The organism is Methylobacterium terrae (assembly GCF_003173755.1).
Taxonomy (GTDB): domain Bacteria; phylum Pseudomonadota; class Alphaproteobacteria; order Rhizobiales; family Beijerinckiaceae; genus Methylobacterium; species Methylobacterium terrae.
Genome location: NZ_CP029553.1, coordinates 1268453 through 1324125 on the forward strand (window position 1 = coordinate 1268453; position 55673 = coordinate 1324125).

Genomic DNA, 55673 nt, shown 5'->3' on the forward strand with positions numbered 1-55673 from the left:
CCTCGTCGACCAGGCGCTTGAGCCCGCCCTCCTGGACGAAGCCCCGGGCCACGAAATCGAGCCAGACGGCCTGGTCCTGTTCGGCGTGCAGCTTCTTGAGCGGGTTCATGCCTGCGGTCTCCGCGTGTTTGCCGCAGATGTGGACCGCGAGGGGACGGTGTCCAGGGGGGCGGCCCCTGATAAGCTTGGCCGTTGGCGCGAAAACGGCGCTGCCGTCAGCGCCGCACCGGCCAGAACGCCGCGACGGCGACCAGCACCCAGCCGAGGATCAGGATCATCCCGCCGCTCGGCGCCGCCATCGGAAAGAGCGGCACCTGCATGAGCGCCCGCACCGAGAGGTCGCCGGAGAACAGCGCGAGGCCGAGCGCCAGGGCGAAGCCCGCCCCCCTGACCGGCGCCGGATGCGCCCGCCCGCTGCCGGCGAGGAGCGCGAGACCCAGGAGGGCAGGGGCGTGGAACAGCAAGAACTGCGCCGCCGTGGCGAGGCTCGTCGCTCCGGCGATGTGGGCCGCCGCGGCCGAGAGCCCGACGCCGAGCGCCCCGGCCAGGCCGGCGAGCGCGATCAGGGCCCGGTCGGCGGGGTGCATCACTCGCCCCGCTCGGAGAGCAGCCGGGCGATGCTGGCGCGCAGGTCCGCGACGCCGTCGTCGGTGCGGCTCGAGGTCAGGACGATCTCGGGGTAGGCCGCCGGGCGTCGGGCGATCGCCGCCGCGGTGGCGTCGAGCCGGGCGTCGATCTCGTGCTTCTTGAGCGCGTCCGACTTCGTCAGCACGATCTGGTAGGAGACCGCGGCCTTGTCGAGCCCGTCCAGCACCTCGGCGTCGTTCGGCTTGATGCCGTGGCGCGAGTCGATCAGCACGTAGACCCGGGCGAGGTTGGCCCGCCCGCGCAGGTAGGAATGGATCAGGTCGGTCCAGGCCGCGACCTTCGCCTTCTCGACCGCGGCGTAGCCGTAGCCCGGCATGTCGACGAGGACGAGCTTGCCGCCGCCCACGTCGAAGAAGTTGAGTTGCTGGGTGCGGCCCGGCGTGTGCGAGGTCCGCGCCAGCGCGTTGCGGCCAGTCAGCGCGTTGATCAGGCTCGACTTGCCGACGTTGGAGCGGCCCGCGAAGGCGATCTCGTGGCCCCGCATCGGCGGGAGGATCTCGAGCTTGTCGGCGGCGTAGAAGAAGTCGGCGGAGCCCGCGAAGAGCAGCCGCCCCGCTTCGCGCAGGGCGGCCGCCTTCTCGGCCTCGGTCTGAGGTTCGTCCTGCATCTCAGCTCCCGGGCCTTCAGCTCTTGGCCTTCGCCGCCTTCGGCGATCGCGAGAACGTCGAGCGCAGGTTGTCCCACAGCTCCACCTTCACCCCGTTGCGCCGCATGATCACGTATTGCTGGATCACCGACAGGGTGTTGTTCCAGGCCCAGTAGATCACCAGGCCGGCCGGGAACGAACCGAGCATGAAGGTGAAGATGATCGGCATGAAGGTGAAGACCTGGGCCTGGACCGGGTCCGGCGGCGCGGGGTTCATCTTCATCTGCACGAACATCGTCACGCCCATGATGAGCGGCCAGATGCCGAGGTGGAGGATGTCCGGCGGCGTGTAGGGCAGGAGGCCGAACAGGTTGAACAGCGAGGTCGGATCCGGCGCCGCCAGGTCGCGGATCCAGCCGAAGAACGGCGCGTGCCGCATCTCGATGGTGACGAACAGCACCTTGTAGAGCGCGAAGAAGACCGGGATCTGCACCAGCACCGGCCAGCAGCCGGCGACTGGGTTGATCTTCTCCTTCTTGTACAGCTCCATCATCGCCTGCTGCTGCTTGACCTTGTCGTCACCGTAGCGCTCGCGGATGGCGGTCATCTCCGGCTGGACGGCCTTCATCTTGGCCATCGAGACGTAGGAGCGGTTGGCGATCGGCAGGAACAGCAGCTTCAGCAGGAAGGTGACGACCAGGATCGAGACGCCGAAATTGCCGAAGAGCCGGTAGAAGAAGTCCAGCGCCTTGAACATCGGCTTGGTGATGAAGTAGAACCAGCCCCAATCGATCAGCAGGTCGAAGCGCTTGATGCCGAGCGACTGCTCGTAGCCGCCGATGGTGCCGACCTCCTTGGCGCCGGCGAAGAGGTGCTGCTCCGACGTGACCGTCGCGCCGGGCGCGACCTGCTTGGCCTCGCCGAGGCTGCCCGCCTGGTAGACCTTGGTGGCGCCCTCGTCGCGCTCGGTGAACGAGCCGGTATAGGGGGTCTTCTGGTCCGGGATCGTGGTGGCGGCCCAGTACTTGTCGGTGATGCCGAGGAAGCCGCCGGTCACGCCGGTCCAGGAATGGCCGCGGGTGCCCGGAGCCCCGAGCGGGTTCTCCTTGGCGAGCTTGTCGTAGGTGAATTCCTGCAGGCCCTGGTCGCCGAGGACGCCGATCATGCCCTCGTGGAGAACGTAGTAGCCCTGCGTGTGCGGCTTGCCCCAGCGCGAGACGAGGCCGTACGAGTAGAGCGTGACCGGGTTGGCGCCCTTGTTCTCGACCGCGTCGGCGACCGTGAACATGAACTTGTCGTCGACCGAGATCGTGCGGCGGAAGGTGAGGCCGGCGCCGTTGTCCCAGGTCAGGACGAGCGGCTTCTGCGGCGTCAGCACGTCGCTCTCGGCGGTCCACACCGTGTCGCCGCCCGGCAGCGGGCCGGCATTCTGGCCGACCCAGCCGAACTCGGCGTAGTACGGGTTGGCCGAGCCGACCGGCGACAGCAGATCGATGCGCGGCGACGAGTTGTCGACGGTCTCGTGGTAGTTCTTCAGGAGCACGTCGTCGATGCGACCGCCCTTGAGCGCAACCGACCCGGCGAGCGCCGGGGTGTCGATGCGCACCCGCGGCGAGCGGGCGAGCGCCTCGTCGCGGCTCGCCGCGAGCGCCGGGCTGCCGCCGGGCGCGCCCGGCAGGGTGCCGGGAAGCGGGCTCGCGGGGCCGCCCTCGCGCGGGCTCGCCGCCGGGCCGTCCTTCGCGGCTTGCGCCTGCTTGGCCGCCTGCTCCTGACGCTGGCGCTCCACCTGCGGCGCGCTGACGAAGTAGTTCCAGCCGAGCAGCACCGCCAGCGACAGCGCGACGGCGATGATCATGTTCGTCTTGTCGTTACCCATGGACCCGCGACGCCTGCCGCCTAAAGAGCGGGACCGAGGGCGGGCCTGGCGGCCCGCATCCCGGCCCTCACGACCACCACGACGAGGCGATTCCGGCTGCCCGGGATCGCCTCACGAACTCCGTTCCGGGGATCTCGCATCCGAGGCCTTCGCCGCCTCGCCCGAGCCCCGCTTGCCCCGGCCCCGTCCGGGCCTCCCGCCCTCCGCGGAGGGGGGCTTGGGCGCCTTCGGCTTCGTGACGATGCCGAGGGCCTGCCGGACGTCCTCGACCAGCTGCGCGAAGGGCGCCGCCAGGGCGTCGCGCCCGCCGATCAGCACCACGTCGGCCGCCTTGTCCCGCTGCGCCGGCCCGGCCTCTCCCGCCGCGATCTGCGCCGCGACCTTGAGGCGGCGGCGGATGCGGTTGCGCTCGGTGGCGTGGCCTTCCCGCTTCGTCACGGTGAAGCCCACGCGCAGGCCGCCCGGCGGTCCATCGTCCCGCAGGCGGCCCTGTGCCGTCAGGCGCTCGGTATGAAAACGGCGGCCCTTGGCCGCCGCCAGATAGTCCGGGCGCCGGGTGATCCGGCCGATCGGCGGCGGGCCGCCGGGCTCCGCGGCGCTCGTTGGCACCGCGCGCCGACCTTACGCCGAGAGGCGCTTGCGGCCGCGGGCGCGGCGGGCTGCGATCACCTTGCGGCCGCCGACGGTGGCCATGCGGGCACGGAAGCCGTGGCGGCGCTTGCGCACGAGCTTCGACGGTTGATAGGTTCTCTTCACGGCTCGTTCTCCGAAGGCCGGGGCCGGCCGGGCGCGTCGCGCCGCCGAGGCCCTCGTGGTCCAGAATGTCTCGACGAAAGCGAACCGCGCCCGAATGGGGCGCGGTCACGTCGCGCCGGTGTATGGCGGAATGGCCCCTGCGAGTCAATCGCGTTAAGGATCGCGCGAGGGACCATTCGGGGCACCCGCGACGGGTGCGCGCGAGGGAGAATGCCGATGTTCGACGACGCCGAGAACAGGCCGCGGCCGCAGATCCCGCACCAGATCGGCCAGGACCTCTCCGCGCTGTCGGTCTCCGACCTCGACGAGCGGATCGAGGCCCTGCGCCGCGAGATCGCGCGGCTCGAGGAGGACAAGCGCCGCAAGCAGGCCTCGCAGGAGGCGGCGCGGGCCGCGTTCAAGTTCTGAGACGAGACAGGAGGCGCGTGGTCCCGGAACGATGCCGCGTTCGGGCTGGGCTTCTTCTCTCTTCGTCCGCTCTCTTCGTCCGCCGGGCGAAGAGGGAGTTCGCGTCTCATCCGGCCCTCGCCGATCGGACCGATCCGCCTCCGTCCTCCGGCGTACGCCCCTCCGCCATCCGGTTGGCCTGTGAGTGCTTTTCGCGCCCCGCCCGGCGCGCGTTAACCATTCCTTAAGCCTTCCGGGCGATAACCAAACCCGTCCAGCTTTCTGGATGTCGAGTGGTCTCTGTCCACTCTGTTTGATGCCTCCCTGTACGACTCTTTCAGCCGCCCCTCGTGGGGCGGCTTTCTTTTTTCCTGCACCCGTTTCCTGCGCCCCGCCGCGCCCGACCGATTTTTCCCACGTTCCTCCGGATCACCCGTCCCCGGCCCGCGTTGACGTTAAGGTTAACGATTGGTTGACGGCGCGCCGCCCGCGGAGTGGCGCTATCGTTGCGCCAGACAGCCCGAGCGCACCGTGGATGTCCCGTATCGACGCGGGACCGGGGTCGCGGTGGCACAGGAGGGATCATGGGCGGGATGATGGACGTGATGTTTCGGGACGAGCGGCCCACCGTGCGCTTCGGCGAGACGTTCGTGGCGTCCGAGGGCTTCAAGATGCTGTTTCGCGAGGGCATGACCCTTGTGGAGGAGACGGCGGCCTATCTCGACGGTCCCGGCCGCGACGAATCGCGTCTGCTCGCCCGCCACGCCGCCCTGACCTATGCCAGCGAGAGCATGCGGCTCACCACGCGGCTGATGCAGATCGCCTCGTGGCTGCTGGTGCAGCGGGCCGTGTCCGAGGGCGAGCTGAGCCTGAGCGAGGCCGCCGAGGAGAAGACCCGGGTGCGCCTCTCGGCCGTCGAGCCGAACGAGTCCGCGCCCGTCCTCGTCGCCGAATTGCCGCTGTCGCTTCAGGCCCTGATCGGCCAGTCGAAGCGTCTGCACGCCCGCATCCTGCACCTCGACCAGCTCATCTCCGACGACCGCCCGACCCCCGAGCCGCGGGTGAGCCCGGTCTTTGCTCAGCACGACATGCTGCGGGTGGCGTTCGGCTGAGACGGGCCGGGGGAGGGCGCCCGCGGCGTCCTCCCGGATCGCGGGCCCGAGGGAGACGGAACACCGGGCACGAAAAAAGCCCCGGCCGCGAGGCCGGGGCTTTTTCGCGCGAACGATTCCGCCGCTTACTTCTTGCCGAACGAGATGCCGGCGAAGCGCGAGTTGAAGCGGGACAGGCGGCCGCCGCGGTCCATCAGCTTCTGCTCGCCGCCGGTCCAGGCCGGGTGCGTGCTCGGATCGATGTCGAGGTTGAGGGTGTCGCCCTCCTTGCCGTAGGTGGAGCGGGTCATGAACGAGCTGCCGTCGGTCAGCACCACCTTGATGAAGTGGTAGTCCGGGTGCTCGGTCGCGGTGCGGGCCACCTTCGGGGTCGCGACCGACTTGCCGGCGACGGGGGCCGCCTGCTTGGCGGCGGGGGCTGCTTGCTTTGCCATGACGAATTCCTAAGAGTGCGACCCGCGCCGAACGCTCCGCTTCGGGCCGCGGCCATTGATCGCGCGTAATCGGATGAGCGGCGGCCTATACCTCACCTCCGTGCGCCAAACAAGCGCCGGCACCCCGGACAGCACGACAGTTCAGATGGCACGTTCCGATACCGCCCGCCCCCGCGCGTCCCTCGGGGCGCTCAAGCCCCTGGTCCCCTTCGCCGCGCGCTACAAGGGCCGCATCGCCGCCGCGATCGTGGCGCTGATCGCCGCCTCGGGGGCGACCCTGGTGGTCCCGGTGGCGGTGCGGCGGGTGGTCGATCTCGGCTTCGCCCATGGCGAAGTGGGGATGATCGACGCCTATTTCGGCGGCCTGATCGGGGTGGTGGCGGTGCTCGCGGTCGCCAGCGCCGCCCGCTACTACTGCGTCGTGACGCTCGGCGAGCGGGTGGTGGCGGACCTGCGCGCCGCGGTCTTCGCCCGTCTCACCACCCTCGATCCCGCCTTCTTCGACCGGGCGCGCAGCGGCGAGCTGGTCTCGCGCCTGACCGCCGACGCCGCGCAGGTGAAGTCGGTCTTCGGGGTCTCGCTCTCGATCCTGTTGCGCAACCTGTTCCTGTTCGCCGGCGCGGTCGGCATGATGGTGTGGACGAGCCCCCGGCTCTCGGTGCTGGTCCTCGCCGCGATCCCGCTCATCGTCTTCCCGCTGATTCTCTCCGGCCGCGGCGTGCGCCGCCGCTCGCGCGCCGCGCAGGACCGGCTCGCCGACGCCTCGGCCTTCGCCACCGAGGCGGTGGGGGCCGTTCGCACCATGCAGGCCTTCGGCATGGCGTCCGCCACCGCCGCCCGCTTCGCGGCGGCTTCCGAGGAGGCGTTCCTGGCCTCGCGCGGCTCGGCCCGCGCGCGGGCGCTGCTCACCGGCGTCGCGATCTTCCTGATCTCGGCGAGCGTCGTCGGCGTGCTGTGGTACGGCGCGCAAGGGGTCGCCGCCGGTACGATCTCGGCCGGGCAATTGTCGCAGTTCGTGCTCTACGCGGTGTTCGGCGCCAGCGCGCTCGGCCAGCTCTCGGAGGTCTACGGCGAGCTGACGCTCGCCGCCGGCGCCGCCGAGCGCCTGGGCGAGATCCTCGACACCGTGCCGGCGATCGGCGCGCCGGACCGGCCCCGCGCCCTGCCGGTGCCGCCCGGGGCGAGATCGCCTTCGAGCGGGTGCGCTTCCACTACCCGACGCGGCCCGAGCACGCGGCACTCCACGAGCTCAGCTTCGCGGTGGCGCCGGGCGAGCGCGTGGCGCTCGTCGGGCCCTCGGGCGCCGGCAAGAGCACGGTGCTGCAATTGCTGCTGCGCTTCTACGATCCGGAATCCGGCGAGGTCCGGGTCGACGGCGTGCCGGTCGACGCCGTCGAGCCCGAGGCTCTTCGTGCCCGCATGGCCCTGGTGCCGCAGGATCCGACGGTGTTCAGCGGGAGCATCCTCGACAACATCCGCTACGGCCGGCCGCGGGCGAGCCAAGCCGAGGTGGAGCGGGCGGCGGTGCAGGCCCATGCCGACGGCTTCATCCGCGCCCTGCCGCAGGGCTACGCCACGCTCGTCGGCGAGCGCGGCGTCACCCTCTCGGGCGGCCAGCGCCAGCGCATCGCGATCGCGCGGGCGATCCTGAAGGACGCACCCGTGCTCCTCCTCGACGAGGCGACCTCGGCCCTCGATGCCGAGAGCGAGCGCGCGGTGCAGGCCGCCCTCGACGTGCTGATGAAGGGCCGCACCACCCTCGTCATCGCTCACCGCCTCGCCACCATCCGGGCCGCCGACCGCATCCTGGTCCTGGAGGACGGCCGCATCGCCGAGCAGGGCACGCACGACGCGCTGCTGGCGCGCGGCGGCCTCTACGCGCAGCTCGCGGCGTTGCAGTTCGGCGCCGGGGTGGACCTGGCGGGGGAGCGGCAGGTGGCGGAGGCGTGAAAGCCCCTCGCCGCTACGAGGATCGATGTCCGCCGCTTCGGTCCGGGGCCGCGACAGTGGAGCCCGGATTGACGCGGAGGTGGGCAGGATCGCTCGCTGGATAACCGAAATCTCGCCGTGAGGGTCGTCACCGCTCCGTCAGCTTCATCTCGATCCGCCGGTTGCGCGCGTAGGCCTCCTCGCTCGTCCCGGCATCCAGCGGCTGGAACTCGCCGAAGGCGCCGGCGAGCAGCCGCTGGGGTGGGATGCCCTTGCCCACGAGGTACTGCACCACCGCGATGGCGCGGGCCGCCGACAGCGCCCAGTTCGACGGGAATTGCGTGGACGAGATCGGCCGTGCGTCGGTGTGCCCGTCGACCCGCAGCACCCACGGGATGTCGGCCGGGATCTGGCGGTTGAGCTCCAGGATCGCGCCGGCGATCCGGTCGATCTCCGGGCCGGCCTCGGGCTTCAGCACCGCCTGGCCGGCGGAGAACAGCACCTCGGATTGCAGCACGAAGCGGTCGCCGACGATGCGGATGTCGGGGCGGTTGCCGAGGATCTGGCGCAGGCGGCCGAAGAAGTCCGAGCGGTAGCGCGCCAGTTCCTGCACCCGCTGGGCCAGCGCGACGTTGAGGCGGCTGCCGAGATCGGCGATGCGGGCCTGGCTCTCGCGGTCGCGGGTCTCGGAGGCGGCGAGCGCGTCCTCGAGCGCCGCGAGCTGCTGGCGCATCGCCGAGATCTGCTGGGTGAGGAGATCGACCTGGCTCAGCGCCCGGGTGGTGGCGCCCTTCTCGGCGTCGAGCTGGCGGCCGAGCTCGGCCGCCTTGCCCTCCGCGCCCTGGCCGGAGGCCAGGAGCCCCTGCAGCCGCCGGCGCTCGGCCTCGGAGCCGGAGAGGTTCGCCCGCAACGAGGCCGCGCTCTCCTCCAGCGCCCGCTTGCCGGAGCGCTCCAGGGCCAGGAGGTCGGTCAGTTCCGAGATCTGGCGGTTGAGCCGCTCCAGCACCGTGTCGCGGCCCGACAATTCCTGCGACAGGAAGAACTGGCCGGTGACGAAGATCGTGAGCAGGAAGACGACCGAGAGCAGCAGCGTCGTCAGCGCGTCGACGTAGCCCGGCCAGACGTTGAAGGTGCGGTCGCGCCGGGCGAGACGGCCGGCCATCAGGATTTCACTCCACCTTCTCCCGGGCGAGGCGGTCGAGCACCTGCTTCAGCTCGCGCTCGCGGTTCGCCTGCGCCTCGACCCAGTCGCGGATCATCTGCTGCTCGGCGCGCATGTGCTGGACGAGGCCCTGGATGCCCTCGGCGAGGTTCGCCATCGCCTGGGTGCTCGCGCGGCCGTGCGCGGTGCTGTCGCCGACGAGCGTGCCGAGCCGCGTCATCGCGTCGGCGATGTCCTTGAGCACCGCGTCGCCCCGCGGCGAGGGCTCGGGCGGGCGCGGCGCGGGGGCGGTGGCAGCAGGGGCGAGGGCGGCGGCCGCCGGTACCGTGACGGGGACCGGCACCGTGACGGGGACCGGCACCGTGACGGGGACCGGCACCCGCGCGGGCGCCGGACCGGCGGCGGTGACGAGCCAGTCCTCCAGCTCGTTGTAGAACCGGGTGTGGGCCTGTCCCGCCTGGAGGTCGAGGAAGCCGATCACCAGCGAGCCGGCGAGGCCGAACAGCGAGGCCGAGAAGGCGAGGCCGATCCCCGACAGCGGCACCGCGAGGCCGCTCTTCAATTCGTCGAACATCACCGCCGCGTCGCCGCCGCCGGCGCGCATCGAGCGGATCACGCCGCCGACCGCCGAGAGCGTGTCGATCAGGCCCCAGAAGGTGCCGAGAAGCCCGAGCAGGATCAGCAGCCCGCCGATGTAGCGCAGGATCTCCCGCCCCTCGTCGAGGCGCGAGGCCACGGTGTCGAGGAGCGGCTGGAACTGCGCCTGCGGGTGCGGCCGGCCGGCTTGCGCCTCGCGCAGGGCCGGCGCCAGGGCGCCGAGCACGCGGGGATTGCCGGGCTCGGGCGCGCCCGTGGCGGCGCGGTTGGCGAAGCGCACCTCGCGGAAGAGGCGCTGCACCTGCCCGAAGGCCATGAGGATGGCGATCAGGGTCGCGCCGAGGATCAGCCCGTTGAGGCCCGGATTGGCCATGAAGGCCGGCACGATCTGGCGATAGAGCACGAAGGCCAGGAAGCCGGCCAGCGTCAGGAACACCGCCATGCGGATGAGGTAGATCCGCGGCGATGTCAGGGGAGGGGACGCTGCGCTCGCCGCCATCGCGGGCCGTACTCACTTGTCGCTGGGTCGGGCCCGTCCGCCGACGGGGATCGACCGGCCGAGGATCGACGGGCCGATGATCGACTTGCACTGTGCCGGGTACGGCTTGGCCGATCAAGCCGGCGCGCCTCCGCCATCCCGGGGGTTTCCCGGGCAGTCCCCGGGGTTTCAGTCCCAGTGGCGCGGCCAGGTTTCCTCGAGATGCGGGCCGAGGCGCACCGGGCTCACCCGCCGGGCGAGGCCGGTGGCGTCGTCGGTCTCGACCGCGAGGCCGCAGAGCGTGCCCTCGCCGGTCGCCGCCTCGAGCCGGCTGCCCGGGGTCTTCTGCAGGAAGCGGCGCACCGGCTCGTCCTTCTGCATGCCGAGCACCGAATCGTAGTCGCCGCACATCCCGACGTCGGACATGTAGGCGGTGCCGCCCGGCAGGATGCGGTGGTCGGCGGTCGGCACGTGGGTGTGGGTGCCGACGACGAGGCTCGCCCGTCCGTCGAGGAACCAGCCGAAGGCCTCCTTCTCGCTAGTCGCCTCGGCGTGCACGTCGACGATCACCGCGTCGGCGGCGTCGCGGAGCGGGCAGGCCGACAACTCGCGCTCGGCCGCCGCGAAGGGATCGTCGAGGGGATCGAGGAAGATCCGCCCCATCACGTTGACGACGAGGACCCGGGCGCCGGTCGTCGTCTCGATCACCGTGGCGCCGCGGCCGGGCGTGCCCGGCGGGTAGTTCGCCGGGCGTACCAGCCGCGGCTGGCGGGCGATGAACACCAGCGCCTCGCGCTGGTCGAAGGAGTGGTTGCCCAGCGTCACCGCGTCGGCGCCGGCATTGATCAGCTCGTCGCAGATGCTCTCGGTGATGCCGAAGCCGCCGGCGGCGTTCTCGCCGTTGATCACCACGCAGTCGAGACGCCAGCGCTCGCGCAGGGCCGGCAGGCGCTCGCTCACCGCCAGGCGGCCGGGCCGGCCGACGACGTCGCCGAGGAAGAGGAGGCGCATGGCGGGTGTCAGTCTCCGGTGGTCGTGAGGAAGCCCGCCTCGGTGACGATGCCGTCGAGGGGCCGGTCGTGCGGGCCGTCCGGCACGCGCGGGGTCTCCTGCGCGGCGAACGCGATGCCGATGGCGAGGGCGCGGCCCGCGGCGTCGATGCGGGCGAGCGCCCGGTCGTAATAGCCCTTGCCGTAGCCGATGCGGTGGCCGCGCCGGTCGAAGGCGGCGAGCGGCACGAGAAGGACGCGGGGGTCGACGACCGGCGCGTCGGGCCCGGGCTCGCTCAGGCCGAAGCCGCCGGCGGCGAGCGCGTCGCCCTCGCCCGCGAGGCGGAAGACGAGGCCGTCGGGCGTGACCTGCGGCAGGGCCACGGCCTGGCCGCGGGCACGCAAGAGCGCGACGAGCGGCCGCACGTCGACCTCGCTGCGGATCGGCCAGTAGGCCGAGACGAGGTCGGCGGTCGCGATCCCGGGGAGGCCGAGGACGATCTCGGCGATGCGGCGGGAGGCGTCCTCGCGGGCCTCGACCGCCAGCCCGTCCCGCCGCGCCAGCGCCGCCTTGCGCAGGGCGGCCTTGTCCGGGGAGGCGGGAAGAACGTCCGTCGTCATGGAAGTCTCAGCGCGGAGCCACGAGAGCCGTTGGAGAATCGATCCCGGGAAACCTACGAAGTAGGTGGGCGCCGTTATGCCCCGGTCCACGGACCAGGGCAGTGACAGCTCCCGAGGGAGTCGATAAGGCCCCGGGGATATTGTCTCCTGACGAGAACCGCAGCCCCGCCGACCCCATGTAGCGCCGCCGGGGCGGTTGCGAAAGGGGGCCGAAGGGGGATTCGGGACGGGTGGCGACGGGCCGGGCCGGCCGTCCTCTCCCGCCGGATCGCTCGACGTACCGGCGGCGATGAGACGGAGCGACCGGTCCACCTCGCCGGGTCGTCCCGGGGCTCGCCGCAGGCTAAGGGCCCGGGAACCGGAGCCGGTGGTGAGTCGGGAAAAGCCGGCCAGCGTGCCGATCTGTTCGTCTCCAACAGAGCTTCTGGATTCCTGGCCCCGCTCACGCGGTCCCGGAACGACGATGGCGGGGTTCAACTCCCTATCGGATAAAATCAATTCTTCAAAAGGAACGTCGGACACCATGAGCGCCAAAGCCGTCCTCGCCCCCGTCTTCGTCCAGGTCCTGCTGACCTTCTGCCTGCTGCTCTGGACCGGGCGGGTGCGCTTCGCCGCGGCGCGGGCGGGAGCGGTGCGGCTCAAGGACATCTCGCTCGGCGAGCGCAGCTGGCCGGCCCCGGTGCAGCAGGTCTCGAACGCCTTCGCCAACCAGTTCGAGCTGCCGGTGCTGTTCTACGTGCTGACCGGCCTGGCGCTGGCGACCCGGACGGCCGACCACCTGTTCGTCGGCCTCGCCTGGCTGTTCGTGCTGACCCGGATCGTCCATGCGGGGATCTACGCCACCACCAACGTGGTGATCCGGCGCTTCCAGGCCTTCCTCGCCGGGGCGATCGTCCTGATGGCGATGTGGCTGGTCTTCGCCGCGACGATCCTCCTCGCGTGAGGCGCCTCCTCGCCATCCCGGAGCGAGGAGGGTAAGGGGGCGGTTCAGTAGCGCGGGGCCCGCGGCGGCGGGTTGCCGTATTCGAGCTGCGTCTTGGCGTCGTAGGGCCGGGGCGGCGGCGGGGTGAGGTCGACGGCCGGCGCCGCCGGGGCGGTGGCGCAGGCGCCGGCCGCCAGGGCGATCAGGCCGGCGAGACTCACGGCGAGGGCGGACGGAATGGGACGAGGGATCATGCGGGGAGAGCTCCGGCTCTGCGGGGAGAACGGTCAAGGTTTCGGGACGGTCCGGGCCGAAAGCTTGGCCGTGATGGGCCGGTCCCGCGGCGCGACCGTGGCGGTTTCGCGACCGGCGGTGTCGCGATGACCCCCGGCGCCCGCCTCTCCGCCGCGATCGAGGTCCTGGCCGACATCGCCGAGCGCCGCCGCCCGGTGGCCGACGCCTTGAAGGATTGGGGCCTCGCACACCGCTTCGCCGGGTCCGGCGACCGCGCCACCATCGCCACCCTGGTCTATGACGGCCTGCGCCGTCGCGCCTCCGCCGCCTGGATCATGGGTGAGGACACGCCCCGCGCCGTGCTGATCGGCTCGCTGCGGCTCCAGCGCGGCCTCGCCGCCCGGACCATCGCGGACCTGTTCACCGGCGAGCGCTTCGCGCCACCCCCTCTCACGGACGCCGAGCGCGCCCGGCTCGAGACCGGCAGCCTCGCCGACGCCCCGGTCCACGTCGCGGGCGACGTGCCCGAATGGGTGGTGCCCTCGCTCGAACGGGCGCTGGGCGACGACCTCCTGCCCGAGCTGCGGGCGCTCGCCCGCCGGGCGCCCCTCGACATCCGGGTCAACACCCTCAGGGCGACCCGCGAGGGGGCACGGGAGGCGCTGGCGCATCTCAACGCCGAGCCGACGCCGCTGGCGCCGGACGGGCTGCGGGTGCCGCTCGGCGAGGACGGGCGCGGGCCGGCGCTCCACGTCGAGCCGGAATTCCTCGAGGGCTGGTTCGAGATCCAGGACGAGGGCTCGCAGCTCGCCGCGCGCCTCTCCGGCGCCGGTCCCGGCATGACCGTGGTCGACCTCTGCGCCGGCGGCGGCGGCAAGACCCTGGCGCTCGCCGCCCTGATGGACAACGAGGGCCGATTGATCGCCACCGACGGCGATCCGCGGCGCCTCGCGCCGATCCACGAGCGCCTGCGCCGGGCGGGCGCGGCGGCCGAGGTGCGCACGCCCCGGGGCGGGAAAGGGCGCCCGGACGTGCTGACCGACCTCGACGGGACCGCCGACCTCGTCCTCGTCGACGCGCCCTGCACCGGCTCGGGCACCTGGCGGCGCAACCCGGACGCCAAGTGGCGCCTGCGCCCCGGCAGCCTCTCGACGCGGGTGGCCGAGCAGGAGGCGGTGCTCGACCGCGCCGCGCGGCTGCTGCGCCCGGGCGGGCGCCTCGTCTACGTCACCTGCTCGCTCCTGCCGGAGGAGAACGACGCGGCGGTCGCCGGGCTGACGGCGCGGCGCGACGACGTGGTGCCCGCCTCCCTCGACCTGCCGGCGGAGGTCGCCCGCAAGGTGCGGCGGACGGCCCACGGCGTCCAGATGAGCCCGGAGCGGACCGGCACCGACGGCTTCTACGTCGCGTGGCTGGAGCGCATGCCGAACCGCCCTTGAGCGGAGCGCGGGGCGTCGCCCTGCCGCCACGGTATTTTTCCGCCGTGCATCCGCCGCGGCTTGGCTTATTCAAGGCGGAGCAAGGGATGGTCCGGCGGCCGACGCGCCTCGCGGCGCCGGTCCCGGATCTTCGGGAGTGTCGGACGGTCGGCATGGCGCTGCATCGCAGGACGTTGCTCACGGGAGCGGCCGGCCTCACCCTCGCGCCCGCCGCCGTCGCGCAGCAGGCGGCCCCCGCAGGGCAGGAGCCGCCCGTGCGGCGGGACAGGCCCGCGGGACACGACGCGCCGCCCGAGACCGCCCCCGGCGCCACCCTCGAGATCATGCGGCTCTGGCCCGGCCGTCCGCCGGGGGGAGGGGGGCCGAACCCCGACGGGCCGCGCTTCGACGAGAGCCGCGAGGGTGTCGTCACCGGCGTCGCCGAGCCCTGCCTGCTGGTGATGCGCCCGGCCAAGTCGACCGGGACCGCGATGGTGATCGCCGCCGGCGGCGGCTATCGCCGCATCGACATCGGCCACGAGGCGGTGCCGGTCGGGCTCTGGCTGAACGGGCTCGGGGTCACCGCCTTCGCGCTGGTCTACCGGCTGCCCGGCGAGGGCTGGGCGGCGGGCGCCGACGCGCCGATCCAGGACGCCCAGCGGGCGGTCCGGCTGGTGCGGGCCCGGGCCCGGCGCTACGGCTACGAGCCGAACCGGATCGGCGTGATGGGCTTCTCCGCCGGCGGCCACCTGATGGGCGCGGCCAGCACCCGCTTCGCCTCGCCGCTCTACGCCGCCGTCGACGAGGACGACGCGCTCTCGGCCCGGCCCGACGTCGCGGCCCTGCTCTACCCCGTCATCACCCTGAAACCGCCCTTCGACCGCACCTCGAGCCGCCGCGTCCTCGTCGGCGAGAGCCCGACCCGCGTCGCCACCGAGGCCTACTCGGTCGAGACCCACGTTCCCCCCGAGACGCCGCCGACCTTCCTGGCCCAGGCCGCCGACGACCCGATCGCCGTCGTCGACAATTCCCTGCTGATGTTCGCCGCGCTCCGGGCCGTCGAGGTGCCGGTGGAGATGCACCTGTTCGAGCGCGGCGGCCACGGCTTCAACCTCGGCGTGCCGGGATCGCCCGCGGCCGCGTGGCCGGGCCTGTTCGCGACCTGGGCGCGGCGGAGGGGATTCATCCGGGCGTAGGGAAACCGTGTTTTCGAACTTCGGGGGCGAAAGCTCCCTTCAGCGCCATACCACTTCTTCCAACACCGATTGACACGGCCTTCGGCCCGGCCGCATCATCCGCGTCGTGACCGATCTGCCCCCCGACCCGAACCTCTCCGCGCCCCTTCGCCATCTCCAGGGCGAGCCGCCCCCGGCCCCCGCCTGGTTCCGCGATGCGGTCGCGGTCGCGCCCGAGACCGGCCGCATCGCCGTGAAGGGCGCACGCGTCGAGACCTTCGCCTGGGGGGAGCGCGGGCGGCCGGGCCTGATGCTGCTGCACGGCAACGGGGCCCATGCGGGCTGGTGGCGCTTCATCGCGCCGTTCCTCGCCGGGGGATACCGCGTCGCGGCGCCCTCCTGGTCCGGGATGGGCGGCTCCGACTGGCGCGACGTTTACGATCTCGACACCTTCGCCGACGAGATCGAGGCGGTGGCGGCGGCAGCGGGCCTGTTCGAGGCGGGGGCGCCCGTGATGATCGGGCATTCCTTCGGCTGCTTCCCGATGCTGACCGAGGCGGGGCGGGAGGCCGGCCGCTGGCGCGGCGCCGTGATCGTCGATCCGCCGATCTTCTCGCCGGAGCGCCGCACCGGACGCCGGCGCGAGGACGGGCGCTTCGCGCCCCACCGGATCTACCCGACCCTGGAGGAGGCGCTGGGCCGCTTCCGCTTCGCGCCGATGCAGCCCTGCGACGCGCTCTACGTCGCCGATCTCATCGCGCGGGAATCGTTGAAGGAGGTCGAGGGCGGCTGGAGCTGGCGCTTCGACCCCTCGCTGTGGGCGCGCCTCGCCCTGCCGGACCGGGCCGCGATGGTGCGGCAGGCCCGCTGCCCGCTCGCCCTCGTCACGGGCGCCCGCTCCGACCTGATGCGCCCGGCCGATGCGGCCTACGTCCAGGGCCTGCTGCCGCCGGGCTCGCCCCGGATCGACCTGCCGGAGGCCTATCACCACGTGATGGTCGACCAGCCCCTCGCCTTCGTGGCGGCGCTCAGGGCGCTGCTGGCCGTCTGGCCGGCATCGTGAAGAGAAGGGCGGCCCCGCAAGGGCCGCCCTCCCGAGTCTCGGCTCAGAAGCAGCGGCGCACCTTGCGCACCACCACCCGGCCGAACGGCCCGCGGGTGCGGGTCACCTGGACCGTGCAGCGGGGACCGCGGCGGACCACCCGACGGGTGACGTACTGCGCCTGCTCGATCGATGCGACGGGCGCGACCGTGCCGCCGGGGGCGACCGGCAGGGCCGAGGCCGGCGCGAGGCTGAGGCCCATGGCGAGGGTGGTGGCGATCCCGAGGACGATGGCTCACATGGCGAGGCTCCTTGTCTGGTGGGTTGGGGGCGCCTCACTCGCTGTTAGATCCTGAACACCCGGTTAATGCCGCGAACGCACCGTGGACCTGCGGCTGTCGCGCGTTGCGCGAGCGGCGGCCCTCGTCTAACTCATCGTCCCATGACGACCGAGCACGACAAGATCCTCATCATCGATTTCGGCAGCCAGGTGACCCAGCTCATCGCCCGACGGGTGCGTGAGGAGGGGGTCTATTCCGAGATCGTGCCGTTCCAGGCGGCCGAGGCGGCCTTCGCGGCGATGAAGCCGCGGGCGGTGATCCTGTCGGGCGGGCCGGAATCGGTCACGGTCGAATCCTCGCCGCGGGCGCCGCAGGCGGTGTTCGATGCCGGCGTGCCGGTGCTCGGCATCTGCTACGGCGAGCAGACCATGGCGGCGCAGCTCGGCGGCGAGGTCGAGGGCGGGCACCACGCCGAGTTCGGCCGGGCCGAGGTCGAGATCATCGCCGACAGCGCGCTCTTCCGCGGCGTCTGGCACGTCGGCGAGACGTACCCCGTCTGGATGAGCCACGGCGACCGGGTGACGAAGCTGCCGGACGGCTTCACCACCGTGGCGATCTCGCCCAACGCCCCCTTCGCGGCGGTGGCCGACGAGGCGCGCAAGTTCTACGCGGTGCAGTTCCACCCCGAGGTGGCCCACACCCCGCACGGCGCGCTCCTCATCCGCAACTTCGTGCGCGACATCGCCGGCTGCTCCGGCGACTGGTCGATGGCGGCGTTCCGCGAGGAGGCGATCGAGCGGATCCGCGCCCAGGTCGGCGGCGCGAAGGTGCTGTGCGGCCTCTCGGGCGGCGTCGATTCCGCGGTGGCGGCCGTGCTGATCCACGAGGCGATCGGCGAGCAGCTGACCTGCGTCTTCGTCGATCACGGCTTGCTGCGCCAGGGCGAGGCCGAGGAGGTGGTGCGCCTCTTCCGCGACCACTACAACATCCCGCTCGTCCACGTCGAAGCCTCCGACCTGTTCCTCGGCGAGCTCGCCGGGGTCACCGACCCGGAGGTCAAGCGCAAGACGATCGGGCGCCTGTTCATCGACGTGTTCGAGGCCGAGGCCAAGAAGATCGGCGGCGCCGACTTCCTGGCGCAAGGAACGCTCTACCCGGACGTGATCGAGAGCGTGTCGTTCACCGGCGGTCCCTCGGTGACGATCAAGAGCCACCACAACGTCGGCGGCCTGCCGGCGCGCATGAACATGAAGCTCGTCGAGCCCCTGCGCGAGCTGTTCAAGGACGAGGTCCGGGTGCTCGGCCGCGAGCTCGGCCTGCCCGAGGCCTTCGTCGGCCGCCACCCCTTCCCGGGGCCGGGCCTCGCCATCCGCTGCCCCGGCGAGATCACGGGCGAGAAGCTCGACGCCCTGCGCAAGGCCGACGCGATCTACCTCGAGGAGATCCGCAAGGCCGGGCTCTACGACACGATCTGGCAGGCGTTCGCGGTGATCCTGCCGGTCAAGACGGTGGGCGTGATGGGCGACGGGCGCACCTACGACCACGTCTGCGCGCTGCGGGCCGTCACCTCGGTCGACGGCATGACGGCGGATTTCTACCCCTTCGACATGGCGTTCCTGGGCCGGGTCGCGACCCGGATCATCAACGAGGTCAAGGGCATCAACCGGGTCACCTACGACATCACCTCCAAGCCCCCCGGCACGATCGAGTGGGAGTGAGGATCGACGACGGCGCATCGGCCGTCGCGACACCCGCAACGGGTGGGGTCAGTCGGGGAAAGCGACTCAACCTTCGGCGTCAGATCGCCTAATCTGCCGCCCCGACCGTGGGCGGCAGGATTTTCGGCAGATGCAGAGTGGCGTGATCGCGGCCAGCCCGGACGAACCGGCGGCGGCCCTGCCCCTCCACGCCGTCTATTCCCGCGTCGTCTGGGAGGCGGACGATCAAGCCCTGTGCCTGCTTGCACCGGACGGGCGGGTCACGGCCTGGAATCCGGGGGCCGAGCGGCTGACCGGATACGCGGCCGCGGAAGTTCTCGGCCGCACCTTCGCGTATGGCGACGCCTCCGGCGACGACGGCGCCCTCGCGGCGGCACGGGAGGCCGGGCGCTACGAGACGCAGGGCTGGTGGCCCCGGCGCGACGGCAGCCGGTTTCGCGCCCACACCGTCATCGCGGCGATCCGCGACGGCGAGGTCCTCGCCGGCTTCGCCCAGATCATCCGCGAGGCGCCGCCGCGCCCGGAGGAGGGCGGCGGGTCCGAGGCGGTGGCGCTGATCCTCGACCTCGCGCTCTCGACCATGTCGCAGGGCCTGTGCCTGTTCGACGCCGACCGCAAGGTGCGGCTCATTAACCAGCGCTTCTTCGAGATGTTCGCCGCGGCCGGCGGGCGCGACCTCGTCGGCACCGCGATCGAGGTGCTCTGGGCGCTCGCCTTCCACGGCCCCGAGGCCGGCGCCCCGGACGGCACCCAAGAAGACGGCGCCGCTCTCCTCGCCGGGCACGAGGCGCTGCTCGGCCGCGGCGAGGCCGTCGTGGTCTCGACGCCGGACGGCCGGGCGATCGCGCTGGTGCGCCGGGGCGTGCCGGGAGGCGCGTTCGTCGTCACCTTCGAGGACGTGACGCGCCAGCGCCAGGCCGAGCTGGAGGTCGTCCGGCTCGCCCATCACGACGCCCTGACCGGGCTCGCCAACCGGGCGATGCTGTGGCGGCGCCTGGGCGAGAGTGCCGTCGACGGGACGCTCCTCGCCGGCACCGCGCTCCTGTTCCTCGACCTCGACGGCTTCAAGGCGGTCAACGACGATCTCGGGCACCAGGCCGGCGACGTGCTCCTTCGGGAAGTGGCCGAGCGCCTGCGCGGCACGGCGCCGGAGCCGGCGCTCGCGGCACGCTTCGGCGGCGACGAGTTCGCCCTGCTGCTGCCCGGACGCGCCGGCGAGCTGGCGGTGCCGCTCGCCGAGCGGCTGCTGATCGAGCTCGCCCGGCCCTACGCGATCGACGGCCAGCGGCCGCGCCACGTCACGGCCAGCATCGGCATCGCCTTCGCGCAAGGAGGCACCACGCCCGACGCCATGCTGCGGCAGGCCGATTGCGCGCTCTACGCGGCCAAGGGCGCCGGCAAGGCCGCCTGGCGCCCCTTCACCGCGGCGCTGGAGAGCGAGCGCAGCGAGGAGCAGCGCCTGGAGCGGGACCTGCGCCGGGCCGCCGATGCCGGCGAGCTGCACGTCGCCTATCAGCCGATCATCGGCCTGTCCCACGGTGCGGTCGGGGCGCGGGAGGCGCTCCTGCGCTGGACCCACCCGGAGCGCGGCCCGGTCTCGCCGCGGGTCTTCATCCCGCTCGCCGAGAAGTCCGACGTGATCCGGGTGCTCGGGCTGTGGGTGCTCGAGCGCGCCTGCACCGACGCCGCCGCCTGGCCCGATTCGGCCCGGGTCTGCGTCAACGTCTCGGTGCGCCAGCTCGGCGACGGCAGCCTGCCGCGGGCGGTGAGCGAGATCCTCGCCCGGACCGGCCTGAGCCCGCGGCGCCTCGAGCTCGAGATCACCGAGACGGTGCTGAGCGAGGCGCGCGGCGGCATCGTCGACGACCTGCAGCTCCTGCACGCCATGGGCCTGCGCATCTCGCTCGACGATTTCGGCGTCGGCTCCTCGTCGCTGGCCCGCGTGCGCGCCTTCCCGTTCGACCGCATCAAGATCGACGGCTCGTTCGTGCGCGACGCCGTCGAGCGGCCGGATTGCCGCGCGATCGTCGGCGTGGTGGCGGAACTCGGCCGCCGCCTCGGCATCGAGACGGTCGCGGAGGGCGTCGAGACCCCGGCGCAGCTCGCGGTGGTGCGCGAGGAGGGCTTCACCGAGGCGCAGGGCTTCCTGTTCGGCCGCGCCGTGCCGAACCCGGTCCCGGCGGCGCGCGCCGCCGGGACCTGAGAGGCGGGGGCGTCAGGCGATCGGGCCGGTGTGCTTCTCGAGGAGCGCCCAGGCGTCGTCGCCGAACTTGCCCTTCCACTCCTTGTAGAAGCCGGCCGATTGCAGCTTGGCCTGGAACGCCTTGGTGTCGACGTCCTGGATGGTCAGGCCGCGGGCGCGCAGGTCCTGCTCGGTCGTGCCGCTGCGCTGGGCCATGTCTGCGCGCTGCGCCACCGCCTGCGTGTTGAAGTGCTTGGCCACCACGGTCTTCACGTCCTGCGGCAGGCCGCGCCAGACCTTGCCGTTCGACAGCAGCCAGAAGCCGTCCCACATGTGGTTCGTCTTCGAGAGGTACTTCTGCACCTCGTAGAGCTTGGCGGTGTCGATCAGCGTCAGCGGGTTCTCCTGGCCCTCGGCGATCTTCGTCTGCAGCGCCGAGTACACCTCCGCGAAGTTGATCGTCATCGGGGCGGCGTCGAAGGCCTTGAACATCGAGGTCCACATCGGGCTCGGCGGGACCCGGATCTTGAAGCCCTTGAAGTCCTCGGGCTTGAGGATCGGCCGGGTCGACGAGGTGGTCTGGCGGAAGCCGTTCTCCCAGATGCGGTCGAGGGCGAAGAGGCCCGACTTCTCGATCTGCGCCCGCACATGCGCGCCGAGGTCGCCGTCCATCGCCGGCCACAGCTTGTCGTAGGACGACCAGGCGAAGCCGACGCCGCTGATCGAGGCCGCCGGCACCAGGGTGGCGAGGATCAGGGGCGAGAGGGTGAAGAATTCCAGCGCGCCCGAGCGCAGCTGGCTCAGCATGTCGGTGTCGCCGCCGAGCTGGTTGTTGGGAAACAGCTTGATGTCGACCTTGCCGCCGGTCTCCTCGCGGATCGCGTCCGCGGCCTTGGTCATGTAGACCGTGAGCGGATGGCTGATCGGGGTGTTGTTGGCGGCCTTCAGGCTGAACTCGGCCGCGTGCGCCCGGGTGATGCGCAGCACCGCCGGGCCCGCGACGGCGCCGGCGACGGCGAATTGCAGCGCGCGGCGGCGCGTGAGCGTGGTCATGGCGTCCTCCTCCTTGGCCCGCCGCGGGGCGGACCGATAGCCGTCCCCGCATCTCCCGCGCGGGGTCCGACGAGGCTTAAAGCACGTTTTCCCCGCTCCGGCATCCGCCCTCGCGGGAGGGCGGGGGCCTTCGCCCGGCATCCCCTGTTCCGCGGGCGCCGAAATGCTCTAAGGAGAGCGCACCGCTCAACGCGGGCGGCGCTTCGACCGGGCGCCGTTCTCCCGTCCGCGCCCGAGGGGGCGGGCCCCAAGGTTCGCCGTTGCCGCCCGCCATGCCGCTCGTCCGCTCGATCCTGTTCACCGTCGCGTTCTATCTCGTCACCGCCGCGATCATGATCGTCGGCCTGCCGGCCCTCGCCAGCCGGCGCGGCGTGATCTGGATCGCCCAGACCTGGGGCCGGGTCGTCCTCAGGCTGCTGCACGCGATCGTCGGCCTCAAGGTCGAGTTCCGCGGGCTGGAGCACCGCCCGGCCGGGGCCGTGCTGGTCGCGGCCAAGCACCAGTCGGCGCTGGAGACGCTGGCCCTCGTCACGGTGCTTGACGACTTCACCTACATCCTCAAGCGCGAGCTGATGTGGCTGCCGCTGTTCGGCTGGTACCTCGCCCGCAGCGAGATGGTGGCGATCGACCGCTCGAAGGGCTCGCGCGCGCTCGCCCTGATGAACGAGGAAGCCGCCGCCGCGATGGCCGACGGCCGCCGCCTGATCATCTTCCCCGAGGGGACCCGCCGCGCCGTCGGCGCGCCGCCGGCCTACAAGTTCGGCGTCGCCCACATGTACGACCGCCTCGGCGTGCCGTGCCTGCCGGTGGCGCTCAATACCGGGGTGTTCTGGGGCCGCCGCAGCCTGACCTACCGGCCCGGCACCGCGGTGATCGAGTTCCTGCCGGTGATCCCGCCGGGACTGCCCCGCGACGCGTTCCTGGCCGAGCTGCAGCGGCGGGTCGAGACCGCCTCGGACGCCCTGGTGCGGGAGGCGGGCGGATCCGGCGCCGTCCACCCGGCGGCGCACGCGCGACAGAGCTGACCGTCCTCACGCCTCGATCGTCCTCTCGGCACGGCCGCGACGAGGCTCCGACGGCGAAAGGTTAACTCGTCGTAACCTGCGAAACGGTTTGACCGCCTCGCGCATTTCAAGGGCCTCGCAACAGGAGGCTCAAATGCGTTGGAGCATGGTTGCTGGCGCCGCGATCCTGTCTCTCGGTGCCGTCGTCGGCACCGGAACGACCGCGGAAGCGCGTGACGGCTGCGGCCCCGGGTTCCACCGGAACTGGCGCGGCTGGTGCCGTCCGAATCTCGGGCCGCGCGTCTTCTACGCCCCCGTCGTCGGCTACCGCCGGGTCGCGTACGGCCCGCGCTGGGGCTACGGCTGGCACCGGCCATGGGGCTACGGATACCGCCGTGTCGGCTGGCAACGTCCGTGGGGCTACGGCGGCTGGCACCGGGCGGGCTGGCACCGGCCCTGGGGCTACGGCGGCGGCTGGCACCGCGTCGGCTGGGGCGGCCATGGCTGGGGCCATCACGGGTGGCATCACCGCTGGTGACAGCGGAGCGCGCGCCGGCCGGTTTTCCGGCCGTCGCGCCGCCCGCTCCTTGAACCTCGCCCATCCTCACGCCAGATCTTCCGAACGCGGATCGTCCGCGCTTGACGGACCTCTGGAATCGGCACTAGGCTGGAACAAATGGCGAACAAACGAGCCCTGTCCTGGTCGGTGGCGATGCGGGACATCCAGAACGACCGCGCGAGGAGAATGGACGTGCGTGAGGAGCGCCTGAGAACGGCCACCGGCCTGCGAGGCACCCCGGCCCTGCCGCTGAGCGCCTGGCGCGGCCGGTCGGGCCGCCGCTACGTGGTGGGGATCCACGCCCTCGACGACGACCCGGCGGAGGTCGGCGAGGCGGTGGTGATCGCGGTGCGCCGCGGCGGCGACGGCACCGCCGAGCTGGTGGCGGTGGCCGCCGCCGGCGAGAGCCCGCGCGAGCGCCTCGCCCGCGGCTGGCTCACCCGCGCCCGCGCCCGAGGCGCGACCGAGATGCACGTCCATCGCCTCGCCGAGGACGCGGCGGCGCGCCGGGCGGTGGTGGCGGATCTCGGCGGCGCGGTGGCGTGAGACCCGCTCTCGATCGCTGCATACCGGCCGACACCCTCCTCGTCATCCCGGGCTCCGCTGCGCGGCCCCAGGATGACGTCGGGGAGTGTCGGGTGACGGCCGTCGATCAGTAGATCGGTCCCGACGACCAGGTCGGGCCGAGCGGCAGCGGCTCCGGCAGGGCGCGGGGCTCGGCGGCAAGCGCCGGCCGCGGGGCGGGGGAGGGCGGCGGAGCATAGGCGTGGACCGGCGCGGGACGCGGCGCCGGCGCGCGGGCCACCTTCGCGCCGGTCTCCCGGGCGCTCGTCGGCGACAGGCCGTAGGGGTCGTCCTCCTCGACGTCGATCGGCGCCGGATCGGGAGCGGGCTGCCAGGCCGGCGGCTTCTTGCGGATCGGCGAGAGCGGCGTGCCGGGAGGCGGCAGCCGGGATTCGTACTTGATCAGCGGCTTGCAGATCCGGCGCAGGCCGCGGGGATCGTGCCGCGCCAGGTCGAGGTGCAGGTGGTCGTAGTGGTAGACGTTCGACCCCGGCGCCAGCACCGTGGTGAAGTGGTTGCACGCTCCCAGGAACACCTCGCGCAGGAAGCCCTGCTCGGCCTCGGTGCCGCGCCACCCGCCCTTCACCGTCACCACGTAGCCGTCGGCGAAGCGGAAGGACATCACGTCGACGGCGTTGCCGAACGAGTGTTCCGAGAGCTTGGCGCCAACCTGGTTGTTGCGGCCGCGGCAGGAATACGAACCGGAATTGATCTCGACCACCGGCTGGCCGAAATAGACCTCGGCCGCCGGCTGCACCGTGCCGGCGAGCCAGGCCTCGACCTCCGGGATGATCGGGCAGGCGAGCGTCATGCGCTGCTTCAGCGCGACGGTGCCGCCGGCGAGCCGGGTCACCCGGAACGGATGCACCATGCCGCAGACGCCCGGCCCGTCGATCTCCTTGACCGGCTGGATGTCCTCGCTCGGGCGAACGAGCTTCTGGGCGAGGCAGACCTCCTCGGCCTGATTCCGCCAGGGTTCGCGCTGCTCAAAGCGGTTGAGCGCGCATCCGGTGAGCCCCAGGCCGAAGAGCGTGAGGGCTGAGAACGCTACGATGCCACGACGCATGGTGCGGACAATGCGCAGGATGCCGTAAACGGCCCGTCAACCCTCGGCGTCAGAGCTTGCCCCAGGATGGGGCGGGTCGCTCGCGCCCCGGTTCGCTCACGCGAACCGCTTGGCGCCCGCGACGCAGAGCACCACCAGCCCCGTCACCGCGATCATCGACGGGGCGACCGGCTCGCCGAGCAGCAGCCCCGCGAGCGCCAGGCCGAGGAAGGGCTGCAGCAGCTGCAGCTGGCCCACCCCCGCGATGCCGCCCCGCGCCAGGCCGCGATACCAGAACACGAAGCCGACCAGCATGCTGAACACCGACACGTAGGCGAGGCCGAGCCAGGCCGGGGCGCCGACGCCGGCCACGCCCGCCGGCCGGGCGACGACGGCGAGGACCAGCATCGCCGGGAGCGCGAGGACGAGCGCCCAGGAGATCACCTGCCAGCCCCCGAGCCGGCGCGACAGGGCCGCCCCTTCCGCGTAGCCGAGCCCGCAGAGCAGGATCGCGGCGAGCATCAGGAGGTCGCCGGGAAGCGAGGCCGGACCGCCCTGGACGAGGGCGAACCCCGCGACCGCGGCGCTGCCGAGGAGCGAGAAGATCCAGAACGCCGCCCGCGGCCGCTCTCCCCCGCGCAGCACCCCGAACAGGGCGGTGGCGAGCGGCAGGAGGCCGATGAACACGATCGAGTGGGCCGAGGTGACGTGCTGGAGCGCGAGCGCGGTCAGCAGCGGGAAGCCCACCACCACGCCGATGGCCACGATGGCGAGCGAGGCGAGATCGGATCTGGCCGGCCGCTTCTGGCGCAAGCCCCAGAGCAGCGCCGCCCCGAGGAGCGCGGCGATCACCGCCCGGGCCGAGGTGAGGAAGACCGGCGAGAAGCCGCCCACCGCCACCCGGGTCGCCGGCAGCGAGCCGCTGAAGATGACGACTCCGAGGAGCCCGCTGCCCCATCCGTCCGCCGAACGCGGCACCATTCGAACCTCCCCCGCATCGGGACGAGACGGCTCTCAATCCCGCGTGAGACATAGCGCCGCCGGAATGGCCGACGAAGGCACGATCCCGTACGGTCGCATCGAACTGTATGGGTGGCGGAAGCCGTACGATCGGGGCTGAGGCGATGACGGAAGGCGGGCGCACGGCCGCCGTGATGGCGGCGATCCGCGGGCGGATCGCGGCGCGGGGGCTGGAAGCGGGGGAGCGGTTGCCGTCGATCCGGGGGCTCGCCGCCGCCATGGGCGTCTCGCCCTCGACGGTGGTCGAGGCCTATGAGCGGCTGGCCGCCGACGGCGCGGTGCGCTCGCGCCCGGGATCCGGCTTCTACGCCGCTGCCGCCGCCCCGCCGCCGACGCTGGCCGAGATCGGCCCGCGGCTCGACCGGGCGGTCGACCCGCTCTGGGTGTCGCGCCAATCCCTCGACGGCGAGCCCGAGATCCCGAAGCCCGGCTGCGGCTGGCTGCCGGCGGAGTGGATGCCGCTCGCCCCCTTGCGCCGTGCCGCCCGCGCCCTCGCCAAGGCCGAGGATGCGGTGCTCACCGATTACGGCGCCACGCGAGGCCCGCTGGCCCTGCGCCGCCTGCTGGCGCGCCAATTCGCCGAGGAGGGCCTGGGCATCGGCCCGGACCGGATCCTTCTCACGGGGTCCGGCACCCAGGCGATCGACCTGATCTGCCGCCTGCTGGTCCGCCCGGGCGACGTCGTGCTGGTCGACGATCCGTGCTACTTCAACTTCCAGGCGCTGCTGCGCGCCCACCGGGCCGAGGTGGTCGGCGTGCCCTACACCGAAGCGGGGCCAGACCCGGAGCGCTTCGCGCAAGCCGCCGCCGCGCACCGGCCGCGGCTCTACGTCACGAATTCCGCGCTCCACAACCCGACCGGGGCCACGCTCTCGCCCCGGATCGCCCACCGGATCCTCAACGCGGCCGCCGCTCACGACGTCGGAATCGTCGAGGACGACATCTTCGCGCCCTTCGAGCCCGAGCCGTCGCCGCGGCTCGCCGCCCTCGACGGGCTCGAACGGGTGATCCGGATCGGCAGCTTCTCCAAGACCCTCTCGGCCTCGATCCGCTGCGGCTACGTCGCTGCCAGGCCGGAGTGGATCGAGGCGCTGATCGACCTCCAGGTGGCGACGAGCTTCGGCGGGGTCAGCCCGGTCGCGGCGGAACTGGTCGCGGGCGCGGTCGGCGACGGGGCGTACCGCAAGCATGTCGAGGCCCTGCGCCGCCGCCTCGCCCGGGCCCGGCGCGAGGCGGCGGGGCGGCTGGCCGATCTCGGCATCCGGCCCTGGCTGATGCCGCGGGGCGGATTCTACCTCTGGTGCAGCCTGCCCGACGAGCGCGATGCCGCCGCGGTCGCCCGGGCGGCCCTGCGAGAAGGCGTGGTGCTGGCACCGGGCGACGTGTTCAGCGTGTCGCGCACGGCGTCGCAGCGCATGCGCTTCAACGTGGCGCAGATGGGCGATGCACGGGTGATGCCGGTGCTGAAGCGGGCGCTCCAGGCTCCCGACGCGTAGCCGGGGGTGGTGCGCTCTCCCGGTGAGGAATCGAACCAAGTCCTCGCCACGCTCGCGGAATGGAAGACCGTCCTGACACGACTCTGCCAGGTTGATGCCTACCAGCTCTTGTGTGCTGAGGCGGGCGGGAGAACCGCGATGGATGAGCTCGGGCCGAAGGCGTGGCTGGACCACTTGGAGGCATGGCTGGCTCCGTTTCTGGCCGCCTTGCCTTGCGCCGAACAGCGCCGCTGGACGCCGCTCTACCTGCGCGGCCTGCACTTGGCCCGGCGAGCGCGAGAGCATGGAACCGATGGCGGCGCGCGTTGCGCCCGGCCACGTCCAGCAACTGCACCACTTCGTGTCCGCCTCGCCCTGGTCGTGCGCACGGCTCGAGCGCGTGCTGGCCGGGCAGGCCGACCGGCTCGTGGGCGGGCCGCAGGCCGTGCTGGTGGTTGACGACGCCGCGCTGGTCAAGCAGGGGCGCCACTCCGTTGGCGCGCAGCGCCAATGCTGCAACTTGACTGATTTTTACTGCTATAGCGTCATTTTTACCGCCCAACCGATGTCCGCTTCGGCGAATGATGCTCAGAGTCCGATCAGCTCGGCGATCAGGTCGGCGCCGGCGGCGGGCGAGCGCTCGCCCGCCGCTACCCTCCGCTCGGCCTCCGCCGTGGTCTTGCGCACCTCGGCGCTGCCGGTGAGGCGCTGGTGCAGGCGCTCGTGGACCAGCGCCCACATCCACTTCACGTCCTGCTCGCGGCGCTTCGCCCCGATCTCGCCGGTCGCCGTGAGCTTGCGGCGGTGATCGAGCACCGCCTCCCAGAGGGCGTCGAGCCCCTGGCCGGCGAGCCCCGAGATCGTCGTCACCGGCGGCGTCCAGGTGGCGCTCGCCGGGGTCAGGATGTGAAGCGCCGCCCGGTACTCGGCGGCGGCGGCCATGGCGCGGCGCATCCCCTCCTCGCCGTCGGCCTTGTTGACCGCGATCATGTCGGCGAGTTCGAGGATGCCCTTCTTGATGCCCTGCAACTCGTCGCCGGCGCCGGGCAGCATCAGCACCAGGAAGAAGTCGGTGAGATCGGCGACCGCGGTCTCGGACTGGCCGACGCCCACCGTCTCGACCAGCACCACGTCGAAGCCGGCGGCCTCGCAGAGCAGCATCGTCTCGCGGGTCTTCGCCGCGACGCCCCCGAGGGTGCCGGAGGAAGGCGAGGGCCGGATGAAGGCGTTCGGATCGACGGCGAGTCGCGCCATCCGGGTCTTGTCGCCGAGGATCGAGCCGCCGGTGCGCGACGAGCTCGGATCGACCGCCAGCACCGCGACCTTGTGGCCCCGCGCCGTCAGGCTGGCGCCCAGGGCGTCGATGGTGGTGGATTTCCCCACCCCCGGCACGCCGGTGATCCCGACCCGCACCGCCTTGCCGGCATGCGGCAGGGCGGCGTCGAGGAGTTCGCGGGCAGCGGCCCGGTGGTCGGCCCGCTTCGACTCGACCAGCGTGATGGCGCGGGCGAGGGCGGCGCGGTTGCCGGACAGGAGCTGGGCGAGGTCGGGGGCCGGGACGGTCATCCCGTCTTTCTGCCGGCTCGCCGCCCGCCCGTCGAGGCCGTCGCCTGTGGACGAAGGGCCACGAGGCGGACCTTCAGGCGTGACGTCCAGGCGTGACCTGCGGGCAACAGGGGCGGCTTTGCCCGGGCGCGACGCGCGTCGGCCACGATCATGCCGCATCCTCCGCCCCAAAGCTCGGGGCAGCCACCGGCCGAGCCGGAACCTGAAGTGGGACGACATGACACTGACCGCCGCGCCGACGCGCCGGGGCTTTGCCCGCCTCGGCTTCTCCGCCCTCGCGAGCCTGTCGCTCGGCGGCTGCCTCGGCGACGGGCTCCTCGGCGACGCGACACCGGAGAAGCAATCGGCCCTCGACGTGAGTCCGGTGCTGCTCGTGGCCACCACCCGGCGCCCGGCCGACCCCGCCGGCCGGCCGCCCTACTTCACCGACCAGCGCGGCCGCGGCCTGTCCTTCGCCACCCTGCGCCTCGCCCCGCCCGACCGCTCGCTGATCGGCAAGGTGTCGTCGGTGGTCACCGGCGACTGGCGCATCGCCGGTACGCCCCGGGTGGTGACCGGGCCCGAGGCCGCCACCGCCTTCGCGGAAGGGGCGCTCGGGCGCGACGTGCTCATCTACGTCCACGGCTACCGCGAGTCGTTCGAGACCGCGGCGGTGAGCGCGGCGCAGCTCTCCGACGGCATCCGCTTCCGCGGCGTCTCGGGCCTGTTCACCTGGCCGTCCGCCGGCAAGACCTTCGATTACGGCTACGACCGCGAGAGCGCGCTGTGGTCGCGCGACGCCTTCGAGGACCTGCTGCGGGCGCTCGCCGCCTCGCAGGGCGGGCGCATCCACCTCGTCGCCCACTCGATGGGCACGCTCCTCACCCTCGAGACCCTGCGCATGCTGCGGGCCGATGCCGGCGAGGCGGCGCTTGACCGGATCGGCGCCATCGTGCTCGCCGCGCCCGACATCGACATCGACCTGTTCACCAACGGCATCGAGCGCCTCGGCACCGCGGCGCAGAAGATCACCGTGATCTCCTCCACCAACGACCGCGCGCTCGAACTGTCGAGCACCATCGCGGGCGGCGTCATCCGGGCGGGCGCGGCGGACCGCAGCCGCCTCGAGGCCCTGGGCGTGCGCGTCGCCGACGCCTCGGATTACGGCAGCGGCCTCATCAACCACGACCTGTTCCTGTCGAACGTCGAGGTGCAGCAGGTGATCAAGCGCGCGGTGGCGCGGGCCGACGGGCGCTGACGGCGCGCCCGCGCCGTCCTCCCACCGCCCGCCCGGAGCCGGACCGGCGACGCCTCACGCCGTCGCGGGCACGGCTCACGCCGGGGCCGAGAACACGTCCGGCAGCGAAGGCAGGCGCTGGCGCAGCCGCAGCATCGCGATGGTCTCGATCTCGGCGAGGGCCCGGGCGCGCTCCTCCTCGGGCGGGTTGTCGAGGCGCTCGGCGAGTTGCATCAGGATCTCGTCCGGGCTCTTCCCCCGCACCGCCATCACGAAGGGGAAGCCGTGGCGGGCGCGGTAGCGCTCGTTGAGGTCGAGGAAGCGGGCGCGGCCCTCGGCATCGAGGGCGTCGAGGCCGGCCGAGGCCTGCTCGGCGCGGGATTCCGGCGCGAGGTCGGCCGCCGCCACCCGGCCGGCGAGGTCGGGATGGGCGCGGATCAGCGCCAGCTGCCGCTCCGGCTCGGCCGCCCGCATCACCTCGACCATCGCGGCGTGGAGCCCGTCGGCCGTGTCCTGCATGCCCGACAGCCCGGCGGCGTGGGCGCCGTCCGCCACCCAGGGCGAGTGCTCGAACACGTCGCCGAAGCTCTCGACGAACAGCGCGCGGCCCATCCGGCTCGGGGTCAGGCCGGCGGGCGCGTGGGTCCTCACCCAGTGGCGGGCAATGTCGATGCGCCGCGTCACCCACACGTCCGCGTGGGACGCCACGTGGTCGAGGAAGCGCGCGAGCGCCGCGATCCGCCCCGGCCGGCCGACGAGGCGGCAATGCAGGCCGATCGACAGCATCCGGGGCGTCTCGGCGCCCTCGGCGTAGAGCACGTCGAACGAGTCGCGCAGGTAGGCGAAGAACTGGTCGCCGGCGTTGAACCCCTGCGGCGTCGCGAACCGCATGTCGTTGGAATCGAGGGTGTAGGGCACGACGAGCTGCGGCGCGCGGGGCCCCTCGACCCAGTAGGGCAGGTCGTCGGCGTAGGAATCCGCCGAGTAGAGGAAGCCGCCTTCCTCCATCACCAGCCGCAGGGTGTTCTCCGAGGTGCGGCCCGTGTACCAGCCGAGCGGGCGCTCGCCCGTCACCTCGGTGTGGATCCGGATCGCCTCGCTCATGTGGGCCTTCTCCTCCTCGTAGGAGAAGTCGCGGTAGTCGATCCACTTGAGGCCGTGGCAGGCGATCTCCCAGCCGGCCTCGCGCATCGCCGCCACCGCATCCGGGTTGCGCTGGAGGGCGGTGGCGACGCCGTAGACCGTCACCGGCAGGTTGCGCCCGGCGAACAGCCTGTGCAGCCGCCAGAACCCGACCCGCGAGCCGTACTCGTAGATCGATTCCATGCTCATGTGGCGCTGGCCCGGCCAGGCCTGCGCGCCGACGATCTCCGACAGGAACGCCTCGGACGCCCGGTCGCCGTGCAGCAGGCAGTTCTCGCCGCCCTCCTCGTAGTTGATCACGAACTGCACCGCGATGCGGGCGCCGTCCGGCCATTGCGCGTGGGGCGGGGTGCGGCCGTAGCCGACGAGGTCGCGGGGGTAGGGGGAATCGGTCATGGCGGGGTCCGGCAGGGGCCCTCGTCGTCACCACGTTGGACGAATCACGCGCGGGATCCCCTCTCCCATGTGGGAGAGGGGTAGGGGTGAGGGTGACACGCTTCAGCGTGAAGCTCGGATCGTCCCGCTGCCAGCACGACGCTTCGTGCCTTATTGCGGAACCGTGTCACCCTCACCCCCGGCCCCTCTCCCACATGGGAGAGGGGAGGCGCGCCTTCTCGTCCGCGGCGGGGCATCGAGGACCGCGTGGAAAATTCTCCGCAACCTTAGCCGTGCGGCAGCCCCGGCGCAAAACTACCCCGCCACGGCCTCCAGCGCCGGATCGACCCGGGCGAAGTGGTCCTCCCAGGTCGGCGCGCGATAGCCCGCGAGGCGCGCGGCCATCTCGGCGCGCAAGGGGGAGCCCGGCGCCGCCAGCGCCTCGACCGTCCGCATCCACCCCAGGCCGTCGAGCGGGTGCAGGAACGCGGCGAACGGGCCGGCGATCTCGCGGTGGACCGGGATGTCGGAGGCGACGACCGGCAGGCCGCTGGCGGCGGCCTCCAGCACCGGCAGGCCGTAGCCCTCGGCGAAGGAGGGCATCAGGAGGGCGGTGGCGCTCCCCATCAGCCGCACCAGCCCGGCGGTCGAGAGGCCCGAGACCTCGGTGACGTGCTCGCGCACCGCCGGGCAGCGCTCGAGGAGGTCGACCACGTTCTCGCTCTCCCAGCCCCGCCGCCCGACGACGACGAGGCGCGGCGTCGCCGCCCCGTGCCGGGTGCCGAGCTCGCGCCAGGCGGTGAGGAGGCTGATCAGGTTCTTGCGCGGCTCGATCGTGCCGCAGACCAGGAAGAACGGCCGGGCCGGCGACGCCGATGGAGCCCCCCCGAAGGCCTCCTCGATCCCGAGCGGCCCGACGGTGATCGCGGGCGCCCGGCGTCCCATCCCGGCGAGGTGGGCGGCGAGGCGCGCCCCGACATCGGCCGAGTTCACCACGACCGCGCGGGCGTGGCGGGCCACGGTCTCCATCCGCACCCGGTGGCGCTCCGCCTCGCCGGCGCGGCCGTATTCGGGGTACTCGATCGGAATCAGGTCGTGGACGAAGAAGACCGGCCGGATGTCGGTCCGGTCGTAGAGCCAGTCGAACCGCGCCGGCAGGTCGAGGCGCAGGTGCGAGGTGTGGAGGTAGAGGCTGCCCCGCGGCAGGGCGGCCGGGCCGGGCGCCCGCAGGGCGTCGAGCCAGGCCCGCACCTGGCGCTCCCGGCGCCGGCGCGCCCCGTCCGGGGCCGCCGGCCGGACGGTTGCCGCGGGGAGCGGCAGGCCGAGCGTCCCGGCGAGGTCGCGATAGACCGGGTCGTCCCCGGCCGCGACCTCCTCGGTCCAGGCCGCGACCGCCGCCTCAACGAGGGCGGCCATCCGCGCCCGTTCGAGCACCTTCGGGCCGAGCCGCGTCGAGACGAGGCCGAAGCGCTCGCCGCCCTGCGCCAGCAGGTGGCGCGCGTAGGCCAGGTCGACCCGGTCGATCCCGGTCGGGCTCGCGTGCCGCAGGCGGGTGACGAGGCGGGTGAGATCGAGGACGATGGAGGGCAGGGGCATGGAATCCCGGACGCGGCGGAGTCTCGTATGCCTCGTCCTACACCGGGGGCGGGCGCGATGCCCAACCCGCCCTGTGCGGCAGCGCACAAGACGGGGGGCGGGCCATGGATAGTCGCTCTTGCAACGCTGAGTGCTGATGATTTATCGCAATCGTCACCGCTCCGTTGCGTCGCGGTGACAAGGATGGCGCGCGTCGCCTAGGATCTCGGCTCGGATCAGGATCTCGGCTAGGATTTTGGGGTCGGCGGCGTGGCCGACGTTCGGGTGAGACCATGGCGATCGTCGATCTGGATCGGGAAGCGGTGAAGAACGGCCTGGCGGACGGTTCCGTCCTGCTGATCGACGTGCGCGAGCCCAACGAATTCGCCTCGGGCCACATCCCGGGCTCGGTCTCCTTCCCGCTCTCGACCTTCGACGTCGAGCGGCTGCAGGCCCTGATCGCCGGGGACGGACGCCGTCCGGTCCTGTCCTGCGCCGCCGGGGTTCGCTCGGCGCGGGCGCTGCAATACCTCCAGGGCCAGGGCGTCCCCCTGACCGAGCACTATGTCGGCGGCTTCAAGGATTGGGCCAATGCCGGCGAGACCGTCGAATAGCTGAGCACGGCCGGCCGTCGGTCGATTATCTCCGCCCCCGCGGCGGTTCCACCAGTCCCGGCCCCGGGAGGGCCGCGCCGAGTGCGGCGCGGTTCCCGTTCAAGGCCACCCCCTCGACGCGGATGTGCCCCGGTGCATCTCCCTGCGCGCCCGAGGGGCCGCATGCACGAGATGAACGGGAGAGTGAGTATGCGCAGGCTGAGGCTGGCGGCGGTGATCCCGGCGCTCCTGCTGATGGCCGGTATCCCGGCGCGGGCCCAGGCTCCCGGCGGTCCGCCCCCCACGGTCACGGTTGCCAAGCCCGTGGTCAAGGAGGTGGTGGAGCACGACGACTTCACCGGCCGCTTCAACGCGATCGAGTACGTCGAGGTGCGGGCCCGGGTCACCGGCTACCTCCAGAAGATCCACTTCCAGGACGGCGCCGTGGTGAAGAAGGGCGACCTGCTCTTCACCATCGACCGGCGGCCCTACAAGGCGGCGCTCGACCAGGCCACGGCGGCCCTGGCCTCGGCGCAGGCCCGGCTGAACTTCACCCAGACCGACCTCGAGCGCGCCCAGACGCTGAGCCGGTCGGGCAACATCTCCGAGCAGGTCACCGACCAGCGCCGGCAGAACTCGCTCACCGCCCAGGCCGACGTCGACAGCGCCACCGCGGCCCAGCGCCAGGCCCAGCTCAACTACGACTTCACCGAGGTGCGCTCGCCGATCGACGGGCGGATCTCGCAGCGCCTCGTCACCGAGGGCAACATCGTCATCACCGACCAGACGATGCTGACCACCATCGTCTCGCTCGACCCGATCTACTTCTCGTTCACCGTCGACGAGCGCTCGTTCCTGGCCTACCAGGGCACGCTGCGCATCGGCATGGGGGCGACCCAGAACGAGCACACGGTGCCGATCCTGGTGGCGCTCACCGGCGAGGCGAAGCCCACCCGCAAGGGCGTGCTCAACTTCGTCGACAACCGCGTCGACGAGGCGACCGGCACGGTGCTGTTGCGCGCCACCGTCGAGAACCCCGACCGCTTCATCAAGCCGGGCCTGTTCGGCATCGTCAGCATGCCGGCCTCCAAGCCCTATCGCGGGGTGCTGATCCCCGACGACGCGATCGCGGCGAACCAGGACAAGCGCCTCGTCTACGTGCTCGGTCCCGACAACGTCGTCCAGCCGCGCAACATCCGCCCCGGCCCGAAGATCGACGGCTACCGGGTGGTGCGCGACGGGCTCAAAGGGGACGAGACCATCGTGATCGTCGGCCTCACCCGGGTGCGCCCGGGCGCCAAGGTCACGCCCGAGGTCAAGGAATTGCCGCCGGTCCGCGAGTGAACAAAAAGACGCGCCGCCGTGTTGGCGGCGCTTCCGTCAGGACGCCAGTGCCCCGCGAGGGGCGCCCCGCCCGCGTGAGGGCGCGAGAGGCCCACCGATGCGTTTTGCCCATTTCTTCGTCGACCGGCCGATTTTCGCCTCGGTGACCTCGATCGTCATCCTGATCATCGGTTACGTCTCGTACATCTCGCTTCCCGTCTCGCAGTACCCCGAGATCGTGCCGCCGACCGTGGTCGTGCGCGCCTCCTATCCGGGCGCCAACGCCGAGACCGTGGCGGCCACCATCGCGACGCCGATCGAGCAGGAGATCAACGGCGTCGACAACATGCTGTACATGTCGTCGCTGTCGACCAACGACGGCAACATGCAGCTGACCGTCACCTTCGCGCTCGGCACCAACCTCGACATCGCCAACGTGCTGGTCCAGAACCGGCTCTCGGTCGCCCAGCCGCGCCTGCCCGGCGACGTGCGCAACCTCGGCGTCACGGTCCGCAAGTCCTCGCCCGACCTGATGATGGTCGTGCACGTGCTGTCGCCCGACGGCACCTTCGACCAGAACTACCTCGCCAACTACATCTACCTGCGCCTGCGCGATCCCTTGCTGCGCCTCAACGGCGTCGGCGACATCACGGTGTTCGGCGGCTCGGAATACGCGCTGAGGCTCTGGCTCGACCCGAACAAGCTCGCCTCCTACCAGCTCTCGACCACCGACGTGATCAACGCGCTGCAGGAGCAGAACGTCCAGGTGGCGTCGGGTGCCCTCGGCGCGCCGCCGGCGCCCGCGAGCCAGGCCTTCCAGCTCACCGTGCAGACGCAAGGCCGGTTCCAGGATCCGAGCGAATTCCGCAAGGTCATCGTGAAGGCGTCCGACGGGCGCCTGGTGCGGGTCTCCGACATCGCCCGGGTCGAGCTCGGCCAGAAGGACTACACGACGAAGTCGTTCCTCAACGGCCAGCCGGCGATCGGCATCGGCGTGTTCCAGCGCCCCGGCACCAACGCGCTGGAGGCGGCCGAGCAGGTCCAGGCGCTGATGAAGACCCTGTCGAAGGACTTCCCGCCCGGCCTCGAATTCAAGATCGCCTACAACCCGACCGAGTTCATCGCCGAATCGGTGCACGAGGTCTACAAGACGCTCGGCGAGGCGGTGGTCCTCGTCGTGGTGGTGATCCTGGTCTTCCTGCAGAGCTGGCGCACCGCGATCATCCCGATCATCGCGATTCCCGTCTCGCTGATCGGCACCTTCGCGGTGATGGCGCTGCTCGGATTCTCGCTCAACAACCTGACGCTGTTCGGCCTCGTGCTCGCCATCGGCATCGTCGTCGACGACGCGATCGTGGTGGTGGAGAACGTCGAGCGCAACATGGCCGAGGGCCTGTCGCCCGGCGAGGCGGCCCACAAGACCATGGACGAGGTCGGCGGCGCGGTCGTCGCCATCGCGCTGGTGCTGTCGGCGGTGTTCATCCCCACCGCCTTCATCCCGGGCATCTCGGGCCAGTTCTACCGGCAGTTCGCGCTGACCATCGCGGCCTCGACCATCATCTCGATGTTCAACTCGCTGACGCTGTCGCCGGCGCTCTGCAAGCTGCTGCTGAAGCCCCATTCCGAGCACCACCGGCCGCGCTTCTTCCTCGCGCGGTTCGGGGCCTGGGCGGCCAACACCTTCAACCGCGCCTTCGACGCGACGGCGAACGGTTACGCGGCGACGATCCGCTTCCTCACCGGGCGCCTCGTGCCGCTGCTCGCCATGCTGCTGCTCTATGCCGGCGTGATCTACGGCGTGCTGCACCTCGTGCGCACCACGCCGACGGGATTCATCCCGCTCCAGGACCAGGGCTACCTGCTGGTGGTGGTGCAGCTGCCGCCGGGCTCGTCGCTGGAGCGGACGACGGCCGTGGTGCAGGAGGTGTCGCGCCGCTCCCTCGACATCGACGGCGTCGGCAACACCGTGGTCATCGCCGGCTTCGACGGCGCGACCTTCACCAACACCACCAACGGCGCGGTGATGTTCCTGCCGCTCAAGCCCTTCAAGGAGCGCCTGGAGAAGGGCCTCACGGCCGGCAAGGTCCTGCAGGCGGTGCTCGCCAAGACCGCGCCGATGCAAGAGGCGCGGATCATCGCGATCCCGCCGCCGCCGGTGCGCGGCCTCGGCAACGCCGGCGGCTTCAAGATGCAGGTGCAGAGCCGCGAGGGCTCGGACATCGCCCGGCTGCTCCAGGTCTCGGGTGATCTCATCGGGGCTGCCAACCGCGACCCGGCGCTCACCCGCGTGTTCACCACCTTCGGCAACGACACGCCGCAGATCTACCTCGACATCGACCGCACCGTGGCGCGGATGCTGAACGTGCCGCTCGCCAACGTGTTCTCGACCCTCCAGGTCAACCTGGGCGGCGCCTACGTCAATGACTTCAACACCTTCGGGCGCATCTACCAGGTCCGGGCCCAGGCCGACGCCAAGTACCGGATGGAGAAGGAGGACATCGAGCGGCTCAAGGTGCGCTCCTCCACCGGCGCGCTGGTGCCGATGGGGACGCTCGCCAGCATCCGCGACATCTCCGGACCCCAGATCGTCCAGCGCTACAACCTGTACTACTCGATCCCGGTGCAGGGCGATTCGCGGCCGGGCGTGTCCTCGGGCCAGTCCCTCGACGCGATGGAGAAGCTCGCCCGCCAGACCCTGCCCGACGGCATGAGCTTCGAGTGGACCGAGATCGCGTTCCAGGAGAAGGCCGTCGGCAACACGGCGATCTACGTCTTCGCGCTCGGCGTGCTGCTGGTCTTCCTGGTGCTCGCCGCGCAGTACGAGTCGTGGGCGCTGCCGCTCTCGATCCTGCTCGTCGTGCCGACCGGCGTGCTCGCGGCGCTCGCCGGCGTGCAGTTCCGGGCGCAGGACAACAACATCCTGACCCAGATCGGCCTCATCGTGCTCATCGGTCTCGCGGCGAAGAACGCGATCCTGATCGTCGAATTCGCCCACCAGATCGAGGAGAGCGAGCGCCGGGGGCCGGTCGCGGCCGCCGTCGAGGCGTGCCGGCTTCGCCTGCGGCCGATCCTGATGACCGCCTTCGCGTTCATCCTCGGCGTGGTGCCGCTCGCCTTCGCCACCGGCCCCGGCGCCGAGATGCGCCAGGCGCTCGGCACCGCGGTGCTGTTCGGCATGCTCGGCGCGACGATCTTCGGCCTGTTCCTGACCCCGGTCTTCTACGTGGTGATCCGCAACGTCTCGATCCGGATCAACCGCTGGCGCGGGGTCGACGACCATCACGGCGAGCCCGAGCCGGCGCGGTAACGAGACCGTCGCACCCCGACCGCACGAACGAATCCGGGGCCGCACACGCGGCCCCGGATTTTTTCATGACCGCGCCGGCCGGGGGATCACCCCTCCATCGCGATCAGCGCGGCGTCGCCGCCCGCCGCGGCGGTGTTCACCGTCACGGTCTGCTCGGTGGCGAAGCGGGTGAGGTAGTGCGGCCCGCCCGCCTTCGGGCCGGTGCCCGAGAGGCCGTGGCCGCCGAAGGGCTGCACGCCGACCACCGCGCCGATCATGTTGCGGTTGACGTAGACGTTGCCGGTGGAGAGCCGCGACACCACCCGCTCGACCGTGGCGTCGATGCGGGAATGGACGCCGAGCGTCAGGCCGTAGCCGGTGGCCTCGATCGCATCGAGCACCCGGTCGAACTCGGCGGCCTTGTAGCGCGCGACGTGCAGGATCGGCCCGAACACCTCCTCGGTCAGGGCTTCGGGGCCGGCGATCTCGTAGATCTGCGGCGCCACGAAGTGACCCTCGCCCGGCACCTCGCCGGTGTAGTGCGCCTTGGCGGCCCGGCGCATCGCGGCGCCGTGGCGGTCGAGGCGGGTGCGGGCCTCGGCATCGATCACTGGGCCGACATGGGTGGCGGGGTCGCGCGGATCGCCGAGGCGCAGCTCGCGGGCGGCGCCCGCCACCATCCCGATCACCTTGTCGGCCACGTCCTCCTGCACCAGCAGCAGGCGGAGCGCCGAGCAGCGCTGGCCGGCGGAGCGGAAGGCGGAGGTCACGACGTCGTCGGCGACCTGCTCAGGCAGAGCGGTGGCGTCGACCAGCATCGCGTTGATGCCGCCGGTCTCGGCGATCAGCGGGACGATCGGCCCGTCCTTGGCGGCGAGCGCCCGATTGATGTGGCGCGCCACCTCGGTCGAGCCGGTGAAGACCACGCCGGCGACGTCCCGGTCCGCCACGAGCGCCGCCCCGACCGCGCCGTCGCCCGGAACGAGATGGAGGGCCAACGGGGCGATGCCGGCCCGGTGCAGCAGGCGCACGGCCTCGGCGGCGATCAGCGGGGTCTGCTCGGCGGGCTTTGCCACCACGGCGTTGCCGGCCATCAGCGCCGCGGCGACCTGTCCGACGAAGATCGCGAGCGGGAAGTTCCACGGCGAGATCGCCACGAACACGCCGCGGCTGCGCAGGGTGAGGCGGTTGCTCTCGCCCGTCGGACCCGGCAGCGCTTGCGGCGCACCGAAGAGCGTGCGCCCCTGCGCGGCGTAGTAGCGGCAGAAATCCACCGCCTCGCGCAGTTCCGCCACCGCGTCGTCGAGGGTCTTGCCGGCCTCCTCCTGGAGCAGGTGGACCAGCCGGCCGCGGGACGCCTCCATCGCGTCGGCGGCCCGCTCCAGCGCCGCGGCGCGCTCCTCCGGGGGAACGCGTCCCCAGGCGACCGCGCCCTTGCGGGCGGCGCGCATCGCGGCGACCGCGGTCTCGGGCGAGGCCTCGACGACGCTGCCGACCACCGTGCGGGCATCGCTCGGGCTCACCACGTCGCGGCGCGCGCCGCCCTGCGCCGCGCCGTCGATGACGGGGGCGGCCTCAGCGGGGCCTCGTGCGGCCGCCACCGCCTCGGTCAGGCGCTCCAGGGCCGCCCGGTCGCCGAACTCGACGCCGGCGGAATTGACCCGCTCCGGCGCGAACAGGTCGGCGGGGCGGCGGAGCTTGGCGTGCCGGGCCCGGTCGGGATTGCCGACGCTCTCGGCCGGACGGCGCAGCAGGCTCTCCACCGGCACCGCCGGGTCGGCGGCCTGCGAGACGAAGGACGAGTTGGCGCCGTTCTCGAGCAGCCGTCGCACCAGGTAGGCCAGCAGGTCGCGATGCCCGCCGACCGGCGCGTAGGTGCGGCAGGCCGCGCCCGGCACGCTGGCCAGCAGCCGCGCGTACAGCGCCTCGCCCATGCCGTGCAGGCGCTGGAACTCGTAGGTGCCGGGCTCCGGCCCGGCCCGCTCGACGATCGCCGCGACGGTGAGCGCGTTGTGGGTCGCGAATTGCGGGAAGAGCCGCGGCCGGTGCGCCAGCATCCGCTCGGCCGCCGCGAGGTAGCTGAGATCCGTCATGCTCTTGCGGGTGAAGACGGGATAGTCGGGAAGTCCCCGCTCCTGGGCCCGCTTCACCTCCGTGTCCCAGTACGCGCCCTTGACGAGGCGGACCATCAGCCGCCGGTCGAGGCGGGCGGCGAGGTCCGCGACGTGGTCGATGACCTCAAGGCAGCGCTTCTGGTAGGCCTGGACCGCGAGGCCGAAGCCGTCCCACCCGGCAAGCGAGGGATCGCCGAGCACCGCCGCGATCACGTCGAGGGACAATTCAAGCCGGTCCGCCTCCTCGGCATCGACCGTGAAGTTGAGGTCGTAGCGCTTCGCCGCCTGGGCGAGCCTGAGGAGCACCGGGACCAGCTCCGCCATCACCCGGTCGCGGCCGACCGCCTCGTAGCGCGGATGCAGCGCCGAGAGCTTGACCGAGATGCCGGGACGGTCCGGCAGCGGCCGGTTGCCGGCGGCGCGCCCGATCGCCTCGATGGCGCTCGCGTAGGATTCCGCGTAGGCGAGGGCGTCCTGCGCCGTGCGGGCGCCCTCGCCGAGCATGTCGAAGGAGTAGCGGTAGAGCCGGCCCTGTCCGCTCGCCGAGCGCTTGAGCGCCGCCTCGATCGTCTCGCCGAGCACGAAATGCCCGCCCATCACCCGCATCGCCTGGCGGGCGGCCTGGCGCACCGCCGGCAGGCCGAGGCGCTTGGCGAGGCCGGCGAGAATCCCTTCCGGCGTGTCGCCGGGCTGGATGATCCGGGCCGAGAGGCCGAGCGCCCAGGCCGAGGAGCGTACCAGCAGGGCCTCCGAGCGGGTGGCGTGCTGCTCGAAGCCGCCGAAGCGCAGCTTGTCCTCGATCAGCCGGTCGGCGGTGGCGGCGTCGGGCACCCGCAGCAGCGCCTCGGCCAGCACCATCAGGGCGAGCCCCTCCTTGGTCGAGAGCGAGTACTCGCGCAGCATCGCCTCGACGCCGCCCAGGCCCCCCGTCTCCTGGCGGATGGCGCCGAGGAGGTCGCGGGCGAGCGCATCGACCTTCGCCTCGCGCTCCGGCGGGAGGCCGCCCCGCTCCAGGAAGGCGCGGGCGAGGGCGGCGTCGTCGGGAGCGTAGGGCGCGTGGAAGACGGGGAGGGGGGCGGGCATCGGGGCGGGTCCGGGCTCGTGGCGCTGATGACGATCCTCAGCGTATTCGGCCTTTCGCCGTGCTTCGATGGCGCTTATCGCGAGATGGCCGCAGGATCGGCGGCGAAAACGGGCTTTGGGCGCGAGAATGACGGACGGGCTCGACCGGGTCGACCGGCAGATCCTCAGGATCCTCCAGCGCGAGGGCCGGATCCCGAACGTGGAACTCGCCGAGCGGGTCGGCCTGTCGCCGACCGCCACCGGCGAGCGCCTGCGCCGGCTGCAGAAGGACGGGATCATCACCGGGTTCGGGGCGCGGCTCGACCCGCAGCTCCTGGGCTTGAGCCTGCTCGTCTTCGTCGAGGTCTCGCTCGACAAGACCACGCCCGACGCCTTCGCGCGCTTCGCGGCGGCCGTGCGGCGCGCCCCCGAAGTCCTGGAATGCCACATGGTCGGAGGCGGGTTCGACTACCTGGTCAAGGCCCGGGTCGCCGACATGCCGGCCTACCGGCGCTTCCTCGGCGAGGGGCTTCTGGGGCTGCCGGGGGTCAACAACACCCGCACCTACGCGGTGATGGAGGAGGTGAAGAGCGACGGGGTGCTGCCGCTTTAATCCAGCGTTCCATGCGTCCGGCGCATGATTCGCCTGCGACATAACGGAGCTTTGCAGCGGGTGCGGAGTTGGCAGAGGGCGCAGCTTGTCGCAGTCTCAGCCGACCGAGCCGCCGAAGAGCGGCCTGACGAGGACGGAGGTACGCCGATGTTCAATCCGAACCGCCTGGTGAAATCTGCCTGGATCGCCGCCGAAGTCTCGCGCGAGAAATCCGAGAAGATCCTGGTCGTCGAGGCCTATATCGCGGTCAGCCCGCTCGAGGGCGGCTTCGATGCCGACCGCTACGGCCGCCTCGTCGAGGACGTGCGCCGCATCCTCGCCGACAACCCGGACATCGACCGGGCCTCGATCCTCAGCGTCCACCGCGAATCGCGCTGCGCCGCCCTGTTCCGCCGCGGGGCCTGCGAGGAGGAGCGCCAGCCCGAACTGGTGGCGTGAGACGCCGGTCGCGTCCCTCCGCGGGTCTTCGAACCCTCCGAGCGATCCCGGATTCTCGCCTCCGGCGAGCCCCGGGACGACATCGAGGGTGTCGGGACCGGGGTGGAAGCGGGCGGGGCCCCGAAGGACCCCGCCCGGAGCCTCACAGCCCCTCGAACAAAGCCGACGAGATGTAGCGCTCGGCGAACGAGCAGGCGACCGTCACGATCCGCTTGCCCTTGAACTCGGGCCGGGCCGCGATCTCGAGGGCCGCCGCGACGTTGCCGCCGGTCGAGATGCCGCTGGGGATGCCCTCGATCCGGGCGAGCAGGCGGGCGGTGTCGAAGGCGGTCTGGTTGGAGACCGTCACCACCTCGTCGATCACGCCGCGGTCGAGGACGCCCGGCACGAAGCCGGCGCCGATGCCCTGGATCTTGTGCGGGCCGGGCTGGCCGCCGGACAGGACCGGGGAATCCTCCGGCTCGACCGCGACGACGCGAAGGCCCGGCAGGCGCGGCTTGATGACCTGGCCGACGCCCGTGATGGTGCCGCCGGTGCCGACGCCCGCCACGAAGGCGTCGAGCTGACCCTGCGTGTCGTTCCAGATCTCCTCCGCGGTGGTCTTGCGGTGGATCTCGGGGTTGGCCGGGTTGTTGAACTGCTGGGGCATGATCGAGCCCGGGATCTCCTTCAAGAGTTCCTCGGCCTTGGCGATCGCGCCCTTCATGCCCTGCGGGCCGGGGGTGAGGGCGAGTTCGGCCCCCAGATAGGCCAGCATCTTGCGCCGCTCGAGCGACATCGTCTCGGGCATCACCAGGATCAGCCGGTAGCCGCGGGCGGCGGCCACGAAGGCCAGCGCGATGCCGGTATTGCCCGAGGTCGGCTCCACCAGGGTGCCGCCGGGCTTCAGCACGCCGGAGGCCTCCATGGCGTCGATCATGTTGACGCCGATGCGGTCCTTCACCGAGGCGATCGGGTTGAAGAACTCGAGCTTCAAGAGGATCTCGGCGTCGATCCCGCGCTCCTTGGCGAGGCGGTTGAGGCGCACCAGCGGCGTGTTGCCGATGGTCTCGGTGATCGAATCGTAGACCCGGCCGTGACCGATCGGGCGGCCGGTCTCCGAAGTGGCGGTGGCGTCGGCCATGGTGTGTCTCTCCGTCGAGGATGCGTCGTCCGCGCACGGGTAGCGGAAATCCGGCGGGCCGTCGAGGTATGTCGATTTATACAGTTTTTGACTGTGAATTGTGCCCTCGCCCGGGTCCCGGCCCGCGTCGGCCGTCGCCGGAACAGCGTTAGATCTTCCGGGTTGGTCGCGGCGCGCGAGCGGGGCACCGTGCCCGGGAGAGGGGGCACGAGTAGGGGGCTTTCCAGTCCGCTCCGTCAGCGTAACCTTGGGTGAGAGTGCCGGTTCGGCAAGATCCTTCGGCGAGCCCCGACCCGGCCCATTCCGTTTCCGCACGCAAGAACCGCCCGAGAGAGCCGCATGTCCGAGACCCTGCATCGCACCGCCCTCGAAGCCGGCTCAGGCCCGGTGGCCGAGACGAACCGGGCGCCGTCCCCGGCCGCGGGACCGCACCGGGTGGTGATCGTCGGCGGCGGCTTCGGCGGGCTCACCACGGCGCGGGGCCTCGGGGGGGCCGAGGGCATCGAGGTCACGCTGCTCGACCGGCGCAACCACCACCTGTTCCAGCCGCTGCTCTACCAGGTCGCGACCGCGGTCATCGCGCCGGGCGAGATCGCCGAGCCGATCCGGGCGATCCTGCGCCGGGACCGCAACGTGACGGTGCTGATGGGCGAGGTCGAGGGGATCGATACGCAGGGGCGCGCCGTGATCCTGCGCGACGGCACCCGCATCCCCTACGACACCCTGGTGCTGGCGACCGGCGCCACCCACAGCTATTTCGGCCATCCCGAATGGGAGCGCTACGCGCCGGGCCTCAAGACCCTCGACGATGCCCGCCGGATCCGCGCCCGGGTGCTGCTCGCCTTCGAGGCGGCCGAGCGCGAGGAGGACCCCGCCGCCCGCGAGCGGCTGATGACCTTCGCGGTGATCGGCGGCGGGCCGACCGGCGTCGAGATGGCGGGCGCCATCGCGGGCCTCGCCCACCACGCCCTGTCGCAGGATTTCCGCCGCATCGACCCGAAGCAGGCCCGCATCCTGCTGATCGAGGCCGCGTCCCGGGTGCTCGGCACCTTCTCGGAGGATCTCTCGGCCTACACCAAGCGGGCGCTCGAGCGGCTCGGCGTCACGGTGCTGACCGATCACGCCGTCGAGGACGTGTCGGAGCAGGGCGTCACCGTCCAGGGCAGGCTGATCCCGGCCGCCACCGTGGTCTGGGGCGCGGGCGTGCGCGCCTCGCCGGCGGGCGAGTGGCTCGGGGTCGAGACGACGCGCCAGGGCCACGTGCCGGTCGGGCCGGACCTCGCGGTGATCGGCCGCCCGGGCGTCTACGCGCTCGGCGACCTCGCGATGCTGAAGGCCGAGGACGGCACGCCCCTTGCCGGGCCTCGCCCAGGTCGCGGACCAGCAGGGCCGCTATCTCGGCCGCTCCTTACGCGCGCGCATCCTGCACGGCAGGGCGCCGGCACCGTTCCGCTTCCGCAGCCGCGGCAACCTGGCGATCATCGGGCGCAATGCCGGCGTGGTGCAGTGGAACCACGTCAAGCTCAAGGGCGTCCTCGCCTGGATCGTGTGGGGCGTCGCCCACGTCTACCTGCTGGTCGGGTTCCAGAACCGCATCGTCGTGACCCTGCGCTGGCTCTGGGCCTACCTGAGCTTCCAGCGCGGCGCCCGCCTGATCGCCGAACGCGACGAGGCCGTGATGGCGCTCATCCGCGGCCGCACGCCGGCCGAGCTTCCCCCACCCTGAGAACCCGTCAGCGAGGCCTGCCATGGCAAAGCCACCCTCCGACCTTCCGCCGACCCGCACGATCGAGCCGATCGCGACGCCGCCCGATTCCGCGGCGCCGACCTCGGCCCAGCTCAAGGCCGACATCGACAGCGGCCGCACCGGCGACAAGACGGAGGTGTTCGATCCCGGCCTCTCGCCGCTCGGCACCGACGACGAGGCCGCGGGCAACCCGCCCTCGCCCGAGCGGGTGGCGCTGGCCCGGAGGACGGAGGGCGCGGAGCGCTGGAGCGGCGGCGGCGAGACGAAGTCCTACGCCCATCACCGCCAGAACAAGGCGCTGTGGTTCTTCCTCGCCTTCATCGTGCTGGCGGCTCTGGTGTTCGCGTCGGTGGCGTGGCTGCGGTGAGGGCAGGGACGATCCGGGTCCCTCGACCGGGATGACAGGGCGCCGCCCTCTCGCTCGGGCGAAGCGGGGCGCTCCCCTTCATCGCGCCTCCCGCCGCACGAAGAACGGCGTCGGCTCCAGTTCCGCATCCTCGTGCGCCACCATGCGGGGGAAATGCGCGTCGGCCTGCGAGACGAACAGGTCGCGCACCAGCGCCTGGGCGAGCCGCGTCGCCCCGATGCCGAGGCCCGGGATGTCGCCGGCGAGCGCCCCGTGGCTCAAGCTGACGCCCCAGTTGAAGACGTGCAGCAGGTTGAGTTCGGGCAGCTGGCCCGGCACCCGCTCCAGCATCTGCATGCCGTCGCCGAGGTAGGGGAAGCGCGCGGCCTCGGGATGGGCCTGGGCTTGCGCGGCCGGGACCCGCTCGCCCCAGGTCAGCACGGCATCCCGGAACGGCGCCAGCTCCGGCCGCCGGGTCAGGTCGATGTCGAAGCCCACCGCCACCACGGCGGCGTCGACGGCGTAGCGCCCCTCGGGCGTCTCGATCACCAGGCCGTCGGGCGCTTCCGCGATGCCGCTCCAGCCCTCGCCGAACCGCACCGAGAAGCCCGGATGGCGGGTGCAGCGCAGGACCGATTCGTGCGGCGGCGGCGTGCCCTCGCCCATCATGAAGGTCGTGAACGCCCAGCGCCACGCGTCGTCGAGGGCCGCGTAGCCGCGCAGGAAACCCGGGAAGGCGGCCCATTTCGACTTGTTGACCTGCGGGAAATGCGAGCGGCGCACGAACAAGGTCACCGCGGCGGCGCCCGCCTCCAGCGCCGTGGCGGCGTTGTCGATCGCCGAGGCCGAGGCGCCGAGCACCGCGACCCGGCCGCCGCGGAACCGCGAGAAATCGATCGGGTCGGAGGAGTGGAACAGGCGGCCCTCGCCGCCGGCCGCGAAGGCCGGCATCCGCCGCCCGCCCGAGCCGTCGCGGCCGCAGGCCAGCACCACCTTGCGGGCGTAGACCGTCTCCGGCCCGGCCGGCCCCTCGATCGCCGCGCCGATCAGCCCGTCCGCCGGCCACAAGCAGTCGAGGCGGGTATCGTTCTCCACCGGCACGCCGACGGTGTCGCGCACGAACAGGAGGTAGCGCAGCCAGTCGAGGCGGGGGATCTTGTAGAGATCGCGCCAGCCCTCCTCTCCCGCTTGCGCCTCCCACCAGGCCCGGAAGGTGAGGGAGGGGATGCCGAGATCCGGACCCGTCAGGTGTTTGGGCGAGCGCAGGGTCTCCATCCGGGCGAAGGTACCCCACGGCCCCTCCGCCCCCCGGGGCGCCTGGTCGACGATCCGCAGGTTCGAGACTCCCTCGCGCAGGAGCGCGAAGGCGGCGGTCTGGCCGCACATGCCCGCCCCGACCACCAGGACATCGAGGGCCGGGCGCCCGTCCGGGCCCGCGACCGGCAGGGTCCAGGGTGCGGGCGGGTGATTGAGACGGGCGAGGTCGCGCCGCACCTCGGCGGCGAGCGCCGTCAGACCCTTCACGGCAGCAGCCTCCTGGTGGATATCCATGCCCGTCGCTTCCATGCCCGCCACTGTCCGGAGCCTCCGATGGCCGAATTGTCCTGCTTCTACAGCCTATCCTCGCCCTGGTCCTACCTCGGCGGGCCGAAGCTCCAGGACATCGTGCGCCGCCACCGCGCCCGGCTGGTGCTGAAGCCCTTCGACTTCCAGGAGGTGGTGCCGAAGACCGGCGGCGTACCGATCCGGACCCGGCCGCAGCCCCGTCGCGATTATCATGCCGTCGAACTCGCCCGCTGGAGCGACCATCTCGGCCTGCCGCTCCACGTCACGCCCCGGCACTACCCGATGGAGAACCCGGCGCCGAACTGGAACAAGCATGCGGGCTGGACCGTCATCGCGGCTCAGGCGGCCGGGCTCGACGCGTTTCCGCTCTCGCACGCGATCCTGCGGGCGCTCTGGGCCGAGGAGCGCGACATCGCCGATCCGGCCGTGCGCCGGGCCATCGCGGACGAGAACGGCTACGACGGTGCGGCCCTGGTGGCGGCCGAGGGCAGCGAGGCCGTCCAGGCGGAGTACCGCCGCAACGGCGCGGAGGCGGAGCGCCTCGGCGTGTTCGGCTCGCCGACGATCGTGCTCGACGGCGAGCTGTTCTGGGGCCAGGACCGGCTCGACTTCGTCGACCGGGCGCTCGCACGGCGGCTGGCATCCGCCAGGGGCTAACCCGGCGCAAGCCTGGCCAGAGCCGGGCGCATGGCGCCCGGCCCCCATCGTGCGACAAGGGGCGGGGGCGAGAGCCTAACAATGCCCCGACGACGCGAGGAAACATGCACAACAGCGAGGCGATCTGGCGGCACGTCGAGGAGCACGCGGCGGCATTCACGGCGTTCTCGGACCGGGTCTGGGAGATGCCGGAACTGAACTTCCAGGAGGTGCGCTCGGCCGCCGAGCACACCGCCATGCTCCGCGCCCACGGCTTCCGGGTGACGGAAGGGATCGACGGCATGCCGACCGCCATGATGGGCGAGGCCGGCGAGGGCGGTCCCGTCATCGCGATTCTCGGCGAGTACGACGCCCTGCCGGGCCTGAGCCAGGAAGCGGGCGTCGCCGAGCACCGGCCCCGTCCGGGGGAGGGCGCCGGCCACGGCTGCGGCCACAACCTGCTCGGCGCCGGCGCGCTCTTGGCCGCCACCGCCGTCAAGGACTGGCTCGCGAAGGAGGGCCTGCCCGGCCGCGTGCGCTACTACGGCTGCCCGGCCGAGGAGGGCGGCGCCGCCAAGACCTTCATGGTGCGCGACGGCGTCTTCGAGGACGTCGACGCCGCGATCACCTGGCATCCCGGCCCGTTCGTCTCGATCTGGGAGCCGGTCTCGCTGGCGATCCAGCTCGTCGACTTCACCTTCGCCGGCAAGGCCTCGCACGCGGCGGCAGCCCCCCATCTCGGGCGCTCGGCCCTCGACGCGGTCGAGCTGATGAATGTCGGCGTGAACTACCTGCGCGAGCACATGCCGAGCGACGCGCGGGTGCACTACGCCTATCTCGATGCCGGCGGCATCGCCCCGAACGTCGTCCAGGCGGCCGCCACCGTGCGCTACCTCGTGCGCGCCGCCGACCTGCCGAGCCTCCTCGACCTCGCGGCCCGGGTGGGCAGGATCGCGCAAGGTGCGGCGCTGATGACCGAGACCACGGTCGCGAGCCGGGTGGTGAGCGCCATGTCGAACCTGCTGGCGAACCCGCCGCTGGAGCAGGCGCTGCACGCCAACCTGATGCGGCTCGGCCCCCCGCCCTTCGACGCCGAGGACCGCGCCTTCGCGGAACGGATCCGCGCGACGCTGACCCGGGAGGACATCGTCTCGGCCCATCGCCGCTTCGGCGTGCCGGTGACCGATGCGCCGCTCTGCGACACGGTGGTGCCGCTCGGTGCGGTCGGGGAGCGGATGATGGGCTCGACCGATGTCGGCGACGTGAGCTGGGCGGTGCCGACCGTGCAGGCCCGCGGCGCGACCTACGCCATCGGCACCCCCGGCCATTCCTGGCAGATGACCGCCCAGGGCAAGACCCCGGCGGCCCACAAGGGCATGATCCACGTCGCCAAGGCGATGGCCGGCACCGCGGTCGACGTCCTGCGCGACCCCGAGTTGCTCGCCCGCGCCAAGGCCGACCACGCCGAGCGGCTCTCGCGCACGCCCTACGCCAGCCCGCTGCCGCCGGACCTGGCGCCGCCGCTCGACATGGCGGGCTGATCGAGTTGGCGGGCCGATAGGCCCGGCAAGCGAACCTACGCCAGCAGGTCGCGATGCTCGCGGTGGCGCCGCAGCCACGTCGCCGCGTAGCCGCAGAGCGGCACGATGCGCGACCCCTCCGCCCGCGCGGCCTCGGCCACGCCCCGCATCAGCCGGTCGGCGGTGCCGGTGCCGCGCAGGGCCGGGGGCGCGTAGACGTAGGCGATGACGAGGGTGCCGGGCTGGCGGCGGTAATCGGCGTAGGCGACCTCGCCGTTCACCTCGAGCTCGAACCGGCTCCGCTCCGGATTGTCGCGCATGGGCCTGTCAGAGGGTTCGCGGGGCTGTGGAAGGGGAAGCGGCGGAGGCTGGAGCGGTTCCGCGCCGCGCGGGCGGGCCGGGAGCATCCGACGGCCCCGATCCTCCCTTCGCGACGTCCGGGCAGCGCCGCCGGGCGTCGCGGCCGGCGGCCTCAGCGCTTGCGCACGAACTCCGTGCGCAGCACCAAGCCCTTGATCGTGTCGTGGCGGCAATCGATCTCGTCGTCGGCGTCGGTCAGGCGGATCGAGCGGATCACCGTGCCCTGCTTGAGGGTCTGGTTCGCGCCCTTGACCTTCAGGTCCTTGATCAGCGTGACGGCGTCGCCGTCGCTCAGGAGGTTGCCGGAGGCGTCGCGCACCTCCCGGGCCGCTGCCATCGCCGGTCCGCCGGCCGGGCGCCACTCGCCCGTGGCCTCGTCGTACACGTAGTCGTCGTCGCCAGCGGTCACGCTCGTCCGTCCTCCGTTTGCGCGGGTGTTGTCGCCGGCCGGGGCGGCCCCCCGCAAGGGGTTGGACATCAGATGACCGGGAGGCCGCGCTGCTTGGCCTCCTCGGCCGGCTCGACATGGATCGTCACCACGGCGCCCGGCACCGCGCCCTCGATCGCCGCCTCGAGCCGGTCGCAGATCGCGTGCGATTCCGCCACCGTCATCTCGCCCGGCACCACGAGGTGGAAATCGATGAAGGTGACCTGGCCGGCGTGCCGCGTGCGCACGTCGTGGGCCTCCAGCGCGCCCGCGCCGTGCTCGGAGATCAGCCGGCGGATCTGCGTCACCATCTCGGCCGGCGCCGCCTGGTCCATCAGGCCGCTGACCGAATCCCGCACCATCGCGCCGCCCGACCACAGGATGTTGACCGCCACCACCGCGGCGATGATCGGATCGAGGATCGCCCAGCCGGTCGCGGTGGCGAGGCCGAGGCCGATCAGGACGCCGCCGGAGGTGAACACGTCGGCGAGCACGTGCTTGCCGTCCGCCACCAGGGCCGGCGAGCGCCAGTCGCGGCCGCGGCGGACCAGCATCACGCCCCAGACCAGGTTGATCACCGTGGCGAGCCCGTTCACCGCGACGCCGGCGAGCGGCGCCTCGAGGGTCTTGGGCGCCTGGACCGCATCGTAGGCGTCGCGCAGGATCACGACCGCCGCCACGATGACGAGCGCGCCCTCGATCACCGCCGAGAAGTACTCGGCCTTGTGGTGGCCGTAGGGGTGGTTCTGGTCGGCGGGCTGGGCGGCGACGCGCAGGGCCACGAAGGCCGTCATCGCCGCCACGACGTTGATGATGCTCTCGAGCGCGTCCGAGTAGAGCGCGAGGCTGCCGGTGATCCACCAAGCCCCGAACTTGAGGGCGAGCACCAGGAGGCCGACCCCGGCGCTGGCGAGGGCGGCGGCTTGCGCGCGTTCCATGACGATGATCCGGGTTGGTCTGTGCCGCAGCGCGATGGACGCTGCTGCGGCGCGGCGCCGCTCCCATAAGGCGGGGCGTTCCGGAAGGCCACGGCACAGGTCATAGCCCGGGCTAAGTGCACCTCCCAAAACTCCCGCTGCGCTGACCCCGCCACAGCGAGCGGCGACGGTGATCGGGAGTCTCGTGAGAGACACTAAGGCCGCGGGCGCCGGCCCGGAGGGCCCCGCCGGTCTCGTCAGGTGACGGCGGACCGGGCCGGCTCCCGGGCCTGCTCGCGCAGGCGGCTCACCTGCGCCCGCGCCCGGGCCGCGGCGGACTTGCGGGCGTAGTGCCGGCGCATGAAGCCGAAGCGGGCGGAGGCCGCGAGGCTCTCGAGCCGCTCCGCCTCGCACTCCCACCAGACGACGAGCTCGGCATCGAGGGTCGGATGGCTGGGCATGACGGACGACTCCTGGAACGATCCCGCTCCAGATGGGGCGCCGGACGCCGGCGCGCCACTCGGCCCCCCTCGCGGTCAGGTGCGGATCACCTGGTAGAGGCCCGGATGGTGCGGGAAGCGTTCCATCTCCGGTCCGACCAGGGCCCGGAAGGCGGGGTCCGCGGTCGCCGCCAGGAACGCCTCGGCCGAGCGCCAGGTGGCGAGGTTGACGAGCGGGAAGCGGGCGCCCGGCGCGACCGTCCGGTGCAGCCGCGTGTCGACGAAGCCCGGCTGGCGGCGCAGGTGCTCGGCCGCCCGCTCCCAGTAGGCGATGGCCGCCGCCTCGTCCCCGGGCGCCACCTCGAACGGATTGATCAGCACCACGTCGCTCATGAGCCTGTCTCCGGCGCAGCCTGCTCCTCGTCCCGCTCCAGCGCGGCGCGCAGGCGCCGGAGCAGGGTCGTGGCGTCGTCGAGGGCGGCGGGCTCGCACCCTCGCGCGATGCGCTCCGCCCAGGCGGCCTGGCGCTCCGAGGCCGCCGCGTAGGCGCGCCGCCCCGATTCCGTCAGCACAACCAGGGCGGCGCGCCGGTGATCCGGGTTGGGCGCCAGCGCCACGAACCCGTCCGCCGTCAGTTCGGTCACGAGGCGCCGCACCGCCTGCCGGGTCAGCCCCATCGCCCGGGCCGCCCCCGCCACCGTGAGCGGCCGGCCCGCGAGCGAGACCGCACCCAGCACCTGCCAGCGGGCGCTGGTGAGGCCGAGGTCGCGGGTGAGGCCGTCGCCGGCGGCGAGCAGGGCGCCGTTGAGGCGGAAGACCTCGAGGATCAGTGCGGTCGCGGCCTCGGCCCGGGACATTCTGCCCTCCTTCATTTCGACAGCATAATTCCAATACGACAATATGCTGTCAACCTGCCGATGCGCCGTGCCCCATTGATCCGGCGCGGAAATCCTGGCTGAAGGGCCGCATGCGCGTGGACCTGTTCGATTTCGACCTGCCGGAGGACCGCATCGCCCTCCGGCCCGCGGTGCCCCGGGACGGCGCCCGCCTGATGCTGCTGCACGAAGGCCACCCCCCGGAGGACCGGGTCGTGCGCGACCTGCCGGGCCTGCTGCGCCCCGGCGACGTGCTGGTCTTCAACGACACGCGGGTGATCCCGGCGCGGCTGCACGGCCTGCGCCACCGGCCGGAGGGCGGCACGGTGCGGGTCGAGGCGATGCTGCACCTGCGCGAGGGTCCCGATCGCTGGCGCGCCTTCGCGCGCCCGGCCAAGCGCCTGCGGGTCGGCGACCGGGTCAGCTTCGGCCGGGCCGGGGAGGGCGAGACCTGTGCCCTGACCCGCCTCGACGCCACCGTCGCCGAGCGCGGGGAGGGGGGCGAGACCACCTTCGCGTTCGACCTCGCGGGGCCGGCCCTCGACGAGGCGGTGGCGGCCTTGGGCGAGCTGCCGCTGCCCCCCTACATCGCCGCCAAGCGCCCGACCGACGCGCAGGACGCCGCCGACTACCAGACCGTGTTCGCCCGCGAGCCCGGGGCGGTGGCGGCCCCCACCGCCGGCCTGCACTTCACGCCCGACCTGCTCGGAGCTTGCGCCGCCGCCGGCCTGGCGCAGGTCCGGGTGACGCTCCATGTCGGCGCCGGCACCTTCCTGCCGGTCAAGGCCGACGACACCGACGAGCATCGGATGCACGCCGAGATCGGCGAGATCGCGCCCGAGGCCGCCGAGGCCCTGAACCGGGCCCGCGCGGCGGGCGGGCGCATCGTCGCGGTCGGCACCACGGCCCTGCGGCTCCTCGAGAGCGCGGCGGAGCCCGACGGCACGATCCGGCCCTGGACCGGCGCCACCGACATCTTCATCACCCCGGGCTACCGCTTCCGCGCGGTCGACGCGCTGATGACGAACTTCCACCTGCCGCGCTCGACGCTGTTCATGCTCGTCTCGGCCTTCGCCGGGCTCGACGCGATGCGGGCGGCCTACGAAGCCGCGATCCAGCGCGGCTACCGCTTCTATTCCTACGGCGATACCAGCCTGCTCTTCCGGGCGGAGACGCGATGACCGACCAGTTCAGCTTCACCGTGGCGGCGACCGACGGTCCGGCCCGCACCGGCGAGATCCGGATGCCGCGCGGCGTCATCCGCACCCCGGCCTTCATGCCGGTGGGCACCGCCGGCACCGTCAAGGCGATGTACCCGGAGCAGGTGAAGGCGCTCGGCGCCGACGTGGTGCTCGGCAACACCTACCACCTGATGCTGCGCCCCGGCGCCGAGCGGGTGGCGCGGTTAGGGGGCCTGCACGCGATGATGCAGTGGCCCTACCCGATCCTGACCGATTCCGGCGGGTTCCAGGTCATGTCGCTCGCCGGGCTGCGCAAGCTCGACGAGACCGGGGTGCGGTTCCAGTCGCATCTCGACGGCTCGACGCATCTCCTGAGCCCCGAGCGCTCGATCGAGATCCAGGGCCTGCTCGGCTCCGACATCCAGATGCAGCTCGACGAGTGCGTGCGCCTGCCGGCGCCGGAATCGGCGATCGAGAGCGCGATGCGCCTCTCCCTGCGCTGGGCCGAGCGCTGCCGCATCGCCTTCGGCGAGCAGCCCGGCAAGGCGATGTTCGGCATCGTGCAAGGCGGCGACATTCCCGCGCTCCGGGTCGAGAGCGCGCGGGCGCTGGTCGATCTCGACCTCAAGGGCTACGCCGTCGGGGGGCTGGCCGTCGGCGAGCCGCAGGCGACGATGCTCGCCATGATCGAGACCGTCGAGCCGCACCTGCCGACCCACAAGCCGCGCTACCTGATGGGCGTCGGCACGCCGGACGACATCGTCCAGGCGGTGAGCCGCGGCATCGACATGTTCGACTGCGTGATGCCGACCCGGGCCGGCCGCCACGGCATGGTCTATACCCGCCACGGCCGCCTCAACCTGCGCAACGCGCGCTTTTCCGAGGACAACGCGCCCCTCGACCCGGAATCGACCTGCCCGGCGGCCAACCTCTACAGCAAGGCCTACCTGCACCACCTCGTCCGCGCCGGCGAGATTCTGGGCATGATGCTGCTGACCTGGAACAACCTGTCCTACTACCAGGACCTGATGGCGGGCCTGCGCGCGGCGATCGCCGCCGGGCGGCTCCAGGACTTCATCGGCGAGACCCACGAGGGCTGGCGGAAGGCCGAGCGCGACCGGGCGGCGTGAGCCGTCACTGCGCCTCCGCCCGCGGCGCGGCGAGCACCCGGTAGAACCCGTCGGACGCGTCGCGCCGCTCGTCCACCGCCCGGCGCAGGGCGCCGACGATGCGGGCGGCGACCGGCAGCCGGTAGTGCAGGGCGTCCCAGTAATTGGTGTCGTCCCGCGTCACGGCGGACGGGATGCGGAAATCGACCAGCACGGCGCCGCGCCGGCGGGCGATCTCGGCGGTCCTCGCCTTGCAGACGGCCTCGCGCGCCGCCCCCGCGCTGCCGGGCCGCGGTTGCGCCGCCACGTTGACCGGCATGAAGGCGACGAGCTTGAGGGCGTCCGCCGGCGCGAGGCCGAGGAGGTCGTCGAGCCAGGCGAGCGCCGGCGTGGCGGGATCCCCCTCCGGGCCTTCGTTGGGCGCGGGCGCGTCGCCGTGGATGTGAGCCGCGGCGCGGACGGCGTCGTACTGCGATTCCGGCGGGGTGAAGACCTCGTAGCCGTCGCCGCGGATCCGCGCCGGCATCCGCCCGAGACGGTGCAGCAGCGCCCGCCCGGCGATCTCGGCGCTCTGCTGGTTCCACTGGTGGAAGACGGCGCTCCAGGCCGGGGGCTCGCGGTAGAGCCAGGGCGGGAAGGCCCGGAAGGTCAGGCGCTTCGTCTCCGCCTCCACCTCGCACCAGGGCGCGTCGAGACCGAACAGCACCGCCCTCGCGGGCTCGCGGCCCAGGAACAGCCGGGCGAGCTGCGTCTGCTCCCAGGGCGTGGCGGCGTTCATGGCGAGGTTGGCGAAGTGCCCGCCGAAGGCCCGGTCGAGCCCCTGCGGATCGAGGAGACGGGCGGTCGAGGTGCCGA

At 72.4% G+C, this 55673-nt stretch carries 52 protein-coding genes, 1 other RNA gene and 3 pseudogenes (2 of these 56 running past the window's edge); 26 read left to right on the forward strand and 30 right to left on the reverse strand.

The window, feature by feature from the left end:
- The 6 genes from DK419_RS05665 to rpmH form a co-directional block, all read right to left on the reverse strand.
- Positions 1-109: the 5' portion of a bifunctional transaldolase/phosoglucose isomerase gene (locus tag DK419_RS05665; RefSeq protein ID WP_109958226.1), read on the reverse strand. 2723 nt of this gene lie to the left of the window's left edge; only the first 109 of its 2832 coding nucleotides appear in the window; the start codon lies at positions 107-109; its stop codon lies beyond the left edge, outside the window.
- Positions 110-215: 106 nt separating this feature from the next.
- Positions 216-587 carry a DUF423 domain-containing protein gene (locus tag DK419_RS05670; RefSeq protein ID WP_109958227.1) on the reverse strand — a complete coding sequence of 124 codons (372 nt, stop codon included), beginning with the start codon at positions 585-587 and terminating at the stop codon, positions 216-218.
- Positions 587-1255, reverse strand: a complete 669-nt coding sequence (gene yihA, locus DK419_RS05675) for a ribosome biogenesis GTP-binding protein YihA/YsxC (RefSeq protein ID WP_109958228.1) — start codon at positions 1253-1255, stop codon at positions 587-589. The genes DK419_RS05670 and yihA overlap by 1 nt, the downstream gene beginning before the upstream one ends.
- 16 nt (positions 1256-1271) lie before the next feature.
- The gene (yidC, locus tag DK419_RS05680; protein WP_109958229.1) at positions 1272-3110 is read right to left on the reverse strand and encodes a membrane protein insertase YidC; all 1839 of its coding nucleotides are present in this window, start codon (positions 3108-3110) and stop codon (positions 1272-1274) included.
- A 111-nt stretch (positions 3111-3221) separates the two neighbouring features.
- A complete protein-coding gene (locus DK419_RS05685; protein WP_109958230.1) occupies positions 3222-3719 on the reverse strand; it encodes a ribonuclease P protein component in 498 nt (165 codons plus the stop codon).
- Between the two features lie 12 nt (positions 3720-3731).
- Complete coding sequence (gene rpmH / locus DK419_RS05690) at positions 3732-3866, reverse strand: 50S ribosomal protein L34 (RefSeq protein WP_010300405.1); 135 nt, start codon at positions 3864-3866, stop codon at positions 3732-3734.
- Between the two features lie 216 nt (positions 3867-4082).
- Between rpmH and DK419_RS05695 the strand changes: the two genes are divergently transcribed.
- Positions 4083-4274, forward strand: a complete 192-nt coding sequence (locus DK419_RS05695) for a DUF1192 domain-containing protein (protein ID WP_109958231.1) — start codon at positions 4083-4085, stop codon at positions 4272-4274.
- 563 nt (positions 4275-4837) lie between these two features.
- A complete protein-coding gene (gene rcdA, locus DK419_RS05700; RefSeq protein ID WP_109958232.1) occupies positions 4838-5365 on the forward strand; it encodes a protease adaptor protein RcdA in 528 nt (175 codons plus the stop codon).
- A 125-nt stretch (positions 5366-5490) separates the two neighbouring features.
- On the opposite strand, the gene rpmE is transcribed toward rcdA, so the two are convergent.
- Positions 5491-5727: a 50S ribosomal protein L31 gene (gene rpmE, locus DK419_RS05705; RefSeq protein ID WP_048464135.1), complete on the reverse strand. Its 237-nt coding sequence runs from the start codon at positions 5725-5727 to the stop codon at positions 5491-5493.
- Positions 5728-5944: 217 nt separating this feature from the next.
- Here rpmE and DK419_RS05710 point away from each other — a divergent pair.
- Positions 5945-7749: pseudogene (locus tag DK419_RS05710) on the forward strand (ABC transporter transmembrane domain-containing protein).
- A 127-nt stretch (positions 7750-7876) separates the two neighbouring features.
- On the opposite strand, the gene DK419_RS05715 reads toward DK419_RS05710, so the two are convergent.
- From DK419_RS05715 to ssrS, 5 genes are all read right to left on the reverse strand, one after another.
- Complete coding sequence (locus DK419_RS05715) at positions 7877-8890, reverse strand: peptidoglycan -binding protein (RefSeq protein ID WP_109958233.1); 1014 nt, start codon at positions 8888-8890, stop codon at positions 7877-7879.
- Between the two features lie 7 nt (positions 8891-8897).
- Positions 8898-9986 carry a MotA/TolQ/ExbB proton channel family protein gene (locus tag DK419_RS05720; protein WP_109958234.1) on the reverse strand — a complete coding sequence of 363 codons (1089 nt, stop codon included), beginning with the start codon at positions 9984-9986 and terminating at the stop codon, positions 8898-8900.
- A 168-nt stretch (positions 9987-10154) separates the two neighbouring features.
- Complete coding sequence (locus DK419_RS05725; protein WP_109958235.1) at positions 10155-10976, reverse strand: TIGR00282 family metallophosphoesterase; 822 nt, start codon at positions 10974-10976, stop codon at positions 10155-10157.
- Between the two features lie 8 nt (positions 10977-10984).
- On the reverse strand, positions 10985-11575 hold the full coding sequence (locus DK419_RS05730; RefSeq protein ID WP_109958236.1) for a 5-formyltetrahydrofolate cyclo-ligase: 591 nt from the start codon (positions 11573-11575) through the stop codon (positions 10985-10987).
- 11 nt (positions 11576-11586) lie between these two features.
- A non-coding RNA gene (gene ssrS, locus DK419_RS05735) (6S RNA) lies at positions 11587-11744 on the reverse strand.
- A gap of 354 nt (positions 11745-12098) precedes the next feature.
- Between ssrS and DK419_RS05740 the strand changes: the two genes are divergently transcribed.
- Positions 12099-12518 (forward strand): MAPEG family protein, encoded by a 420-nt coding sequence (locus tag DK419_RS05740; RefSeq protein ID WP_109958237.1) that lies wholly within the window; start codon positions 12099-12101, stop codon positions 12516-12518.
- 44 nt (positions 12519-12562) lie between these two features.
- On the opposite strand, the gene DK419_RS05745 is transcribed toward DK419_RS05740, so the two are convergent.
- On the reverse strand, positions 12563-12751 hold the full coding sequence (locus tag DK419_RS05745; protein ID WP_109958238.1) for a hypothetical protein: 189 nt from the start codon (positions 12749-12751) through the stop codon (positions 12563-12565).
- 126 nt (positions 12752-12877) lie between these two features.
- Here DK419_RS05745 and DK419_RS05750 point away from each other — a divergent pair, with 126 nt between their 5' ends.
- The 3 genes from DK419_RS05750 (at position 12878) to DK419_RS05760 (ending at position 16387) form a co-directional block, all read left to right on the forward strand.
- Entirely contained in the window at positions 12878-14170 is a 1293-nt protein-coding gene (locus DK419_RS05750) for an RsmB/NOP family class I SAM-dependent RNA methyltransferase (RefSeq protein ID WP_109958239.1), read from the forward strand.
- A 152-nt stretch (positions 14171-14322) separates the two neighbouring features.
- Positions 14323-15345 (forward strand): alpha/beta hydrolase, encoded by a 1023-nt coding sequence (locus DK419_RS05755; protein ID WP_109962147.1) that lies wholly within the window; start codon positions 14323-14325, stop codon positions 15343-15345.
- A gap of 106 nt (positions 15346-15451) precedes the next feature.
- A complete protein-coding gene (locus DK419_RS05760) occupies positions 15452-16387 on the forward strand; it encodes an alpha/beta fold hydrolase (protein ID WP_208642287.1) in 936 nt (311 codons plus the stop codon).
- Between the two features lie 43 nt (positions 16388-16430).
- On the opposite strand, the gene DK419_RS05765 is transcribed toward DK419_RS05760, so the two are convergent.
- The gene (locus DK419_RS05765; protein WP_109958240.1) at positions 16431-16628 is read right to left on the reverse strand and encodes a hypothetical protein; all 198 of its coding nucleotides are present in this window, start codon (positions 16626-16628) and stop codon (positions 16431-16433) included.
- A 180-nt stretch (positions 16629-16808) separates the two neighbouring features.
- Between DK419_RS05765 and guaA the strand changes: the two genes are divergently transcribed.
- Positions 16809-18365 carry a glutamine-hydrolyzing GMP synthase gene (guaA, locus tag DK419_RS05770; protein ID WP_109958241.1) on the forward strand — a complete coding sequence of 519 codons (1557 nt, stop codon included), beginning with the start codon at positions 16809-16811 and terminating at the stop codon, positions 18363-18365.
- A gap of 130 nt (positions 18366-18495) precedes the next feature.
- On the forward strand, positions 18496-20568 hold the full coding sequence (locus tag DK419_RS05775) for a putative bifunctional diguanylate cyclase/phosphodiesterase (RefSeq protein ID WP_109958242.1): 2073 nt from the start codon (positions 18496-18498) through the stop codon (positions 20566-20568).
- Between the two features lie 12 nt (positions 20569-20580).
- Here the strand turns inward: DK419_RS05775 and DK419_RS05780 are convergent, their stop codons facing one another.
- Positions 20581-21600 carry a TRAP transporter substrate-binding protein gene (locus DK419_RS05780; RefSeq protein ID WP_109958243.1) on the reverse strand — a complete coding sequence of 340 codons (1020 nt, stop codon included), beginning with the start codon at positions 21598-21600 and terminating at the stop codon, positions 20581-20583.
- A 272-nt stretch (positions 21601-21872) separates the two neighbouring features.
- Here DK419_RS05780 and DK419_RS05785 point away from each other — a divergent pair, with 272 nt between their 5' ends.
- From DK419_RS05785 to DK419_RS05795, 3 genes are all read left to right on the forward strand, one after another.
- Positions 21873-22625 (forward strand): lysophospholipid acyltransferase family protein, encoded by a 753-nt coding sequence (locus DK419_RS05785; RefSeq protein WP_109958244.1) that lies wholly within the window; start codon positions 21873-21875, stop codon positions 22623-22625.
- A 133-nt stretch (positions 22626-22758) separates the two neighbouring features.
- The gene (locus tag DK419_RS05790; protein WP_109958245.1) at positions 22759-23142 is read left to right on the forward strand and encodes a GCG_CRPN prefix-to-repeats domain-containing protein; all 384 of its coding nucleotides are present in this window, start codon (positions 22759-22761) and stop codon (positions 23140-23142) included.
- Positions 23143-23280: 138 nt separating this feature from the next.
- The gene (locus DK419_RS05795) at positions 23281-23709 is read left to right on the forward strand and encodes a hypothetical protein (RefSeq protein WP_109958246.1); all 429 of its coding nucleotides are present in this window, start codon (positions 23281-23283) and stop codon (positions 23707-23709) included.
- Between the two features lie 106 nt (positions 23710-23815).
- Here the strand turns inward: DK419_RS05795 and DK419_RS05800 are convergent, their stop codons facing one another.
- Both DK419_RS05800 and DK419_RS05805 read right to left on the reverse strand, forming a co-directional pair.
- Entirely contained in the window at positions 23816-24793 is a 978-nt protein-coding gene (locus DK419_RS05800; RefSeq protein WP_109958247.1) for an extensin-like domain-containing protein, read from the reverse strand.
- A gap of 96 nt (positions 24794-24889) precedes the next feature.
- The gene (locus tag DK419_RS05805; protein WP_109958248.1) at positions 24890-25753 is read right to left on the reverse strand and encodes a DMT family transporter; all 864 of its coding nucleotides are present in this window, start codon (positions 25751-25753) and stop codon (positions 24890-24892) included.
- Positions 25754-25896: 143 nt separating this feature from the next.
- Between DK419_RS05805 and DK419_RS05810 the strand changes: the two genes are divergently transcribed.
- Both DK419_RS05810 and DK419_RS29960 read left to right on the forward strand, forming a co-directional pair.
- Positions 25897-27288, forward strand: coding sequence for an aminotransferase-like domain-containing protein (locus DK419_RS05810; protein ID WP_109958249.1), 1392 nt, complete (start codon positions 25897-25899; stop codon positions 27286-27288).
- A gap of 292 nt (positions 27289-27580) precedes the next feature.
- Positions 27581-27727, forward strand: a pseudogene (locus DK419_RS29960) (transposase); the annotation flags it as partial.
- A 128-nt stretch (positions 27728-27855) separates the two neighbouring features.
- Here the strand turns inward: DK419_RS29960 and meaB are convergent.
- Positions 27856-28833, reverse strand: coding sequence for a methylmalonyl Co-A mutase-associated GTPase MeaB (gene meaB / locus DK419_RS05820; protein WP_109958251.1), 978 nt, complete (start codon positions 28831-28833; stop codon positions 27856-27858).
- Between the two features lie 217 nt (positions 28834-29050).
- On the opposite strand from meaB, the gene DK419_RS05825 reads away from it, so the two are divergent.
- On the forward strand, positions 29051-30070 hold the full coding sequence (locus tag DK419_RS05825; protein WP_109958252.1) for an alpha/beta hydrolase: 1020 nt from the start codon (positions 29051-29053) through the stop codon (positions 30068-30070).
- A 75-nt stretch (positions 30071-30145) separates the two neighbouring features.
- On the opposite strand, the gene puuE is transcribed toward DK419_RS05825, so the two are convergent.
- Both puuE and DK419_RS05835 read right to left on the reverse strand, forming a co-directional pair.
- Entirely contained in the window at positions 30146-31588 is a 1443-nt protein-coding gene (gene puuE, locus DK419_RS05830; RefSeq protein WP_109958253.1) for an allantoinase PuuE, read from the reverse strand.
- 294 nt (positions 31589-31882) lie between these two features.
- On the reverse strand, positions 31883-33163 hold the full coding sequence (locus DK419_RS05835; protein ID WP_109958254.1) for a glycosyltransferase family 4 protein: 1281 nt from the start codon (positions 33161-33163) through the stop codon (positions 31883-31885).
- A 272-nt stretch (positions 33164-33435) separates the two neighbouring features.
- Between DK419_RS05835 and DK419_RS05840 the strand changes: the two genes are divergently transcribed.
- The 3 genes from DK419_RS05840 to DK419_RS05850 all read left to right on the forward strand — a co-directional run bounded on the left by DK419_RS05840 (position 33436) and on the right by DK419_RS05850 (position 38365).
- Entirely contained in the window at positions 33436-33756 is a 321-nt protein-coding gene (locus DK419_RS05840; protein WP_109958255.1) for a rhodanese-like domain-containing protein, read from the forward strand.
- Between the two features lie 189 nt (positions 33757-33945).
- Positions 33946-35079, forward strand: coding sequence for an efflux RND transporter periplasmic adaptor subunit (locus tag DK419_RS05845; RefSeq protein WP_109958256.1), 1134 nt, complete (start codon positions 33946-33948; stop codon positions 35077-35079).
- Between the two features lie 97 nt (positions 35080-35176).
- The gene (locus DK419_RS05850) at positions 35177-38365 is read left to right on the forward strand and encodes an efflux RND transporter permease subunit (RefSeq protein ID WP_109958257.1); all 3189 of its coding nucleotides are present in this window, start codon (positions 35177-35179) and stop codon (positions 38363-38365) included.
- 86 nt (positions 38366-38451) lie between these two features.
- Here the strand turns inward: DK419_RS05850 and putA are convergent, their stop codons facing one another.
- Positions 38452-41541, reverse strand: coding sequence for a bifunctional proline dehydrogenase/L-glutamate gamma-semialdehyde dehydrogenase PutA (putA, locus tag DK419_RS05855; RefSeq protein WP_109958258.1), 3090 nt, complete (start codon positions 41539-41541; stop codon positions 38452-38454).
- Positions 41542-41668: 127 nt separating this feature from the next.
- On the opposite strand from putA, the gene DK419_RS05860 reads away from it, so the two are divergent.
- On the forward strand, positions 41669-42133 hold the full coding sequence (locus DK419_RS05860; protein WP_109958259.1) for an Lrp/AsnC ligand binding domain-containing protein: 465 nt from the start codon (positions 41669-41671) through the stop codon (positions 42131-42133).
- A gap of 147 nt (positions 42134-42280) precedes the next feature.
- Positions 42281-42571 (forward strand): hypothetical protein, encoded by a 291-nt coding sequence (locus tag DK419_RS05865; protein ID WP_109958260.1) that lies wholly within the window; start codon positions 42281-42283, stop codon positions 42569-42571.
- A gap of 142 nt (positions 42572-42713) precedes the next feature.
- On the opposite strand, the gene cysK is transcribed toward DK419_RS05865, so the two are convergent.
- Entirely contained in the window at positions 42714-43694 is a 981-nt protein-coding gene (gene cysK, locus DK419_RS05870; protein ID WP_109958261.1) for a cysteine synthase A, read from the reverse strand.
- Positions 43695-44033: 339 nt separating this feature from the next.
- Between cysK and DK419_RS05875 the strand changes: the two are divergent.
- Together DK419_RS05875 and DK419_RS05880 are read left to right on the forward strand one after the other, a co-directional pair.
- Positions 44034-45420: pseudogene (locus DK419_RS05875) on the forward strand (NAD(P)/FAD-dependent oxidoreductase).
- A gap of 22 nt (positions 45421-45442) precedes the next feature.
- Positions 45443-45808, forward strand: a complete 366-nt coding sequence (locus DK419_RS05880; protein ID WP_109958262.1) for a hypothetical protein — start codon at positions 45443-45445, stop codon at positions 45806-45808.
- Between the two features lie 78 nt (positions 45809-45886).
- Here DK419_RS05880 and DK419_RS05885 read toward each other — a convergent pair whose 3' ends face one another.
- The gene (locus tag DK419_RS05885; RefSeq protein WP_162561156.1) at positions 45887-47311 is read right to left on the reverse strand and encodes an NAD(P)-binding domain-containing protein; all 1425 of its coding nucleotides are present in this window, start codon (positions 47309-47311) and stop codon (positions 45887-45889) included.
- Between the two features lie 66 nt (positions 47312-47377).
- Here DK419_RS05885 and DK419_RS05890 point away from each other — a divergent pair, with 66 nt between their 5' ends.
- On the forward strand, positions 47378-48010 hold the full coding sequence (locus DK419_RS05890; RefSeq protein WP_109958264.1) for a 2-hydroxychromene-2-carboxylate isomerase: 633 nt from the start codon (positions 47378-47380) through the stop codon (positions 48008-48010).
- A 104-nt stretch (positions 48011-48114) separates the two neighbouring features.
- Positions 48115-49530, forward strand: coding sequence for a M20 family metallopeptidase (locus DK419_RS05895; protein WP_109958265.1), 1416 nt, complete (start codon positions 48115-48117; stop codon positions 49528-49530).
- Between the two features lie 35 nt (positions 49531-49565).
- On the opposite strand, the gene DK419_RS05900 is transcribed toward DK419_RS05895, so the two are convergent.
- From DK419_RS05900 to DK419_RS05925, 6 genes are all read right to left on the reverse strand, one after another.
- Positions 49566-49829, reverse strand: a complete 264-nt coding sequence (locus tag DK419_RS05900; protein WP_109958266.1) for a GNAT family N-acetyltransferase — start codon at positions 49827-49829, stop codon at positions 49566-49568.
- A gap of 152 nt (positions 49830-49981) precedes the next feature.
- The gene (locus DK419_RS05905; RefSeq protein WP_109962149.1) at positions 49982-50278 is read right to left on the reverse strand and encodes an alkylphosphonate utilization protein; all 297 of its coding nucleotides are present in this window, start codon (positions 50276-50278) and stop codon (positions 49982-49984) included.
- Positions 50279-50346: 68 nt separating this feature from the next.
- Entirely contained in the window at positions 50347-51234 is an 888-nt protein-coding gene (locus DK419_RS05910; RefSeq protein ID WP_109958267.1) for a cation diffusion facilitator family transporter, read from the reverse strand.
- A gap of 236 nt (positions 51235-51470) precedes the next feature.
- Entirely contained in the window at positions 51471-51674 is a 204-nt protein-coding gene (locus tag DK419_RS05915) for a hypothetical protein (protein ID WP_109958268.1), read from the reverse strand.
- 75 nt (positions 51675-51749) lie between these two features.
- Positions 51750-52046: an antibiotic biosynthesis monooxygenase family protein gene (locus DK419_RS05920; RefSeq protein WP_109958269.1), complete on the reverse strand. Its 297-nt coding sequence runs from the start codon at positions 52044-52046 to the stop codon at positions 51750-51752.
- Positions 52043-52510 carry a MarR family winged helix-turn-helix transcriptional regulator gene (locus DK419_RS05925; protein ID WP_245442841.1) on the reverse strand — a complete coding sequence of 156 codons (468 nt, stop codon included), beginning with the start codon at positions 52508-52510 and terminating at the stop codon, positions 52043-52045. The genes DK419_RS05920 and DK419_RS05925 overlap by 4 nt, the downstream gene beginning before the upstream one ends.
- Positions 52511-52620: 110 nt before the next feature.
- Between DK419_RS05925 and queA the strand changes: the two genes are divergently transcribed.
- On the forward strand, positions 52621-53709 hold the full coding sequence (gene queA, locus DK419_RS05930; protein ID WP_109958271.1) for a tRNA preQ1(34) S-adenosylmethionine ribosyltransferase-isomerase QueA: 1089 nt from the start codon (positions 52621-52623) through the stop codon (positions 53707-53709).
- Positions 53706-54839: a tRNA guanosine(34) transglycosylase Tgt gene (gene tgt / locus DK419_RS05935; protein WP_109958272.1), complete on the forward strand. Its 1134-nt coding sequence runs from the start codon at positions 53706-53708 to the stop codon at positions 54837-54839. The genes queA and tgt overlap by 4 nt, the downstream gene beginning before the upstream one ends.
- Positions 54840-54843: 4 nt before the next feature.
- On the opposite strand, the gene DK419_RS05940 is transcribed toward tgt, so the two are convergent.
- On the reverse strand, positions 54844-55673 hold the 3' portion of the coding sequence (locus DK419_RS05940) for a hypothetical protein (protein WP_109958273.1). It continues 235 nt past the right edge of the window; the window shows 830 of its 1065 coding nt (coding positions 236-1065); its start codon lies off the right edge, out of view; it ends in the stop codon at positions 54844-54846.

Coding starts and splice junctions, on each gene's coding strand:
- DK419_RS05670 (WP_109958227.1), bottom strand. CDS start 587: ATGCACCCCGCCGACCGGGCCCTGATCGCGCTCGCCGGCCTGGCCGGG.
- yihA (WP_109958228.1), bottom strand. CDS start 1,255: ATGCAGGACGAACCTCAGACCGAGGCCGAGAAGGCGGCCGCCCTGCGC.
- yidC (WP_109958229.1), bottom strand. CDS start 3,110: ATGGGTAACGACAAGACGAACATGATCATCGCCGTCGCGCTGTCGCTG.
- DK419_RS05695 (WP_109958231.1), top strand. CDS start 4,083: ATGTTCGACGACGCCGAGAACAGGCCGCGGCCGCAGATCCCGCACCAG.
- rcdA (WP_109958232.1), top strand. CDS start 4,838: ATGGGCGGGATGATGGACGTGATGTTTCGGGACGAGCGGCCCACCGTG.
- DK419_RS05715 (WP_109958233.1), bottom strand. CDS start 8,890: ATGGCCGGCCGTCTCGCCCGGCGCGACCGCACCTTCAACGTCTGGCCG.
- DK419_RS05720 (WP_109958234.1), bottom strand. CDS start 9,986: ATGGCGGCGAGCGCAGCGTCCCCTCCCCTGACATCGCCGCGGATCTAC.
- DK419_RS05725 (WP_109958235.1), bottom strand. CDS start 10,976: ATGCGCCTCCTCTTCCTCGGCGACGTCGTCGGCCGGCCCGGCCGCCTG.
- DK419_RS05730 (WP_109958236.1), bottom strand. CDS start 11,575: ATGACGACGGACGTTCTTCCCGCCTCCCCGGACAAGGCCGCCCTGCGC.
- DK419_RS05740 (WP_109958237.1), top strand. CDS start 12,099: ATGAGCGCCAAAGCCGTCCTCGCCCCCGTCTTCGTCCAGGTCCTGCTG.
- DK419_RS05745 (WP_109958238.1), bottom strand. CDS start 12,751: ATGATCCCTCGTCCCATTCCGTCCGCCCTCGCCGTGAGTCTCGCCGGC.
- DK419_RS05750 (WP_109958239.1), top strand. CDS start 12,878: ATGACCCCCGGCGCCCGCCTCTCCGCCGCGATCGAGGTCCTGGCCGAC.
- DK419_RS05755 (WP_109962147.1), top strand. CDS start 14,323: ATGGCGCTGCATCGCAGGACGTTGCTCACGGGAGCGGCCGGCCTCACC.
- DK419_RS05765 (WP_109958240.1), bottom strand. CDS start 16,628: ATGGGCCTCAGCCTCGCGCCGGCCTCGGCCCTGCCGGTCGCCCCCGGC.
- guaA (WP_109958241.1), top strand. CDS start 16,809: ATGACGACCGAGCACGACAAGATCCTCATCATCGATTTCGGCAGCCAG.
- DK419_RS05775 (WP_109958242.1), top strand. CDS start 18,496: ATGCAGAGTGGCGTGATCGCGGCCAGCCCGGACGAACCGGCGGCGGCC.
- DK419_RS05780 (WP_109958243.1), bottom strand. CDS start 21,600: ATGACCACGCTCACGCGCCGCCGCGCGCTGCAATTCGCCGTCGCCGGC.
- DK419_RS05785 (WP_109958244.1), top strand. CDS start 21,873: ATGCCGCTCGTCCGCTCGATCCTGTTCACCGTCGCGTTCTATCTCGTC.
- DK419_RS05790 (WP_109958245.1), top strand. CDS start 22,759: ATGCGTTGGAGCATGGTTGCTGGCGCCGCGATCCTGTCTCTCGGTGCC.
- DK419_RS05795 (WP_109958246.1), top strand. CDS start 23,281: ATGGCGAACAAACGAGCCCTGTCCTGGTCGGTGGCGATGCGGGACATC.
- DK419_RS05800 (WP_109958247.1), bottom strand. CDS start 24,793: ATGCGTCGTGGCATCGTAGCGTTCTCAGCCCTCACGCTCTTCGGCCTG.
- DK419_RS05805 (WP_109958248.1), bottom strand. CDS start 25,753: ATGGTGCCGCGTTCGGCGGACGGATGGGGCAGCGGGCTCCTCGGAGTC.
- DK419_RS05810 (WP_109958249.1), top strand. CDS start 25,897: ATGACGGAAGGCGGGCGCACGGCCGCCGTGATGGCGGCGATCCGCGGG.
- meaB (WP_109958251.1), bottom strand. CDS start 28,833: ATGACCGTCCCGGCCCCCGACCTCGCCCAGCTCCTGTCCGGCAACCGC.
- DK419_RS05825 (WP_109958252.1), top strand. CDS start 29,051: ATGACACTGACCGCCGCGCCGACGCGCCGGGGCTTTGCCCGCCTCGGC.
- puuE (WP_109958253.1), bottom strand. CDS start 31,588: ATGACCGATTCCCCCTACCCCCGCGACCTCGTCGGCTACGGCCGCACC.
- DK419_RS05835 (WP_109958254.1), bottom strand. CDS start 33,163: ATGCCCCTGCCCTCCATCGTCCTCGATCTCACCCGCCTCGTCACCCGC.
- DK419_RS05840 (WP_109958255.1), top strand. CDS start 33,436: ATGGCGATCGTCGATCTGGATCGGGAAGCGGTGAAGAACGGCCTGGCG.
- DK419_RS05845 (WP_109958256.1), top strand. CDS start 33,946: ATGCGCAGGCTGAGGCTGGCGGCGGTGATCCCGGCGCTCCTGCTGATG.
- DK419_RS05850 (WP_109958257.1), top strand. CDS start 35,177: ATGCGTTTTGCCCATTTCTTCGTCGACCGGCCGATTTTCGCCTCGGTG.
- putA (WP_109958258.1), bottom strand. CDS start 41,541: ATGCCCGCCCCCCTCCCCGTCTTCCACGCGCCCTACGCTCCCGACGAC.
- DK419_RS05860 (WP_109958259.1), top strand. CDS start 41,669: ATGACGGACGGGCTCGACCGGGTCGACCGGCAGATCCTCAGGATCCTC.
- DK419_RS05865 (WP_109958260.1), top strand. CDS start 42,281: ATGTTCAATCCGAACCGCCTGGTGAAATCTGCCTGGATCGCCGCCGAA.
- cysK (WP_109958261.1), bottom strand. CDS start 43,694: ATGGCCGACGCCACCGCCACTTCGGAGACCGGCCGCCCGATCGGTCAC.
- DK419_RS05880 (WP_109958262.1), top strand. CDS start 45,443: ATGGCAAAGCCACCCTCCGACCTTCCGCCGACCCGCACGATCGAGCCG.
- DK419_RS05890 (WP_109958264.1), top strand. CDS start 47,378: ATGGCCGAATTGTCCTGCTTCTACAGCCTATCCTCGCCCTGGTCCTAC.
- DK419_RS05895 (WP_109958265.1), top strand. CDS start 48,115: ATGCACAACAGCGAGGCGATCTGGCGGCACGTCGAGGAGCACGCGGCG.
- DK419_RS05900 (WP_109958266.1), bottom strand. CDS start 49,829: ATGCGCGACAATCCGGAGCGGAGCCGGTTCGAGCTCGAGGTGAACGGC.
- DK419_RS05910 (WP_109958267.1), bottom strand. CDS start 51,234: ATGGAACGCGCGCAAGCCGCCGCCCTCGCCAGCGCCGGGGTCGGCCTC.
- DK419_RS05915 (WP_109958268.1), bottom strand. CDS start 51,674: ATGCCCAGCCATCCGACCCTCGATGCCGAGCTCGTCGTCTGGTGGGAG.
- DK419_RS05920 (WP_109958269.1), bottom strand. CDS start 52,046: ATGAGCGACGTGGTGCTGATCAATCCGTTCGAGGTGGCGCCCGGGGAC.
- DK419_RS05925 (WP_245442841.1), bottom strand. CDS start 52,510: ATGTCCCGGGCCGAGGCCGCGACCGCACTGATCCTCGAGGTCTTCCGC.
- queA (WP_109958271.1), top strand. CDS start 52,621: ATGCGCGTGGACCTGTTCGATTTCGACCTGCCGGAGGACCGCATCGCC.
- tgt (WP_109958272.1), top strand. CDS start 53,706: ATGACCGACCAGTTCAGCTTCACCGTGGCGGCGACCGACGGTCCGGCC.